The following is a 57,417-nucleotide window of genomic DNA, read 5'->3' as shown; positions in this document are numbered from 1 at the left end:
GACGGCGATGCCGATCGCCATCATGAACTGCCAGGTGAAGGGATTGAAGAACCAGCCGCCGGCAACCGGCCAGGATGGCAGGTTCCAGCCGTAATGGCGGGCGAGGACGTAAAGCAGTGCCGAGGCGGCCAGCATCACGCCGATATGCAGCCGCGCCAGGTAGAACAGCGCCGGCACCAGGGCGATCAGGGCGATATAGAGCGGCAGGATGTTGAAATAGCCGATCTGATGGCCGAGCGAGAGCGTGCCGAGCAGGAAGGTGCCGGCGTCCTGGACGTAGAGATCGCGGCCATGCATCGCCATCAGATCGGGCATCCGCCAATGCAACGCACCGGCCGCGAAGATCGCGATGCCGGCCAGCGTCATCAGCACATGCACGCCATAGAGCTTCACGGCCCGCTTGCCGAGTGCCAGGGAGACGTCGGCCTCCTTGCCGGCATTGAACTTGCGGCCATAGGCGAGTGCCATGGCGACGCCGGACATAAACACAAAGGCCTCGGCCGAATCGGACAGGCCGAAATTGCGCGAAGTGATCACCTCGAAAAGGTTGCCGGGCATGTGGTTGATGAAGATCGTGCACAACACGAAGCCGCGCCACATGTCGACGGAAACGGCGCGCTGATTGGGCTTCACCGCCGGGCTGGCTGCGACGGGCTTTGGAGGGTTCTGCCTGCGATCGGTGACATAGTCGATCAGCAGGCGCACCGCCTCGCAGGCGCCGAAGATCAGGATCGCCGTGAGGGCGAACAGAGCCAGCGCCGGAAGCTGGGCAGGGGCCAGCCACAGCGTATAGAAGGGCTGGATGAACAGGAACGTGACGACGGTGGCCGTCAGCAGGATGGCAAACAGGCCGATGCCGAAGCCGAACAGAACCTCTGCAAGTACAACGGCCGGCAAAAAGACAAAATATGAATAGCTATGCCAGCCCAGATAGGCCTGCAGAAAATAGCATGGCACGAACAAAAGCGCCGTGAGCAGATAGGGGCGCATCGACCGTGACAGCTTCAATAAGCTGAATTGATTTTCCATAATACGCGCCTTCCACTTCCATCACTGCTGTCGCCGCGGCGCGCTTGAATTGCCACGACAGGATGCCAGCATTTCGGCATCCTTCCTTCAGCACCTCGCTCAACTAAGTTCAGAAGCGATTCTTGGAGCCTGACGACATAGTGGCGGCCTCATCCTGTACGGGGGATGAACGAAGTTACGGCCAAAAAGTTGCATGCCCTGTTGCATCATCGCCACGCCGTTCGACAAAATGACGCTCCTGCAACGCTACGGCCGGAAATTGTCGTTGTTTTCCAAATTTGTGACACAGCTTGCCGTCATAAGAGGCTGGTCAAACGGCCTCAGCGCGGCAACCATGCGATGGATGCGGGCAGCGATCGCCGGATTTCGACGAATTCGCTTGTCGCACGGCACAATACGAGCTTGAAATGCGCATGGTCCGCACCGAACCCGCAGGAATTTTTGCTGTTGCCCGCAGGGCCGTGGCGCTTTGTCTCGGCCTTTTCACCGGCTTGACCATGCTCGCCGGTGCCAAGGCAAGCACGCTCGAGGAAATGTCCTTTCCCAGCAAGGCCCTGGGTCGGCCCTTGACCGTGTCAGTCTATCGCCCGGACCTGCCTGCGCCGGAAACCGGCTGGCCGGTGCTCTATCTCCTGCATGGCCGCGACGCCAATAATCGCGACTGGTCGTCGCTTGCCACCATCAAGGTGACGCTCGACCGACTGATCAAGAGCGGGCGCATCAACCCGATGCTGGTGGTGATGCCCTCCGCCGGCAACAGCTGGTATGTCGATTCCGCCGATGTGAAGGGGCCGGGCAATTACGAAACCGCGCTCCTCAATGAGCTGCCGACCGCTTTCGAGAAGCGCTTCGCCCCCCATTGCACCCGCAAGTCCCGCGCCATTGCCGGCATTTCCATGGGTGGCTTCGGGGCGCTGCGCTTTGCCTTCAAGCGGCCGGACCGCTTTGTCGCGGTCGCCAGCCTGTCTGGCGCCCTGTGGCAGAACATCCCGACCTCCCAGGCCATGACGGCGTGGGCAGGCGCCAGCGGCAGCTATTTCAAGCGCATCGATCAGGCCACGGTGGTCGGCGGCCCCGATCTGCCGCCGGAGGGGGCCCATTTCGGCGGTGCCTTCGGTACGCCCTTCGACGCCCGGCGCTTCAATGACGCGAATGTATTTACCCTGCTCGCCCGGCAGATCGAAGCCGGCAGCGAATTGCCGGCGATCTATCTCACCGTTGGCGACCATGACGGCCTCAATTTCTGGCGCGGCTCCATGGCCCTCTACGAGACGCTGATGGCCGACAGGATCAACATCGAATTCCGCGTCACCGACGGCGACCACACCTGGTCGCTGTGGCGCAAGACCATCGAGGATGCCCTCGAATTCGTGGATTCGAAATTCACGCCGGTGACCGCTCCACCCCTGGTGGCGGTGAGCCCCGCCATGCCGAGCGCCGCTAGCGGCGAGCCGGCGCCCAAGATGGCCGGCGGCGAGACCGTGGTGAAATAAACCGGTTCGGCTCTCCTCCGCTTCGCTTGCTCAAGAGACCGGCGCGCTGATCGGGACGACTTCAGCGCGCCCCGGAAAACCTCATTCCGGCAGCACGATGCCGAGCTTGGCCATCACGCCGCCGTCGATCTTGAAGTCGCTGCCGGTAATGAAGCGCGCCTTGTCGCCGGCCAGGAACGCGACGGCCTCGGCGATCTCCCAGGGCTGGCCGATGCGCCCGATCGGGTGGCCCTTGCCCCAGGCGGCAAGGGTGGCTTCCGCGGTCGAATCGCCCTTGTAGAGATCGGCGGCCCAGCGCAGCATCGGCGTATCGACGGAAGCCGGGCACACGCTGTTGACGGTGATGTTCTCGCCGGCATGGTCGAGCGCCATTGCCCGCACCAGCGCGTTGATGCCGCCCTTGCTGGCGGTATAGGCGGCAACCGAGGTCTGCGACGCGAAGGCCTGCACGGACGAGATCGCCACGATCGCACCGCCGCCGCGCTTACGCATCTCGGGAATGGCGTATTTGGCCGCCAGATAGATGCCCTTCAGATTGACGTCGAGCACGTCGTCCCAGACCTCTTCCGGCGTCTCGACCACCGTGCCATAGCGCTGGATGCCGGCGCAGCATACCAGGATGTCGACGCCGCCGAAGGCGCTCGCCGCCTCGGCTGCGGCTGCCTGCATGTCTGCCGCCTTTCGCACATCGCCCACCAGGCCGCGCACCTGCGGGCCGAGGCTGGCAAGCGCAGTCTCGATGGAGGCCCTGTCATTGGCCACTATCAGCACATCCGCGCCGCCTTGCACGAAGCGCGTGGCGCAGGCCAGCCCCATGCCAAGGCTGCCGCCCGTCACGATCACGGACTTGCCGGCAAAATCACTCATGACTTCCCCCTTGCGCCGGCGGTCCTTGCCAGACCCAGCGCTTCACCTTTTCTTGCCGAGTTTCTGTAGAAAGATTCTGCCGCCCTGTCCCGTCTTTTGAAGGTCATGTCCAAGTCGGATGGCATCGGTGCTGTTGCAAAAATGTCCCATTTAGGGCAGGAGCGACGCTGGCTTGCCGGTTTGTGCCGCGGAAGCCATTGATCTGCCACAATGGAGCTTCCAAAAGGGCAGTTCATTCTACTAAATTGTTTTTGTTTTTTATTTTGATCCAGTTTGTCTCGTGGCGCCGCATCACTGCGATGGGGATGCCAAGCGCCGCAGCAGCTGGCATCTTGCGACAGGGCGCGTGATGATAGCAGCAATCCTACGGCGTTTTCTTCCTTCCAATTCCTACGCCCAGCCCCGCCCGCTACCAATGCTCGCCCTCGCGGCATTGCTCGGCTCGACCGCGATGGTGCCGGTTTTCGTCTCGCCGGCCGCCGCCCAGATGCCCAACGCTGGTCCTCCGGCCGTCGGCTTCATCGTCGCCGCCAAGATGCCGATCACCCAGACCCAGCAATTCATCGGCCGCGTCGAGGCGATCAATCGGGTCAATATCGTGGCCCGCGTCACCGCCCAGCTCGAGGAAACCCCCTTCACCGAAGGGCGCGAGGTCAAGAAGGGCGAAGTGCTCTTCCGGCTGGAACAGCCGCCCTACCAGGCCGCCCTCGACGTCAACAAGGCCCTGATCGCCCAGTATGAAGCGCAGTTCCGCAACGCGAAACTGACGACCGAACGCGCCCAGGCCCTGCTCAAGACGCCTGCCGGCCAGCAGTCGACGGTCGACACGGCGATCGCCTCGCAGCAGGCCCTCGAAGCCCAGATCCTGGGGGCGAATGCCCAGCTGCGCACCTCGCAGATCAATCTCGACTACACCACCATCACTTCGCCGATCGACGGCAAGATCGGGCGCTACGCCGTCACCACCGGCAACATCGTCGGGCCGACCTCGGGAACGCTCGCCACCATCGTCAGCCAGGATCCGATGTATGTCACCTTCCCGGTGCCGTCGCCGCAATTCCTGGAAATGTCGAAATATTACGGCAGCCGCGGCGGCTTTGCCGCCGTGCGCATCAAGCTGAAGCTGCCCGACGGCTCGACCTATGAGCAGGACGGCAAGCTCAATTATGTCGATCCGACCATCGCCAACGGCACCGACACGGTGACGCTGCGCGGCGAAATCGCCAACCCCACCGTCTCCGGCGCCACGCCTGGCGAGATCAACCGCCGCCCGCTGATCGACGGCGAGTTCGTCACCGTGCTGCTGGAGGGCGTCGAGCCGATCCAGGTTCTGGGCATTCCGCGCGGTGCCGTGCTGACCGACCAGCAGGGCAGCTACGTCTATGTCGTCGGTCCCGACAACGCCGTCGAGCAGCGGCGCGTCCAGCTTGGCCAGACAACGCCGGCAACCGCCATGGTCTCGGCCGGCCTCAACGAAGGCGAGAAGGTGATCGTGGACGGCATCCAGAAGGTCCGTCCCGGCATCAAGGTCGCCCCCTCGCCGGTCCCCGCCTCCAACAATGGGGCGGCCAAGTAAGATGTTTTCATCCGTCTTCATTGACCGGCCGCGCCTCGCCGTCGTCATCGCTATCGTCATCACCCTGGCGGGCGCGCTGGCGATGGGCTTCCTGCCCGTCGCCCAATATCCCGACCTGGTGCCGCCTCAGGTCCAGGTCAGCGCCACCTATCCGGGTGCATCGGCTTCCGTGGTCGAGTCTTCCGTGGCCCAGCCGCTGGAAGCCCAGATCATCGGCGTCGACAAGATGCTGTACATGCAGTCGAACAGCGGCAATGACGGCAGCTACGGCCTCACCGTCTCCTTCGCGCTCGGCTCCGATCCCGACATCGACACGGTGAACGTCAACAACCGCGTGCAGGCCGCGCTCGCCAAGCTGCCGGACACAGTGCGAACCCAGGGCGTGACGGTGCAGAAGCGCTCGTCCTCGATCCTGCAATTCGTGCTGTTCTCGTCGGACGATCCCAAGCTCGATCCGCTGTTCATCACCAATTACCTGGCGATCAACGTGCTCGACCGGCTGTCCCGTACGCCCGGCGTCGGCCAGGCCAGCCTGTTCAGCAAGCAGAACTATTCCATGCGGATCTGGTTCGACACCCAGCGCATGACCAATCTGGGCCTGCAGCCCTCCGATATCGCCAGCGCGATCCAGTCTCAGAACGTGCAGGCGCCGGTCGGGCGCATCGGCGCGCAGCCGGCGGCCGCGGACCAGCAATTGCAGCTCAACCTGCAGACCCAGGGGCGCCTGACCACGCCGGAGCAGTTCGGCAACATCGTGGTGCGCGCCAATCCCGACGGCTCGGTGCTGCGCGTGCGTGATGTCGCCCGCGTCGAAATGGGCGCGCAGAACCTCGACACCACCTCGCGCCTCAACGGCAAGCCGGCCGTCGCGGTCGCCATCTATCTGTCGCCCGGCGCCAATGCCGTGGCAACCTCGCAGGAGGTGCAGAAGACCCTCGCCGCTGCGCAGAAGAATTTCCCCAAGGGGCTGTCCTCCACCATCGTCTACGACACCTCGACCTTCGTCTCCGACACCATCGGCGAGGTGATCCGCACGCTGATCGAAGCCTTCATCCTGGTGGTGGTCGTCGTCTTCCTGTTCCTGGGCAGCCTGCGCGCCACCATCATCCCGGCCATCGCCGTGCCCGTCAGCCTCGTCGGCACCTTCGCCATCATGCTGGCGCTTGGCTATTCGGCCAATACGGTGTCGCTGCTGGCCCTGGTGCTCGCCATCGGCATTGTCGTCGACGACGCCATCGTCGTGGTCGAGAACGTCGAACGCGTGATGGAGGAAGAGCCGGAGCTGTCGCCGGTCGCCGCCACCAAGAAGGCGATGAGCCAGATCACGGCGCCGATCATCGCGATCACCCTGGTGCTGCTGTCGGTGTTCGTGCCGATCGCCTTCATCCCGGGCCTGACGGGCGAGCTCTTCCGCCAGTTCGCCGTGACCATCTCGGCCGCCATGCTGATCTCGGCCCTCAACGCCCTGACGCTGTCGCCCGCTTTGTGCGCCGTCTTCCTGCGCCACAGCAAGAAGCGCGGCATCATGGCCTGGGTGATGCGGCGGATCGACAATGTCCGCGACGGCTACGCCGCCGTGGTGACAAGGCTGGTCCGCGTCTCCGTGCTGAGCGTGGTTGCCGTCGCCGCCTTCGCGGCGGGTACCTATTTCCTTCAGCAGAAGACACCCACCGGCTTCGTGCCTGAGGAGGACCAGGGCGCCTTCTTCATCGTCCTGCAATTGCCGGACGGTGCCTCGGTCAACCGCACCACCGCCGTGGTCGAGCAGGTCGAGGGCATTCTCAAGAAAATGCCGCAGATCCAGGACAATCTGGCGATCGTCGGCTTCTCGTTCCTCGATGGTGGCGCCCAGTCGAACAGCGCCTTCATGGTGGCGCGCCTGAAGCCGTTCGAGGATCGCAAGAAGGCGGCTGATTCCGCTCAGACCCTCATCAGGCAGGTTTTTGGCGCCACGCAGTCGATCAACACCGCACAGGTGCTGGCGCTCAACGTGCCGCCGATCATCGGCCTGTCCACCACGGGCGGCTTCCAGTACATGCTGGAAAACCTGGAAGGCGCGGAGCCGGCAACCATGGCCGGCGTCGCGCAAGGCCTGATCGCGGCCGCGAACCAGGATCCGAAACTGTCGCGCGTGTTCACCACCTTCAGCGCGAATAACCCGTCGATCTTCCTCGACATCGATCGCGACAAGGCGCAGGCCCTGGGGCTGCAGATGTCGGACGTATTCGCCGCCCTGCAGGCGACGCTAGGTTCGGCCTACATCAACGACTTCAATCTCTATGGCCGCACCTGGCAGGTCAACATCCAGGGCGAGATCGGTGATCGCAACGATACCGAAGCGTTGTGGAAGATCTATATCCGCAACAACAAGAACGAGATGGTGCCACTGCGCTCCATCACCTCGATCTCGACCCAGCTCGGGCCTCAGACGATCGCACGCTATAACAACTATCGCGCCGTGAGCGTCAATGGCTCGCCCGGGGCGGGCATCTCCTCGGGCGATGCCATGGCGGCGATGGCCGAGGTCTCGGCCAAGACCCTGCCGCCTGGCTATGGCTTCGAATGGACGGGCACCTCCTATCAGGAGAGCCAGGCATCCGGCCAGACGGGCATCATCCTTGGCCTTGCCGTGCTGTTCGCCTTCCTCTTCCTGGTGGCCCTCTATGAGAGCTGGGTGATCCCGGTTCCCGTGTTGCTGTCCGTGGTGGTGGCGGTGTTCACCTCCTTCCTCGGCATCCTCTTCGTCCCGCAATTCCTGGCCTGGGTCGGCTCGATAACCGGGATGCCGGTCGCCACGCTCTCCCTCGACGTCTACGCCCAGATCGGTCTGGTGGTGCTGATCGCACTCGCCGCCAAGAACGGCATTCTGATCGTCGAGTTCGCCAAGGAACAGCGCGAGGCCGGCCTGCCGATCCGGGATGCCGCCATCCTCGGTGCCAAGATGCGGTTCCGCGCGGTGATGATGACGTCGATCGCCTTCATCCTCGGCCTGGTGCCGCTGGTGATCGCCACCGGCGCCGCCATGGTCAGCCGCCGCGCCGTCGGCACGGCCGTGTTCGCCGGCATGGTGGGCGCCTCCGTTCTCGGCATCTTCCTGATCCCGATGCTCTATGTCTTCTTCCAGGGCTTGCGCGAGTGGGTGAAGCAGCGTTTCGGGGGCAAACCCCATGCGGGAGACACTCCGGCCCACTAGGTCGGGCTCCTTCCGTAGCGCATAATCCCCCCGCCACGGCAACGTGGCGGGGTTTTTCATGCGCAGGCTGGCAACTGAAAGAACTGAAATGGTAATTTGGTGGGCGCATTACCCTGTTGCAGGCCCAATCTAATACTTTTGGTTTAATTAAATATTTTTAATGTGCAAAAAAGGATAATACCCCAGGAATTATTATTGGAGGTTGGGTGTCAACTCGAAGACACAATCTTGACCGCCGCCTGAATCATTCTGTAAACGACCAAGGAGCCGCGATTATTCGATAATTATTTCAATCATACTGGGTCACCGGCAGCGTGTTGGAAAAAGCGACATCAGGCATCCTTGTCGACCCCCTGATCCCGACCGTCTTCCATGAAGATTGGTGGCTGAACGCGGCTACGCTGGGGAAAGTCGAATTCGTGGAACATGAGGAAGGAGGGCGTACCGTCGGACGCCTGCCCTATGTCCTGGAATCGCGCCTTGGCCTACAGAGCGCCAACATGCCGCCGATGACGCATTTCCTCGGTCCTGGTGTTGTCGAATCCCAGGGATCGAAGCCGAACCGCTTCCTGAAGACACAAGGGATCATCCGCGAACTGCTGCGCAAACTCCCGGCAATCGCCTCCTTTCGCCAGAAAATGCATGCGGGCATTTCAGATGCCCTCGCCTTCCAGGCCGAAAATTACGAGGTCTCGGTACAATTCACCTTCGAGATCCAGCCGGCAGAACAACAACAGCTCTGGCGCGGCATGCGTGACAAGACGCGCAACGTGATCCGCCGGGCCGAGGAGCATTACCTCGTCTCGCAGGACATGGATCCGGAGGACTTCTTCCGCTTCGCGAGCGCCAATCTGGAAGCGCGCAACGAAAGCGCCAATGTCGATTTTGCGGCCTGCCAGGCGGTTACGACAGCCAGCCTTGAACGCAGACGCGGCCACTTCCTGGTGGCCCGGGATGGCGGCGTGGCCAAGGCGGCCATCTTCTGTGCCTGGGACAGCAAGGCCTATTACTACCTGCTGTCGACCCGGTCGGCCGACAGCACGAACGGCGTCATCCCCATGCTGCTCTGGCATGGTATCCGGGAGGCGGTCGCCCGGGGCCTGACCTTCGACTTCGATGGTGTGGTCAATTCAGGCTCGATGCTGCTGTTCTCCGGCTTCGGCGGCACCGTGAGTCCGCGCTACATCGTCTCCAAGTCGACGCCGCTCTATCGCACCCTGCGCGAGATCCGCCGCTTCAACCCGGAAGTCTACAACGCGTTTTGCTGATGTCTGCGTGCCACGCGCCATAACGCCGAGGGCCGGTTCACATGCCGGGTGTGAGCAGTTGCGTGCCGTTCGGATGGAAAAGCGATCGTAGCGGGCGATAATAAGGGCCGAACGCGGCCGGTGCATCGAACCGGGACCCACAACAGAAAACGGAGGAATGAGCCTGCAACTCAATTCCTCCGGTCCTGAATTCATCAACGTCGAGTTCTCACAGGTGAGATCTACACTTGGATGCTATGTGAAGCACCGCCTGGCAGAAGAACACCCACAACCCCACAACGTAGTCGCTAGCCTTGGCGCCCCTGCTAGCTTGGGTAGGATCTTACGGCAAGGAGCTCACAAGTCTACCCGTCAAAAATGCCGGGGTCTTTCCGGGAACATTCGTCCCGCTCGCTTGCATTTCAATATTCCTGTTGAAATTCAACGGGATAAGCTTCCGAGGCAGTCCCGTCCCGGCAATCATCATCGATCTTCGCAACCATTCTGAGTAGCGACGGCACACACAAACGAGATCGCAAGCACAGCCCCCCGATTTCATGGGAAAGGATGCGCATTTCTTCATTTCTCCTTTGCACAAACTGAACAACCATGTAGAGAATATGTCCAAAATGGGGCTTTCCGAGATAGAGTTGGCCAAACACGATCCAGATGGAAACAATGACGGATAATTCTGCGATTGCTTATATCGATACGGAATACAAAAATCCGCTGCGTGATAGAATTACCCAGATCGAAGGGTGGGTGTCATCGCATCGGCCGATCGATTCACTTTCCGTTTTTGTCAATCGACAGCCGCTTGGTTATGTCGATACCTGTGAGCGACCCGATGTTCCCGTCGCGACCAACCGGCCTTACGCGCGCGGCTGGAACGTCTATTTCGAACCCCGCAAACATCTGATCGGCGAGCTCGGCACCGTCCTAATCGAGGTCGCAGTCAATGGCAGTGTGGTTCAGCGCCGCTATCACCGTTATGATCCGCGGCCCCATTCGACGCGACCGGCCGTCTATTTCATGCATATTCCCAAGACGGCCGGAACCAGCACCCGGCGAGCCCTGCAAAGCGATCCGGATATCCAGTTGCTGCAGGTCTATCATCAATATCCCTGCCTGCATGAAGAGCAGTTCGACACCTTCAGCAACAGCGCCCTCGATGACGTCGACATCGTATTCGGTCACTACATGTACGGGCTTCACCGGCATTCCGGCAGGCCCCACCAATATGTCTCGATCGTGAGGGACCCGATCGACCATGCCATCTCATGTTACCTCTACATGAAATATGTCGTGAAGGACCCGAGGATCGTCGCCCGCTCATCGATCTTCGATGCGTTCGACAATGTCGATGACGTGACATTCGATAATTACAGCACGCGATATCTGGCTGGATACCCTGACCAGCAGAAAGTCGGCCCGGCACAATTCGAGACGGCGCTGAAAAATGTCGATAACGACTTTGCCTATATCGGCACGGTCGAAAACTACAAGCAGAGCCTGGAGGCGATCAGCTTCTACCTCGGCAAGGAGCTGCCCCATCATGTCGACAACGTCACACCGGCATCGGACGAGATGGCCGCGCTCGACAGGAACGAGGTGACCGAACGCCTCAGTCCCCGGCTGGGCCATGACCTGAAGCTCTATCAGGCGATACGAGAGAGATTTCCAGGCGATTATTTCTTCGACATGCGTGCGCGATCCCACGCGGGATAGGCCAATCGCGAACAACGGCCACGCCATGGACATGGAGCGACTTGACGACCCCTGGCGTCCGGTTCAGGTTCACCGGCACGTCGCGAAAGTGAGGGAATGTTCATGCGCACGAAACTGATTCTGGCCGCGATGGCCGCCAGCTTGGCAATCGGACTGAGTGCCTGCGCGACGGAACGCGGCATTCCCTACAGCGCCACCGATTGCGCCCGCGCCGGCCGCCTGCCCAAGCATTGGACGCCGAGTGCCGGCAATTGGTGCCAGCACTTCAAGCCGAGATGGCAGTCGAATCGCCATTGGCGCCAGCCGGCCTAAACCGGCCGCTTCCGCCGGAGAGCCGCAATCACCCGATACGGCTGGTTCCACAAGCCGTACCGGGACGTTTTCTCGATGGCATGTTCCATCCACCTTTCTTGAAATGTCCTAGCCGCTCTTCTCGAAGTCCCGTGGTCCGCGTCCCGAGAAATAGCGCGCCGGCGATTCGCCGAAGGCACGCCGGAACATCGCAATGAAATTGCTGGGAGAGGCATAGTTCAGCGCGTCCGCAATGGTGGCGACCGGCTCCCCGCAGGCAAGCATTTCGAGGGCATGGGTCAGTCGGACCTGCTGGCGCCACGCCGCGAAACCGAGGCCGGTTTCGGCCTGCATCAGCCGGCGCAGCGTCCGCGCGGAGACCGCTCCCCAGGTCGCCCATTGCTCCAATGTGCGGGTGCTGCTCGGCTCACTTAGGACAGCCCGAGCGATACGCGCCAGCCGCGGGTCGGATGGCATGGGCAGGTGGAGCGGCTCATGCGGCGCGCGCGCGATCTCATCGAGCAGAACCTGCAAGATGCGCTGCTGCTCGGGGGATAGCGATGGCAGCATCGTCCAAGCGACGGCGCGCCGAACCAATGCCCGCATCAACTCGCTGATGCCGAAGACGCAGGGCCGGTCCGGCAATTGCCGGGTCTGCTCCGGAGCCACGACGACGCTCCAACCGCTGGTGGCACCGCTGACGCTGGCCCAATGTTCCTCTCCCGGCGGTATCCACCCGGCGCGGTGAGGCGGCAGCAGCCATGACCCCTGCGACGTGCGTACATGGACGAGCCCGCTCTCGACACAAAAGACCTGGCCGCGCACATGGCTGTGCCAATCATATTCACGGGTACCCAGGCGATACCGGCTTTCCGGCTCCTCGCCACCCCATATCGCGACCAGCGGCGGTCCGTCCGACCGCTCGATGAAATCCATGCCCTGAAGATCAGGCACCATCTTGGCCACTTCTCACTATTATTTGGCCAGATGTCGTTATCAGGATTTTCCGCGCCGCTCTAGCCTAGTCACCTACATGCAGGAGCGTCTCCCGGCCGAGTGGCATTGAACCGCAAGGACGCATCGAAACAGGAATGAGGGCAGGCACGTGGCCATGGCTGCGGACGCCTGCTCCGGAACAGGCTTTGCATGACCCGTCGGCCCTTTCATGTCGCTATCATCGGTGCAGGGCTGGGCGGTCTCTGCCTCGCCCAAGGACTGAAGCAGCGCGGCATCTCCTTTGATGTCTATGAAAAGGACGAGGCGGCAGACAGCCGGACCCAGGGCTACAGGATCAAGATCGACGAGACGGGTCAACAGGCACTGGCAACCTGTCTGACATCCGACTTGAACCAGCTTTTTCGCCAGACCTGTGCCGTCTACCACTCGAATGGACGTTTTCTCGATCCCCGACTCGAGCCGGTCGAAGGCCGCCCTTCCGGCAACTGGCGCCCCTCGGCGGTGGGTGCAGACCCATCAAGCGACGGCGATCTCAGCGCCAACCGTCTCACCCTTCGGGAAATTCTCCTGTGCGGTATCGAGGACCGCGTCCACTTCGGCAAGGCCTTTCGCCGCTTCGACACGCGGGATGAGGGCGCGGTTACAATAGGATTCGAAGACGGCACGGCGTGCGAAGCCGACATCCTCGTCGCCGCCGACGGCGTGAATTCCGCCGTATGTCGGCAAGGCTGGCCGCTGCTGGCGCCGAAGGATACCGGCGCCGTTTGCATCTACGGCAAATCCCATCTCTCCTTCGACGGTCAGGTTGCCGACACGCTCTTGGACGGAACGTCCGTGATCTTCGCCGATGACTTCGCGGTGATCGTCGATGCCATGACCTTTCGCCTCCCGCTGGATACGGCGGGGCTCACGCCGATCGCGGATTATCTCTATTGGGCCGTCATTGGCCGGCGGACGAGCCTGGGACTGGACGAGGCGACCTTGCGCGAGGCGGATGGGGAGGCACTGGCGGCTCGGGTCCAGTACCTCGCCCGCTCCTGGGCCGGTGGTTTGCGCGCCCTGTTTGCCAAAGCCGATCGATCGACCATTGCTGCGCTTGCGATACGCAGTGCCGGCCCCCTGCCCGCATGGGCGCCGAGCCGCGTGACCGTGCTGGGCGACGCGATCCACGCGATGAGCCCGGCCGGTGGCGTCGGTGCCAACACGGCGCTCGATGATGCGGCGCATCTTGCCACCTGGTTGAGCCTGGCCGCTACCGGCAAGTCGCCACTTCCGACAGCGATTGCCGCCTATGAAGGCGATCTGCGCCGGCGGGCCAATAGGGCGATCGCGGCCTCCCTGCAGGGTGCACAACGCCTTTTCGGCGAACGCGCCGCCATCTGACTACGACACCGAGGATCGACTATGCCATTCGACCATCAGGCCTTCATCGTCCACGACGTTTCCGGCTTTCCGATCATTCGGTCCCGGCCCGAGGCAATAGTTCCGGGCTATGCCGGGCGCTGGATGAGCGAGATGGAGGCACTTCTTGCGCAAGGCCAGCCCTTCGTCGTGGTCTTTCCTGCCGGTCATGCGGAAGAAGCCCATGAGGATCGCAAGCGCAGGGGTATCTGGCTCAAGGCGAACAAGCAGGCTCTCGGCAGGCTTTGCCTGTCCTTGATCGCCATCGAGCCCGATCGCCTGAAGCGCGTAGCGCTCCGGGCCCAGACAGCGATGGCCACCAAGGCCTTCGGGATCGCCATGGAAATTGCCGCCTCTTCCGAGGAAGCCACGGCCCTCGCCGCGCGGCTGATCGTGACTGGACGGGGAACCGCGTGAACCGCCAGCCCTGCATTATGACGGAGGGAGCAGCACCTCCCCGCGGTCAGTGCAACCCATGGCCGCCATGATCTGAGGACGCGCTACGCGCAGCCCCTCAAGTCCTACTTCGCCAGCCTTATCGCCAGCAAGGCACTGAACAATCGCTGCTTGTCCGATTCCTTCAGATTGGGCTCGTGTACTGCCTTGAAGAAGCTGGAACGCTCATCCGAGGTGAACCGTCCGCTTTTGAGGTCCTGCGCCATCTGCCTCAGAATGTCCTGGCTCAACCGGGCGATGTCCTGCCGTACCTTGTCGAGCGGGCGCGGTTGCCAGCCCGCCTCGGGCTGCGCCAGCCAATCGGCCAGATAGCGATATTCGACGGCCTTGGCAGCATTGATCTGGGCGATGATGAAGGGCTCCACCGTGGCGGGATCCAGCCCCAGTTTCTCCGCATCGGACTTGGCACTGGCCAAGACCTTGGCTTCCTGGGCCAGATCTTCGATCGGCAGGTGATTTTGCGCCTTATACCCAGCGACATCCTTCATATAGGATAGGCGATGGCCGACCTTTTCCGCCAAGGGCGTGATTCCGGCGGCAAAAGAACTCGTCTGAGCCGCCAAGAACAGGCTCGCAAACAGCAATGGCAACAGCCATGCCGCTGCCTGATTCGATCCGATACGCGACATGTTCAATCCAAGATCCTCATTGATGATTGAAGCTGATCGTGCAAATGGCACTTCGCCCTATTCCACGATCGCGGAAGCGAATTCGCCCGTCGTCGACGCGAAATGCCATGATCCTTCTTGCTCCATGGGCATCGAGCCGACACTATTTCTGCTTTCATGCCATGATTGAGGGAATCGGAAAACCGCGATGAATGAACTCTGGCGCTTGGACGCGATGAAAATCGCCACTCTCGTCAAATCCAGGCAGGTGTCTGCACGCGATGTCGCAGCGGCAGCACTCGACCGGCTGTCTGCCGTCAACCCGTCGATCAACGCCGTGGTCGACATGCGACCCGACGACGTCCTGGCACAGGCGGGCCGGATCGATGCCGCCATTGCCCGCGGCGAAGAAGGCGGCGCGCTGGCAGGGGTCCCCGTTACCGTCAAGGTCAATGTGGACCAAAAGGGATATGCCACCACCAACGGCGTGACCTTGCAGAAGGATCTGCTGGCCGCGGACAACAGCCCCGTCGTCGACAGCCTGCTCGCGGCCGGGGCGATCCTGCTGGGCCGGACCAACACACCGGCTTTTTCCTATCGCTGGTTCACCAGCAACCGCCTGCACGGCCATACGAAGAACCCCCATGATCCCGCGCTGACGCCCGGCGGATCGTCCGGCGGCGCAGCCGCGGCGGTCGCGAGCGGCATCGGCTCCATCGCGCATGGCACCGATATAGCCGGCTCGATCCGCTATCCCGCCTATGCTTGCGGTGTCCACGGCCTGCGCCCCTCGCCCGGACGGGTGGCGGCCTACAACGCCTCATCTCCCGAGCGCGATATCGGCGGCCAGATCACGGCGGTATCCGGCCCCTTGGCCCGCTCGATCGACGACCTCGGACTTGCGCTCAAGGCACTGTCGCGCCGGGACGCACGCGATCCGTGGTGGGCGCCCGCGCCGCTGACGGGGCCGGACGTCACCAGACGCGTCGCTCTTTGCCTCGATCCGGGCAGGATCGGCACCTGCGAGGCCATTCGCGCCAAGCTGCGCGAGGCCGCCCGGCATTTGGAGGCCGCCGGCTGGATCGTCGAGGAGGTCGAGGATCTGCCGCCGCTGCGTGAAGCAGCCGAACTGCAGATCCGGCTCTGGATCGGCGAAGGCTACGAGGCCAAGCTTGCCGCGGCCGAAAAGGAAGGCGATCCGGGCGCGCTCACCGTTTTGCGGGGTCACCAGGCGCTTGGGCGCTCCACCACCCTCGCCTCCTATTCCCAGGCGCTGACCCGGCGAGCCACCCTGATCCGGCAGTGGCAGCTCTTCATGGAGACCTATCCGGTCGTGTTGCTGCCGGTATCAGCCGATCTGCCGTTCGAGGATGATCTGGACCTCAGGGGCCAGGCGGCATTCCAGCGGGTCTGGAGCGCCCAGATCCCGCAAATCGGCGTGCCCTTCCTCGGTCTGCCGGGGCTCTCGGTCTTTACCGGATTGAGCGGGCGGACCCCGACGGGGGTTCAATTGCTCGCGCCGCGCTTCCGCGAGGACCTGTGCCTTGCGGCAGGTGCCGTCATCGAAGCCGCCTTTGGATCACCCAGCGTCGTGGATCCTGCCAGCGGCTGAGGCCTTTGCCGCACGCAGCCATCTCGTCGAAGTGCTCGTACCCACGGGGTCCCTGGCGAAGGCCGAAGGCTCGGCAGGTGATCTTTCGGTTATCGATGTCGAGATCATTTCACCCTCTCCCGGTGACCTTGAACGGGACGATCGCTGGCTGCTCGAGATGGGCAGGTTGCCACCGGTCGCGATCCTGCGGATCCCTGATCAGGACGTGGGAGAGTTCAGGCCATCGCCTTGCCGATAGGCGTGCTTGCCTCGCAACTTTTTCGGAGGAAGTCCTAACGGCGCTGAAACTCGCGGCGCTGGCGCAGGCATTCCATCCAGTCCGGTCCGATGACGAAGCGAACGATGCCCGCCCCCGCCACGAGCCCGGCAAGGGGTAGAACCAGAAAGGGCCAAAGTTCGATGGTCATCGCGTCGCTCTCCTCACACGCGCGGCCTTCTGCCTTGCCGTCATGACAGGCCGATGACGTACGCACCTGCAATCGCAATCGAGCGTGTGTGAAGCCAGCAACCGCCTTGCGTCAGGAATTGGCCTGCGGGCCCCTGCTCTTCTCGGTGGCATAGAGGGCGACCGCCATGGCGCGATTGCGCACCTCGAGCTTGTCGTAGAGATTCTTGAGGTGATATTTGACCGTGTTTTCCGAGATTCCGGTGCGGGCGGCGATCTGCAGATTGGTCCAGCCGTCGGCGAGCACGGCAAGCAGTTCGCGCTCGCGGGTCGTCAGGCGTGAAAGCGGGGTGTCGTTGATCTTGGACACGTCCAGGTAGGGGATGCAGATCCGGCCATGGGCGACCGCCACCAGCGTGTCGAACAGAATGGCCGGGTCGTCGAACTGGTAGCAATAGCCTTGCACGCCCAGGCGCACGCACTGCTTGAGAATGGCGATGTCATGATCGTTCGAGAAGATGACGATGCGTGTATGCAGGCCACGCTGTCGCATTTCCTCCAGCACTTCGGCACCGTTCATGTCCGACAGTTTCCAGCCGAGGACGGCCAGGTCGAATTTGGGCTCGGCCACAGCCGCCAGAAAGGCCCCGCCGGACTGCACGCTGGCAACCAGCTCAAAACGGGCATCATTCTTGATCATGTCGCCGAGAGCAGCCACAACCAAGGGGTTGCGCTCGGCGATCAGCACCCTGAACCGGCCTTCCGGAGCTCCCCGCATCCTATCGACCTCGATGCCTTGACGCTGGCTTTTCCCCTCGGCGTTCATATGCCCCTCGATTTGCGGCGCGCGCCACCTCTGATCCGACGTCTTCTGTTTTGGGCCTTCTCTGTTTCGGGGCGCTTCAAGCCACGACAACGATCCGGTACCTGCCTTAGTCCATATTCATACCGTGAAACATTTTTTCATTCCAGTGCGTTGTTTGATTTCACGGTGTTGGAGCGGCTTCATTCCCCTATGGGTTGTGCGCAGTGAATCAATCTTTGTCCGCAAATCACAACATAGTTTGTCCTTAGGCAGGAAAAATCCGCTCCAGGCCCTTCTTGCGGCGCTCGGAGCATGGTCGCATCCAGGATGCCGACGTTCGTGAGAGCCGCCGCCGGATCGTATCCGTAGCTCATACCTCTTGGCACCTCGACGGCATAGGTCTCGGTCTAGGCGGCCGGTTGCGCGCCATTCCGGATGATTTCGGCAAATCCCTGCCGCCACGAAGGATGGCGCGGCGACCAGCCGAGTTCCCGCTTGGCCTTGGCGTTCGATCCCGCACGCGATTGCGTCATCATGACGACGATATGCTGCCCGGCGGCAAGGCGGCCAAGCCATGCCGGCACGCCGAATGGCTGTTTTGCGCCGAGCATTGCAGCGATCTCGGTGAGCCAAGCGTGCACCGGCGCCGGATCGTCGTCGACAATGTTGTAGATGCCCTCGCCCCGCTCGACCGCCAGCGCGGTTACCTCCGCTGCATCATCGATATGCAGGAATGACCACCACGCGGTGCCGCCACCGATCAGCGGCATACGACGCCTGCGAATCCGTTCGATCGTGGCTGGATCGAAGACGCCGGTGTCGGGGCCATAGAATCCACCATAGCGAAGCGCGACACCAACCAGGCCGGGCGTTGTCGTGACGGCGTGCTCGAGATAACGGATCGCATCGAGCGTTTCGCGGAGCTCTTGCGGCGGATCCTGGTCGAGCGGATCGTCCTCGACTTTCACATCACCGCCAACTCGCGCATAAGGCCAGCCGCAGAAGCTCTGCGCGACGAACCGCTTCACGCCGCAGTCGCGCGCGGCTGCAAGTAGATGGTCAGTCCCGGTGGTGCGCAGCCGATTGCTGCTCGCGAAAACGCGGTCGAATTTGCGCAGGTCCGAAGCCCCCTTCAAATCCGTCAGCTGATGCACGATCACGTCCGGCTTCGCAGCAGAGACCAATGCGCGAATGGCCGTCTCATCGAGCGCGTCGGCAACAACCGGCTCCGCGCCGAGTTCTCGCAGGAGGCCGGTCTTCGCCGGGGTTCGCGTCAATCCGACCACGCTATGGCCGTTGCCGATCAAGCGCGGAACCAGGCGGCGTCCGACCGCGCCCGTCGCGCCCGCAACTAAGATGCGCATCGTCTCACCTCGCGGCTTGATAACCTACTTTAAAGTAGGTTAGTATCGATCGCAATGAAGTCAAGGGTGCGCAAACGTCTGAGTGCGGAAGAACGGCGGGCCCGGATCATCGAAGCCGCTGTGAGCGCATTTGCGCGCGACGGATATGACGGCACGAAAATGGACGACATCGCGGCCCGTGCGGAGATTACCAAACCGGTCCTCTACGATCATTTTCCTTCCAAACAGGCGCTGTTCCTGGCCGTGCTCGAGTCAATCCGCGACAGCTTGATCGGCAAGGGCAAGGTGATCGTGCAGGATGACACCAGCCCCGAGCAAAAATTCCGGCGTTCGATCGACGCCTTCCTGGCATTCGTCGAGCAATCGCCTGAGGCCGCGCGGGTGCTGCTGACGGTTCCGGCGGGTGATCGGGTCGCGGCGAAAGTTTCGCGCGAGGTCCAGGCCGGCGCGTCCGCCGGCATCGCCGCGCTGCTGACCGACTTCGCGCCAAGTCAATCGTCATGGCAGCGACACGGCACGGCGGCGTTTCTGAAGGAAGGTCTCCATGCGGTCGCCGTGTGGTGGCTCGATCATCCGGGACCGAGGCGCGAGGAGATCCTCGAACTCGTGCTGAATGTCGCCTGGCTGGGCTTTCGAACACAGGTGGACGCCGACGGAACGGTGAAAAACCGGGGTTCCATCGATCGAAACGCCTAGGTCGAGACCGGTTCCTCGCCGGATTGCGTGAAGCCGGCATTCTCCCTGCAGGGATAGTTCATGCTCTCTGCCGGCCACGATATGCACAACTATAAATTGCATCATCTTATGTCATCAACCCGCGTTGACGTCCCTCCAATTTCGCGTTACACTTTGTAACATAAAATTAGGAAGCGACGCCATGTCTCCGCGAGCCTATCGTCAATCGGCGCGCGCCAGCGCGGTTCAGGATACCGAGCAGCAGATCGTCGACGCCTTGACCACGCTCCTCGCGGAGCGTTGGTTCGACGAGATCACTCTCGACGACATCGCCGTCGCGGCCGGCACCACCCGCCAGACCGTGATACGGCGCTTCGGGAGCAAAACCGGCGTGCTCAGTGCCATGGCGGCCCAGATGGATGTCTCGATCCGGGCCCAGCGGTGGCGCGCGCCGGCAGAAAGCGTGGCCGGTATCGTCACGCTCCTGATGGACGACTATGAACGCACCGGCGACATCCTCGTGCGGACACTCGGGCAGGAAACGCGCATTCCCGAGTTCGCCGCCGTCCTCGATCGAGGGCGCAAAGGTCATCGCGAGTGGATCGGGGACATGTTCAAGGCCTGGCTCGACAAGCTCGACGACGAGGCGCGCGGGGATCGGCTGGCGCAGTTGCTGGCCCAGACCGATGTCTGGATCTGGCACCTGCTGCGCCGCGCGCAGGGACATTCGGCGGCGAATACACATCGGCTCATGACGCAAGCGATCGAGCGCCTGCTGCGCGAGGACTGAAGCAAAATACGTTCAGGTGAATTGATCCGGTCTCCATCGAGAAAGGACCACGGCAATGACAAAGACGGTGGATGCGGAGCCGCATCTGCGCATCCTGGCAGTCGGCTGGGAAGGCGGCGGCAACGTGCCGCCGACGCTCGCAGCCATACGTGCCCTCGCCGACCGGGGTCACGACGTGCGCTTCATCGCCGATGACACGATGAGAGCGGAGGCGCTCGAGGCGGGTGTTCGCTTTTTGCCATGGAAGCGCGCGCCGAACCGTTCGGATCGCTCCTTCGAAAGCTGCTTCATACGGGATTGGGAAACCGCCAATGCCATGGCTGGCTTTCAAAGAGGGTGCGAACGGATCTTCGTCGGGCCAGCGCGATCCTATGCAGAGGATATTCTCGAAGTCCTGGCGACGGAGCCGGCCGATATGCTTCTCGGTTCGGATCTGCTGTTCGGCAGCATGCTCGCGGGCGAAATTGCGAAGCTTCCGACGGCCCTGCTCGCAAGCAACATCTCACTCTGGCCCCTGCCCGGCCACCCCCCCTTCGGTCCAGGCTTTCAGCCTGCCCTTTCGGCGGCGGACCGGGCTCGCGACGCCGACGTTTCGGCCATGGTCGAGCAAGCCTGGGACGGTTTCCTGCCTTGCCTCAATGCCGCCCGCGCACATTTCGGTGCCGCGCCGCTGGCCCATGTCCGCGAACAGCCCTTGAGCGCCGGCCGCTATCTGCTTGCCAGTAGCGCCGCCTTCGATTTCCCCGCCGAGCGCCTGCCGGACCATGTGCGCTATGTCGGGCCGCTTCTGGAGCTGCCGAGTTGGGCCTGCGAACGCTGGACGAGGCAGCCTGCGCACAAGGTGCGGCCTCTCGTGCTCGTCTCATTCAGCACCACCAACCAGGGGCAGGCCGAAGTGCTCCAGCGGGTGATATCCGGCTTGGCCGGCGAGCCGATCGAGGTGGTCGTCACCCTCGGCAAGGCACTCGAGGGGCTTCGCCTGCAATCATCGGCGAATGTCACGATCCTTGCCAATGCCGTGCATGACGACATCCTGACCAAGGCCAGCGCCGTCGTCACGCATGGCGGGCACGGCACGGTCATGCGATCGCTGCACCATGGCGTCCCCCTCGTCGTCCTCCCGATGGGGCGCGATCAGAACGACAATGCCGCGCGTGTGGACTATCACGGCGCTGGCTTGCACCTGGATCCTTCAATATCCCCGCAAAGGCTCGCTGAGGCCGTACGGCGTGTCCTCTCCGAGCCGAGTTTCGCCGAGCGGGCTTCGGCACTCGGGCGTGCCATCGCCCGGGAAGGCCCGGGGCCTGCGCGGCTCGTCGCCGAAATCGAGGATTTCGCACTGAGCCCTTCCCGAAGAACCCTGTCCGCCGCGTGACCAGCGGCCGCTGATCGCAGCGGAAGCGCCGGCCACTGCCCGGTCGCTCCTTCCTGCACTACCGAACGCCGTTGCCCTCCGCACCGGCGAACGGCGGAGCCTTGTGCCAACTCGCCCATAGGCAAGGTATCCGGCCCACCCTTTCGAACGGAGCTCAAGCCATGAAGCGCCTTCTGACTACCTTCGCCACCGTCCTCCTCTCCATCGCGACCGGAAAGGCACTCGGCGCCGAAGGGCTTCCCGCCGCCTCCTTCCGGCCCAGGAATGTCGTCCCGGTCTTCCCCGTTCTTATGCTCCTGTTCGCACTTGCCATCGCATTCGGCGCATTCTCCATTGAGGCGCAGGCGCAGTCATCCATCGAGCGGGGCAAATATCTGGTGACCGTCGCAGGCTGCTCGGATTGTCACACGCCCGGAACTTTCCTCGGCCATCCGGATAGAGGCCGCTATCTCGGTGGTTCGGACGTCGGCTTTGCCATACCGGGCCTCGGCGTTTTTGCCGGCCCAAACCTGACACCCGACAAGGAGACGGGTATCGGCAATTGGAGCATTCAGCAGATCGTGACTGCGATCACGACCGGCAAGCGTCCCGACGGGCGCGGGCTTGCGCCGGTCATGCCCTTTGAAGCCTTCTCACACCTCAGCAGCGCGGATGCCGAAGCGATTGCGGCCTATTTGAAGAGCATCAAGCCGGTCTCCAACAAGGTCGCAGGCCCCTTTGGTCCCTCCGAGAAGCCCAGCACCTTCGTGTTCGCCGTCATGCCCGCGGAGACCTATTCTTCATTGCCGAAGCCGCCGGCCAAATGAGACAGGCCGGCCCTGATGACGCCTGACGACGCGGCGATCCCGCAACGGGGCCCCTGAAACACGATCTCGCAAACCTCGAAAACGGTCCATCGAAAGGAACCGAAGGATGAAACACGTCCCTGCCAGCGACAATGGAATGGCCCTGACGTCAGCCCAGCTGGATGCCTATCTCATCAGAATCGGGGTGACCCGGCCGGTTTCCCTCGATGCCAACGGCTTGACGAGACTTCACCGCGCCCATCTCACGGCCTTCACCTGGGAGGCGCTGGATGCTTTCATGGGATGGCCGTCCTCGATCGCGCCGGCCGCCGCCTTCGCCAAGATGGTGGAGGGCAGGCGCGGCGGCTGGTGCTACGAAATGAACGGTCTGTTCGGCGCGGCACTGGCCGCACTCGGTTTCCGCGTCACCCGCCTGTGCGGCGGCGTCAACCGCGCAATATTGGGCGATGTCGCCATCGGCAACCATCTCACACTGCGTGTCGATCTCGACCGACCATACCTTGCCGAGGTCGGCCTGGCGGACGGCATCATCGAACCCGTACCGCTTACCGCCGGGCCGATCCGCCAGCGCGGCTTCGATTTTTCGATCGTGTCGACGGACGATGGCTGGCTGCGTTTCAGCAACCATGCCAATGGCCTCGCACACAGCTTCGATTTCCGGCCCGATCACAGCGACGAGGCCGCCATAGCAGCCACGCTGGGCTGGCTGACGCAGGATCCCGGCTCGCCGTTCACAAACGCGCTGGCGATCCTGCGGCATACCGAGGATGGCTATGTCGCCCTGAAGAACGACTGCCTGAGCAGTGTGACGGCAGCCAGCGTCAGCGAACAGCGCATCACGAGCGCGGACCATCTCGCTGAGATGTTCCATACGATCTTCGACCTCGACATTCCCCGGTCCGGACAAGTCTGGGAAAGAATCCAGGCGGTCAGCCACGAGAAAGCCAGCTGAACGGGCATCCCTTGCCGGCGCAGCAGAACCCGTTCGGCTGATCGGTGATCGGCTGGCGGTCTTCGTCGTCCGGCGAATCCTGAAACCGCAAGGCAGCGAGGCCAAGTTCGTCCCGGGCTTGACAGCACGCGGTCTGCCCGATGCTGCCTCTTTTGCCCCGGTCGTCGTCGCCTCAGGCACGATTTTGCTGTTCGACAGCTCTCCTTCCGGTATCTTTGCCTATCTTCCTTGAGGCAGGGAACGAACCTTCATCAGGGAAATCGCGCGGCTGCCCAACCGAACCGCAAATAGCCCAGACAAGTCAGGTCGCTGGATCGAGAGGAGATATCGATGGCAAAGGTTCTCGTACTCTATTACTCCGCCTATGGTCATATCGAGGCGATGGCCAACGCAGTTGCGGCGGGCGCACGTGAGGCTGGGGCTATCGTCGACGTCAAGCGCGTGCCTGAACTGGTGCCGGAGGCGGTCGCCAAGGCATCGCACTACAAGCTTGATCAGGCCGCACCGATCGCCAAGATCGAGGAGCTCGCCGATTATGATGCCATCGTCGTCGGCACCGGCACCCGCTTCGGCCGGATGTCCTCGCAAATGGCGAACTTCCTCGACCAGGCGGGCGGCCTCTGGGCCAAGGGCGCGCTGAACGGCAAGGTTGGTGGCGCCTTCACCTCGAGTGCGACCCAGCATGGAGGCCAGGAGACCACCCTGTTCTCGATCATCACCAATCTCCTGCATTTCGGCATGACGATCGTCGGTCTCAACTATGGCTTTGCCGGGCAGATGAGGCTCGACGAGGTCACCGGCGGCGCTCCCTACGGCGCCACCACCATCACCGGTGGCGACGGCAGCCGCCAGCCGAGCGAGAACGAACTGGCGGGCGCAGCCTATCAGGGCCGCGCGATCGCGGAAACCGCGATCAAGCTGCACGGTTGATGAACTGAGGCCGTTTGACGGCAGGGCCAACGTCTCAGCCTACACAGGAAGCCCACGAAAAATCCCGGCCCACGGGGACCGGGATTAACATCGCTACAAGCCGCTATAGCCGCATCGCTCCTGCCGATTCCGGCAGATCGCCCGATACGTCACGCAACCTTGTCGGGCACGGACCGTCCCTCGAAGAAGGCGGTGAGGTTGTCGACCGCCCGCATGCCCATCGCCACGCGGGTTTCTTCCGTGGCACTGCCGAGATGCGGCAACAGGACCACATTCTCCAGGCGCAGGAGCGCCGCAGGCACCGCCGGTTCGCCGTCATAGACGTCGAGCCCCGCGCCTGCGATCGTTCCGCTTTCAAGCGCCTCGACCAGAGCCTGCTGGTCGACAACGTCGCCGCGGGCGGTGTTGATCAGGAAGGCACCCGGCTTCATCGCCCGCAACCTCGCGGCATTGATGAGATGCCGATTCTCTGCGCCACCCGGGCAATGCAGGGAGACGAAATCCGCCTCGGCCAGCACCTCCTCCACGCTTGCCAGCTGTCGCGCGCCCATGGCGCGGGTCGTCTCGTCGTCGACCTTCGAGCGGTTGTAGAACACGACCTTCATGTCGAAGCCGAAATGGGCCCGCCTGGCCGTTGCCTTGCCGATCCGCCCCATGCCAATGATGCCGATGGTCTTGCCGCTTACCTTGGCGCCGATCATGTGGGTGGGGCACCAGCCCGCCCACTCTCCGGCCCGCAATTGGCGCTCCCCCTCCCCTGCCCGTCGCGCCACGGCAAGGAGCAGGCTGAGGGCGATATCGGCGGTACAGTCGGTGAGGACGCCCGGTGTATTGGTCACCGTCATGCCGCGGGCACGCGCCGCGTCAATGTCGATATGGCTGAAGCCGACGCCGAAATTGGCGAGGAGCTTGGTCCGCACATCCGCCTCGGGAAAGACCGAGGCCGGCAGCTTGTCGCTGACCGTTGGCAAGACTGCATCGAACTGCCTGAACGCATCGCTCAGCTGCGATGCGGTCAGCGGCGTGTCGTCCTGATTGAATGTCGTGTCGAACCTGTCGGCAAGGATGCGTTCGACCGCTTCAGGCCAGCGCCGCGTCACGAGAATCCGAGGTTTCATGATCACTCCTTGCGATCGGCGGGACAGCAGGGCCGCGCGCCCCTCACCTTACCTCTCCCCGTGAGAACGAGGCGAGGAGACACAGACGTGGTAATCGACCCTCTCGCCTTTGATCTCGCCCAGCCGTCGAGCGGGATGCCGGGCATTTCGGCATGAAATGCCCGGTGGAAGTCCTCCCACACCGCTCTTACGGGGAGAGGCCCGCACTTTGCTTTGCAAGTGCGGAGGGGTGGAGGGACGGCGTGACCTTGCCGATCAGGCCGCCTTCCTGCTTTCCAGCACGCCTGCCACGGTCGGCCCGAATTCGGCCGGCGTCGGCACGATCGCGACACCGGCATCGCGCAGGATTTCGACCTTTTCCTGGGCCGACTCGCCGAAGGCGGAGATGATGGCCCCGGCATGGCCCATGCGCTTGCCCTTGGGTGCGGACAGGCCGGCGATATAGGCGATCAGCGGCTTGCGCATGTGATGCTTGGCCCATTCGGCGGCTTCCGCTTCCTGCGGCCCGCCGATCTCGCCGATCATCACCACGGCGTCGGTGTCCGGATCTTCCTCGAAGAGCTTCAGGATGTCCTTGAAGGACGAGCCGTTGATCGGGTCGCCGCCGATGCCGACGCTGGTGGAAACACCGATGCCCAGTGCCTTCATCTGCGAGGCCGCCTCATAGCCGAGCGTACCCGAGCGGCCGACGATGCCGACCCGGCCCGGCAGATAGATATTGCCGGGCATGATGCCCATCAGCGCCTGGCCGGGCGTGATGACGCCGGCGCAGTTGGGGCCGATCAGGCGCATGCGGTCCTCGTAGCGGAAGCGGCGCATATAGCGCTTCACCCGCATCATGTCCTGGGAGGGAATGCCGTCGGTGATGCAGACGCAGAACTTCAAGCCGGCATCGGCGGCTTCCATGATGGAATCGGCCGCGAAGGGCGGCGGCACGAACACGATCGAAGCCTCGGCACCCGTCTCGCGCACGGCGCCCTTGACCGTGTTGAAGACCGGAATGCCGTGATGCTCCTGGCCCCCCTTGCCGGGGGTAACGCCGCCGACGACATTGGTGCCATAGCGCTTCATGTCCTGGGCGTGGAAGGAACCGATCTTGCCGGTCAGGCCCTGGACGATGACGCGCGTCTTGCGGTTCAACAGAACTGCCATTTCGTTTCCCCCTCAATGCTTCTTGGTTTTGGCAAAAGCCTGCATCGCCTCGACCGATTTTTCGGCCGCTTCCGCCAGGGTCTCGGCCACGATCACCTTCTCACCGGACTCGGCGAGGATGCGCCGTCCCTCTTCGACATTGGTGCCGGCCAGGCGTACCACCAGGGGCACGTTCACGCCGACCTCGCGCATCGCCTTGACCACGCCCTCGGCCACCCAGTCGCAGCGATTGATGCCGGCGAAGATGTTGACCAGGATGGTCTCGACATTCTTGTCGGCCAGCACGGCACGGAACGCCTTGGCGACCCGCTCGGGCGAAGCACCGCCACCGATGTCGAGGAAGTTTGCCGGCTCGCCACCCGCGATCTTGATCATGTCCATGGTGGCCATGGCCAGGCCTGCACCGTTGATGATGCAGCCGATATTGCCATCGAGCCCGACATAGGACAGGCCGCGATCGGAGGCAAAGGTCTCGCGCGGATCTTCCTGCGACTTGTCGCGCAGCTCCGAAATCTCGGCACGGCGGAACAGCGCATTCTCGTCGAAGGACATCTTGGCATCGAGGGCGATCAGGTTACCGTCGCGGGTGACGACGAGCGGGTTGATCTCCAGCATCGAGGCGTCGTAGTCGCGGAAGACGCGGTAGCAGCCCAAGAGAGTGTCGACCGCCTTGCCGATCATGTTGTTCTCCAGCCCGAGGCCGAAGGCGATCTCGCGGGCCTGGAACTGCTGCATGCCTGCACCGGGATCGACGATGGCGCGGATGATGGAGTCAGGCTGCTTCTCGGCGATTTCCTCGATCTCCATGCCGCCGGAAGCCGAGGCCACGATCATCACGCGCTCGGATTTGCGATCGAGCACGATGCCGAGATAGAGCTCCTGGCGGATGTCGACGGTTTCCTCGACATAGAGGCGCGAGACGAGCTTGCCCTTCGGGCCGGTCTGGTGCGTGACAAGCTTGCGTCCGAGCATGGCCTCCGCGGCATCCGATACTTCGCCGTCGGACTTGCAGATGCGGATGCCGCCGGCCTTGCCGCGGGCGCCGGAATGAATCTGGGCCTTGACCACCCATTTGTCGCCGCCGATCTCGCTGGCGCGATAGGTCGCCTGCTCGGGGCTGTAGGCAAGTCCACCGCGCGGAATCTGCACCGAATAGCGCGAGAGCAGTTCCTTGGCCTGGTATTCATGGATGTCCATAAGGGTACCTCGTCAGTTGGGCAGGCCGGCGCGCGGCTGGGTGGACTGTTGGATGGCTTCGTGCATGACCAGGACGTTGCGGGCCATGCGTTCGGACGCGGCATCGATCATCTTACCGTCGAGGGCGGCGGCACCCTTGCCCTGCTCCTCGGCTTCCCGGAGCATCTCGATGATGCGGCGGGCACGGTTCACTTCCTTTTCGGGCGGCGAGAACACCTCATTGGCAAGCGCGATCTGCGTAGGGTGGATCGCCCATTTGCCTTCGATGCCGAGGGCGGCGGCGCGCCTGGCCGCGGCGATATAGGCCTCGGGATCGGAGAAGTCGCCGAACGGGCCGTCGATGGCGCGCAGGCCATAGGCACGGCAGGCCACCGTCATGCGCGACAGGGCAGCATGCCACTGGTCGCCGGGATAATCGGGATTGAGGCCACCGATCGAGACGGTGCGCGCCTTGCAGCTCGCCGCATAGTCGGCAACGCCGAAATGCAGCGCCTCGAGCCGGCCGCCATAGGCAGCGATCGCCTCGACATTGGCCATGCCGAGCGCCGTCTCGATCAGGCCTTCCAACCCGACGCGGGTCTTGAACCCCTTGGCGGTCTCGATCTGGTTGACCATGGCCTCGACCATGTAGAGATCGGCCGGCACGCCGACCTTGGGCACCAGGATGGTGTCGAGCCGGTCACCCGCCTGCTCCATCACGTCGACGACGTCGCGATACATGTAATGCGTATCGAGGCCATTGATGCGCACGGAGATAGTCTTGCCACGCGCGCGCCAGTCGATCTCGTTGAGGGCCTCGATGATGTTCTTGCGCGCCCGCTCCTTGTCCGGCGGGGCAACCGCATCCTCGATATCAAGGAAGATGTAGTCGGCCTCGCCGTCGGCGGCCTTGCGGATCATGTCCGGATTGGAGCCCGGTACCGCGAGTTCGCTACGCTGCAGGCGCAGTTTTCGCAGGTGATGGATGGTGTGGCTCATGATGTTCCTCCCTCCGGGCTGCCGCATCTTCGAACGTGGGCACGACCCGTTGGCACTGGCTTTGATCTTTATGGAGCGAGTCTTCGCCCTCCCCTCGATGAGGAGGGCCGAGTTGCGTCTTAGGCAGCCTTGGCCAGGCTCGGCTGAGCCGACAGGCGATAGTGCTCGAGGGCCGCGCCTACGCCGGATCCGGGCTGGACCTTCACGCCGCAATCGCGCAGCGCCATTTCGGCTGCCGAGATCGCACCGCACATCATCACGTCGTTGACCCAGCCGAGATGCCCGATCCGGAATACTTTGCCGGCAACTTTGTTGAGACCGACCCCGAGGGAGGTCTGGTAGCCGTAGTGGGCCCGCCGCACGATCTCGGCACTGTCGATGCCTTCGGGCACCAGGACTGCGCTGACCGTGTCGGAATTCCACTTGGCTTCCTTGGCGCAGAGCTTCAGCCCCCAGGCCTCCACCGCCTTGCGCACGCCGGTGGCCAGGCGGTTGTGACGCTCGAAGACAGCCTCGAGGCCTTCCTCATGGAGGAGATCGAGGGCGACGCGAAGCCCGCGCAGGAGTTGAACCGCCGGCGTATAGGGGAAATAGCCGGTGTCGTTGGCGCGAATCTGGTCCTCGAAGGAGAAGTAGCAGCGCTTGTGCCCGGCCGTCTTGGCGGCTGCGAGGGCTTTCTGGCTGACCGACAGGAAGCCCAGGCCTGGCGGCAGCATGAAGCCCTTCTGCGAACCGGAGACGGCACAATCGACGCCCCAATCCTCCTGGCGGAAATCGATCGAGCCGATCGAGGAGACGCCGTCGGCAAAGAGCAGGGCCGGATGCTTGGCCGCGTTGAGAGCGGCCCGCACGCCGGCGACATCGCTGGTCACGCCGGTGGCCGTTTCATTATGCGTGACGAAGACAGCCTTGATGCGATGCTCCTTGTCCTGGAGAAGCCGCTCCGCGTAGATCTCGACGGGGCAGCCGGTGCCCCATTCGACATCGACCACATCGACGTCGAGGCCGAAGCGCTCGCACATGTCGACCCACAGATGCGAGAACTGGCCGAAGCGCGACATCAGCACGCGGTCACCCGGGCTGAGCGTATTGGTGATCGCCGATTCCCAGGCACCCGTGCCCGAAGACGGGAAAATGAAGACGCGGCCGGTCTCGTTGCGGAACACCTTCATCAGGTCGGCGAACAGACCGCGGGTGAAGGCCGGATAGTCAGGTGCGCGCATGTCCTCCATCGGCATGTTCATCGCCTGGCGGACGACCTCCGGAACATTGGTCGGTCCTGGAACGAAAAGCTGGGTGAAGCCGGCCATCTAAATCCTCCCGAAATGTGCGGCGGGTCCTGAGCCTGCCGGTTGCTTTCGAGGGTGATGATCGGTCGGGGGGCCTCCTGCTCACAACACCTGTCGGGATAGATTCACGAGCCTGAGGGCGTTGGACGCCCCCTACACTTTCAGAGCCTGCCGCACCCCATCGGATGGGTGAGATCCTACCCGGACTGCCCCGAGAGGATCACGCCGCCCCCAGCAACAAGCGGCCTCAATGCCCAGAAAAACCGAGATCATCGGAATAGCCGGCCTCGAGGCGCGACCACTGGGCGGTGGGTCGCCCATCGACACGCATCCTGCCGACCCCTTCGAGCGGTCGCGGCCATCCGGCAGGCGAGTCCTCCCACGCCTCCTGCCGTCCATAGACAGTCAAATCGAGCAGCCGGTAATTGTTGTCCATCGCCTCGACCCCCCGCCACGTCGTCCAGTAGGTCTCGAAGACGTGCGATCCCTGCCGCAGATAGCAGACGATGTACATCAGCCCTACCCGGCGCCCGACCAGGAGCGTATCGAGCGAGGCACGAGGCGCCGAGTACCAGGGCATCTGCCAGCCCATGAAATCCCGGTAGCGGGCACTTTCCGCGTAAGGGCCCTGGCAGAAGGTGGCATAGGTGACATCGCGCGAATGCACATAGGACAGTTCCCGGACCTGCGACGTGACCCAGGTGCAGCCTTCGCATTGCTCCGGCGCGGGATGGCCGGCATGCCACATGAAGTAATAGGCGATGAGCATGCGGCGCCCTTCGAAGGTATCCAGCAAGGTCACCGCCCCCTGGGTACCGATGAGCGGGATTGCCCCATCCACCGTGACCATGGGCAGCCGTCGGCGGGCTGCGGCGATGGCATCACCTTCCCGGGTGTGAGCCTTTTCCCTGATCCGCAACGCCTCTATCTTCGCGTGGAAAATATCCCGATCGACTATTTCGGGAGCTCCGAGCCGAGCTGCAGTGCCGTCATCGATCATCGTTCTCACCTTCCCTGGCCTCTATCGATGGCAACCAGGTTAATGCCGGATGTCCGAACGCTGCGAGTGACAAGTATGACGGGATTGCGATGCGCGCCTGTCCGCGATCCACGCGCTGCCCTGTGGGGGGCGCGATCTTTTTGCGCCTGTCGAGACTGTATGTTGATACCTCAATTGATCGTACGAAAGGAAGGGCCCGGATAGTGAGTGGGCTCCGTCCTCTCCAGGTATGGAGCCGTCCGAAGATCGACACGACGAGGGCGGACCTGGCAGCTGTAAATGCCAGTGAGCGGAGCTCTGTCGGCTCACCATCATACCAACGTATAATACAGGCAGAAACATTCAGTAAAAAAAGCCGGTATAGATGTGATGCCACGGTGGAGGGAGTGCAATCCTCGATTGAGATAATTGGCTTGGGGGCGAGCCGCACTGTCGGACTGATCTGCCGGAGGAAACACCAGGATGGTTTCAAAGCCCGCATGACCTTATCTCCGACAGAGATTCTAATCGGGGTTCGCGTGGACGAGGGACGTTGCTTGCATGCCCTGCAGGCTGAACGAACCTTCGGCACCTATGGCCTCACTGAACGCAGCGACGCTGTCACGCGCACCAACATACCGCCTATTTCCATCGACCTGATCGGCGGTTGCGGCCTCCACCGCACGGCCTTGATGCGCTGCCTCGCGGCGTCGGAGACCGCTCTTGCGGTGGAGGGCTTCAGGGATGTCGAGGCCTGGGCGGCCGCGCCCCTTCGTGCCACCGACGTTCTTCTCGTCGCTTCGGAGCATTCCCCCAGCATCGCGGCAATCGGCAAAGACATCGGGGCAATACTCGAGACAGCACCTGCGGCCCGCATTCTCGTCCTCGCCGACATTACCACCCAGGCCATGCTGATCGCGCTTCTCAAGCAGGGTGCAAAAGGTGTCGTACCCTCGGAATCGACGATCGACAATGTCATCTTTGCGGCCCGCCTCGTCCGCCGAGGCGGGTTGTTCACGCCTCTCCTGGAGGCGGTCCAAAGGAAAGCCGCTACGCCTGATCCTGGCGAAGGCGAGCGGCCCCCGCAGGCTGTGCTGACCCCCAGGCAGATCGAAATCGTCGTCGAATTGCGCAAGGGCTCGGCCAACAAGGACATTGCCCGCGAACTCGGGATGAGCGAGTTCACCGTAAGAGTACACGTCCGCAACATTCTGCGCCGGCTGAAGGCTCGTAGCCGTACCGAAGTCGTTGCGAGAACGAATGCCTTGCAGTTCCCGCCTGCCCGCTCTCGCGCAGCGCCGGAAGCCTCCATCGCCGCCCGTCAAGTTCGTTAGCCAGTTTATTTGCCCCCTCCGCCGGTGCCGTTCATTTATCCTCGTCGCGAATGGACAGCCCGGCGTAGCGAGCCCTCGCGATCAACCGCCTGCCGCGCGGACCGGAAGCGCCCATGACTCACAAGCTCTATTCATTGCTGCGAACACTGGAACGGCATCGCCTCTGGTTCATGATGGACCGTCTGGGTTCCAATTCCGTCACCCTGACGGTCACGGTCGAGGAAAACCGGCTGGAGATCGATGTCTTCGAGGATGAACGGGTTGAATATGCCTGCTACAAGTCCAATCAGAAAATCACTGCCGGGGGCAAGAACCTCGACGCTCTAATCTCGGGGCTGGCTGCCATCGGCCGGCAATGGCCACCCGGCCCACGATAAAGCGGGGACGGCCTTTTCCAAGGGCACGCTGGCGGCGGGCGTGGCGAAGCTTGGCCCAGAAGCTTCCGCTCCAATCATCCCCCAATGGGCCAGCAAGGCCTATCTCGCATTCACCACGAGGGAGCGAGGCCCGCGCCAGGCGGTTTGGCGAGCCCCTGTGCGCAGTCCTCGAGCCATGTGCCCTCCACAAGGCCCCGCGCGTGCCCCTCAAAGCGAAACCCGACCAGGGAGGTCAATTCCTGGCCGGGCTCCAATAGCTCAGGGTCTCGCGAACCCGAGGGAATATTAGGGAATCACCGGCGTCCGCGCCACAAGCGCAAGGTTGCATTGAGCTCCGATCATATAGATATCACGTGTAATTATCTTTGATTACTATGCAACTAAAAGGCGATTTTAGTAATGTAATTTCAAAAAACTGGTTGTAATTTTAAAATGTAGACTTCCAATTTTTCTATCGACACTGAGAAGATTGTGGCCTTTTTGTTACACAATCACCTAAAACAGCGAAATCGACTGACACATGTATCGGATTCTTTTTGCGATGACTCGGGAAGTATCGCAAGCTCACCCCCGGTAACAACCTCAACGGGGGAGTCGCATGACGACCAAATCTCTGCTTCTAGGAACCATTGCCGGCATCGCCGTCGTCGGCGCTGCCCAGGCTGCCGACCTGCCCATGACCAAGGGCGAGGCCGTCGAATATGTGAAGGTCTGCACGGCCTTTGGCCCGGGTTTCTTCTACATTCCCGGCACCGACACCTGCCTGAAGATCGGCGGTGAGATCCGCGCCGACTATCGCGGTTTCGGCGGCAGCGGCAGCGGTCGCGTCGAGACGACCGTCAACGGAGGAACACCCACGGTTACACGCGGGAACTTCAAGTGGGGTCGCAACAACGATCGTACGGCCTTCAACACCCAAGCTCGTATCTGGTTCGATGCCCGCACCCAGACCGATTGGGGCCTGCTGCGCTCCTACTTCCAGATCGATGCCGACTCGCATCCGATCAGCCATCAGGGCCGCGGCGGCATCTATAATGGCAACACCTTCACCATCGACAAGGCCTTCATCCAGTTCGGTGGCCTGACGGCCGGTTATGCCCATTCGTTCTTCGGCTTCTATGACAACGAATATGGCGACACCATCTGGGCGCCCTATTATGCCGAGAGCAACACCGTCAACCTGCTCGCCTACACCGCGCAGTTCGGGGGCGGCTTCAGCGCCACGCTGTCGGTCGAAGACGGCCGTGATCATCGTTCCAACGTCGCGGTGAAACAGGGCGGCCAGCAGGTGCCTGACGTGGTCGGCCAACTGCGCTGGGATCAGAGCTGGGGTTCGGTCGCCATCCAGGCCGCAGGCCACCAGTTCCGCTCGGCCGAGGCCGTCGACGCCAATGGTGTTCCGCTCTTGGCCACCGACCCCGACTATATTCCTCACAAACAGAAATATGGCTGGGCCGTGGGCGGCACGGGCCTGCTGAAGCTGCCCTTCATCGATGGCGGGCACTTCATCGTTGAAGGCCAGTATGCCGATGGCGCCCTCGACTATCTCGGTGCCGGCAACAGCATCTTCAACAACTACAGCGACTATTATTTCGGCTCGAACAGCACCTTCCGCGCCGGCAAGGGCTGGTCGGTGGTCGGCGAACTCGGCGGCAACATCACGCCCGTCCTGAACGCCAACCTCGTGGCCAGCTATATCGACGTTCGCTACGACGACCTGCTCGGCTTCGCCGGCAAGAAATCCTTCGACAAGGAATTCACGGTCGCCGCCAACCTCACCTACACGATCGTCAAGGGCCTTACCATCGGCGCCGAAGTCGCTTACACCCGGGCTGACTTCAACCTGGGTTCGAGCAGCACCACCACGACCGACGGGGAGACCACCACCACGGTCACCAATACCAAGGCCACGCCCAATATCTGGCAGGCCGGCATTCGCATACGGCGTGTGTTCTAAGTCTCTCAGTACAGCGTCAAACCATGAGGGCTCGGCTTGCGCCGAGCCCTTTTCATTGGGCCATTCGCCCGGGAAACCGCAGAATCATGACGACGCAGGCCGGCGGCGAGAAGCGTTGGGAGAATCATTCCTTATCTCGATGAAATGATATCGATAGCCGACTACCAATAGCAATCACCGGCAGCGAAAAGCCTCGGCCTTGGCACGATTGCCGCAGGTGCGCATGTCGCACCAGCGTCGGCCCGCGCCCCGCCCGCGATCGATGAAGAGCCAGGTGCAGCGGCTGCATTGCCGCAGGCGCGCGACGTCTTCGCTGCGCAAGAACTCCTCGAGGGCCAAGGCAATGGCGTCCAGCCAGCGCTCGGAACTGTCCACGTCCGGCCGCCAGCGGAATCGCCTCCCCTCCTCCCGGAAAGCGCCTCGTCCCAAGGCATCGCGGATCGCCCGTTCGACATGCTCCATGCCTTGGCGAGCCGGCTCCGCAAGGCCAGATAGGCCAAGCATTCCCGCATAAGCCTGCTCCCGCAGGTCATGCAGCCGGACCAACGCACCTTCATCGTCGAGCGACGGATCCTGCAGGAATGCGGAGAGTTCCTGCTTCGACAGCAGCCCTGCCCCGTCGGCCCAATGACGAAGCGCCTCCCAACTGCCGATCTTGTCATCCAGGCGGGTCTTGCCGGTGTCGGCAACGGTGTTGATGAAATCAAGCACGGGATGGCCGCCGACATAATCGGCTTCGCTCCACCCTTGGGCAAATCGGCTCTGAGACTCGGGAATAACCATTATTTTGAATTTAGCGGTTGCGCTCTCGAAAATCCAGCCTAACCTATAATTCCAATAAAGAGGTTATTCTGGAGAAGCGCCATGCTGGAGCTTACCAACCGTTTCACCTTTGAAGGCAGCCAGATCGCCTGGGGTATGCTGGGCGATGGTCCCTCTATGGTGCTGGTGCATGGCACCCCCTTTTCGTCGCAGGTCTGGCGCCGCATCGCTCCCTGGCTCGCCCGCAGGCGACGGATCTTCTTCTACGACCTGCTCGGCTACGGCCAATCCGACATGCCGGACAGGGATGTCTCACTCGGCATGCAGAACCGGCTTCTCGGCGCCATGCTGCGCGAATGGGGTCTGGAGCGGCCTCAGGTGCTCGCCCATGATTTCGGCGGCGCCACTGCTCTGCGCACGCATTTCCTCGACGATGTCGCCTTTTCCGACCTGACCCTAGTCGATCCCGTCGCGATCGCACCGCAGGGATCTCCCTTCGTCCGGCATGTCGGCCACCATGAAGCCGCCTTTGCGGGATTGCCGGCCTATGCTCACCATGCCCTCGTCTCGGCCTATATCGGCAACGCGGTCGCGCAGCCCTTGAGCGAGGAGGCTCTATCGATCTATCGCGATCCCTGGCTGGGCGGCATCGGCCAGAGCGGCTTCTATCGCCAGATCGCGCAGATGAGCCAGCGCTATATCGAGGAGGTTGAGGCTCGCTATCGGCGCCCGGACTTTCCGACCCGCATCATCTGGGGAGAGGACGACGCCTGGATTCCCATCGCCCAGGGACGCAAGCTAGCCGAACGCCTCACCGACGGCGCCCTCATCGCAGTGCCCCGGGCTGGCCACCTGGTTCAGGAAGATGCGCCAGAGGCCATCGTCGCTGCCGTCCTCGACGATCCTGTTTGAGGAGAGTTGATACTCCGCTGATCGAGCAGAGGCTCGACAAGCACGGAATCTGCCGCCCAGGCCCGGCCCCCGGCGGCACGCCCCTCGCGTCATCGGGCACCCGACGCCGCTCCCTCCCCCTTCGGCCCTTTTCCGAAACGCAGGCCTGATACGACGGTTGCGATTTTCGCCTGGGGCTTGCAGGTCGCAGCCTCAGTCTGACACCTCGGAAACGAAGCGCCGGCCGCCAGGAAGTCAGCTCCGCTCCATCACCCGATGGAGCGGGGATGATACTCCCTATATCCAGTGCGCCTCCACGCAAACGCACAAACGCAACTGTAGTACTGGGTTGCAACGACGGCCCCGGCGGCGCTGTCAGGCCCGGCGACAACCTTAGCCCATTGGCGATCGATCGGCCGGGGACATCGCAGGGAGCTGCCCCGAACTCCATGCGAGGCTTCGGGCACTCCCATTCCATCCTGGGGTCCGAGATTGGCATCGCAGCCAGAAGTCGAGCCCCAGGGTAGACCGTTCCCCTTTTCCACACAGGATACCCGCGCCCTGCCAAGGAAAGCTCACAAGCCCCGCCTGAGCACCCGTAATCGATCGGCATTGGTGCGAGCTGCAGATCGCCATTCCTGAAATCGCCGGCCCTTTGACCATCGCAAGCACAGCGCGCTGCGCTCGTCTCGAGATATTTGCTTTGGAGAGGATAGAATCTCCGGGAATCAGACTTCGATTCCCGTCAATAGGCAGCGACCTAAATCTTTTATTTTTCTCGCCTGCCTCAGCCGGCGTTTTGACAGCCGTGCAAACCGCAAAAAACCAGCGATAATACAAAAAGATAGAATCGAAACAGGCCGTGCCGGAGGTGATTCGAGACACTATTTCGGCGTTAACCTTTCATTAACCTAAAATTCATTGCCGCTCCGCGAGAATCGGGCATAATTCCCGCTTGAAATGTTGTTTCATGCGAAAAAGCGTTATTCCGAGAATCGTAGTCGATGAACATGTCGATCTCAAACCAGGATCTGGAGGCATTCAGCTTTCACGAGACCATCCTCCAGCAGGGGGAGTTGATCTCGGACAAGCTTAACATGCTCCGGGTCGAGCACTATCCGCCAAATGCGCTGAAGAGCCTGCGCTCCTTCTCGCTGGCGGAGGTCGCCTATTTCCTTGGCGTTACCCAATCCAACGTCAAGAAACTGCATCTGGAAGGCAAGGGCCCGATTCCGACCACTTCCAGCTCGGGCCGGCGCAGCTATACGGCCGAGCAGATGCTGGAGCTGCGGCAATATCTCGACCGGCATGGCCGGGCGGACTTCAAGAAGTATGTCCCGCATCGCCGGGCCGGCGAAAAGCTTCAGATTCTCTCAGTGGTGAACTTCAAGGGCGGAAGCGGCAAGACCACCACCGCCGCCCATCTTGCCCAGCACCTCGCTTTGACCGGGCATCGTGTGCTGGCCATCGATCTCGACCCACAGGCTTCGCTTTCGGCATTGCACGGCATTCAGCCCGAGCTCGACAAGAACCTCTCGCTCTACGAGGCCCTGCGCTATGACGACCAGAGGAAGCCGATCACGCAGGTGATCCGGCCGACCAATTTTCCCGGCCTCGACATCGTACCGGCCAATCTGGAACTGCAGGAATACGAGTACGACACGCCACTGGCCGCCTCCAACCGCGCCTCGCCGGACGGGCGACTGTTCTTCACGCGCATCACCAACGCGCTGAAGGAAGTCGAGGATCGTTATGATGTCGTGGTGATCGACTGCCCGCCTCAGCTCGGCTATCTTACCCTGACGGCGCTGACGGCATCGACTTCGGTGCTGATCACCATCCACCCCCAGATGCTCGACGTCATGTCGATGAGCCAGTTCCTGCTGATGCTCGGCGGCGTCCTGCGCTCGATCAGCAAGGCGGGGGCGGAAGTGCGCCTGCAGTGGTTCCGATATCTGGTCACCCGTTTCGAACCGATAGACGGGCCTCAGACCCAAATGGTCGGCTTCATGCAGGCGCTGTTCCCCCATCAGATGCTGAAAAGTCCCATGCTGAAATCCACCGCGATTTCGGATGCCGGCATCACCAACCAGACCCTTTATGAAGTCGACCGCTCCCAATTCATCCGATCGACCTATGACCGCGCGATCGAGGCTCTCAATGCCGTGAACGAGGAGATCACCACTCTGGTCCACAAGGCATGGGGCCGGCGATGAGACCGATTTTTGACAGCCGTGCAGACCGGCAAAAAAACGCATTCTTTCAATATGTTGGACGAGAGCAGGGGAGGGCGCTTTGGCACGCAAGAATCTTCTAGCGAGCATCACCGGCCCCGCTGCGGATCGGACGATGCATGAAACGCGCTCAGACTATGCTTCGCGCGGCGCATCGCGCTCCATGATGCTGTCGATCGAGGAACTGGCCGAGAGTGCCAAGCGTCTCACCGACGGTGAGACCATTGTCGCGCTCGATCCCAGCCTTCTCGACGCTTCCTTCGTCTCCGACCGCATCGAAGACGACGAGGAGGAATTTGCCCTGTTCCGCGAAGGGATCGAGAAGGATGGGCAGCTTCAGCCCATTCTCGTCCGCCCCCACCCGGACAGCGATGGGCGCTATATGATCGTCTTTGGTCATCGGCGCGCGCGCGCAGCACGGGAGCTCGGCATCCGGGTGCGTGCCGTGGTCAAGAATGTCGAGGAAATCGCCCATATCATCGCCCAGGGCCAGGAAAACACCCGTAGGGCTGATTTGTCCTTCATCGAGAAGTCGCTGTTTGCCGCCAAGCTGCTCGCGATGGGGCAGAGCAAGGATACCATCAAATCTGCCCTCACGGTCGATGATACGCTGCTTTCACGCATGCTGTCGGTGGTCGAGATCGTGCCCCCCTCGATCATCGAGGCAATCGGTGCTGCCAAGGCGATCGGCCGCGACCGCTGGGAAGAACTCAAAAAACTCCTTCTACGGCCTGGCACAGCCAGCCAGGCGGAGGAGCTTCTCGCCACGGAAGATTTTCGCCATCTCGACACGCCTGCCCGCTTTAACCGACTGCTGACGCATCTCCAGCGCTCACGCAAGCCGGTCCGAACGGCATCGCCACCAGAATCGGCCGGCAACTGGGCTGCGGAGGACAAACGCGTGGCGGCCAGCTACCGAAACACCGGAAAATCCTTCAGCCTATCGCTCAAATCGAAGGATGCGGGCGAGTTCGGCAATTACCTCTCGTCCAACCTGGAGGCACTTTACGAAGCCTTCAGGGAGGCAAAACAGCGCAACCAAACAGGAGATTAACCCCGCAAAAGAAAAAAGCCCCCGAGCGTCGCCGCGCGGAAGCCTTTTCTGTCGTAAGCAAACAGAGAATCTCATTTCCGCGAATCACTGTCAAGCGTTTCAGGCGTCGTACTTCGGCGAGCGGATTTCTTTTGCCTGGATAAGGTGAAAGAGAGTGCAGATTCATCATGCAACGTCGCCCTTTGGGCGGCGAACGCTGACACTTGCCCAGATTGCAAGTCAGGCGATCGCTAAGACACGTCCAAACACACGCGCATTTCCCAAATGGGAGATCTACCAGGCCCTGTGCACGGCACGCATGCGTCTCGGCATTTCCGAGCGCGCATTGGCCGTTCTCAACGCATTGTTGACTTTCCATCCCGAAAACACGCTCTCGGGCGAAGCCATCATCGTGTTTCCATCCAATGAGCAGCTCTGCCGCCGCGCCCACGGCATGCCCGCCTCGACACTTCGGCGCCATCTCGCCATCCTTGTCGAAGCCGGCCTGATCATCCGGCGCGACAGCCCCAACGGCAAGCGCTACGCCCGTCGCAATCGCGGCGGCAGCATTGAGCTCGCCTATGGCTTTGACCTCGCCCCCCTGCTTGCCCGTGCCGACGAGTTCATGCAGCTTGCCGCCGAGGTCGAGGATGCCGCCCGATCGCTCAAGCTCGCCCGCGAGCGCATCACCATCTGCCGGCGCGACATCTCCAAGATGATCGCCGCCGCACAACAGGAACTAATGCACGAGAGCCCAGAGAAGGCAGAGGGCCAGATCTGGCTCGACCTGCACGCCCTCTATCGCGACCTCATCGAAAGCATGCCACGACGCGCCACGCTCGAACAGCTCGAAACCTTGGCGGACCAGCTTTCGGCACTGGCCGACGACATCCTCAACCGATTGGAAATACAGATCAAAACTGCAAAAGTGAGCGCCATTGAGTCCAGCAATGAGCGCCACATACAGAAATCAGATCCAGAATCCTTTATTGATTCTGAACCAGCAACACCCATTGCCCAGGCAACAAAGCCAGCACCGGCAAGCCGCACAGCCTCGCTCGACAGTAGCTGCACCCTCGGCATGGTCCTGCGCGCCTGCCCCAATATTCTCGACTACACCCGCAACGGTATCGGCAATTGGCGTGATTTCCTCGGGGCCACCAGCCTGGCCCGCTCCATCCTGCGGATCAGTCCAAGCGCCTGGGAGGAAGCACAAACCGTGATGGGTGAAACACAGGCTGCCGTGGTCATCGCCTGCATCGTCCAGAGAGCCGCCAATATCAATTCAGCTGGCGGTTACCTGCGCAGCCTCACCCGCAAGGCTGAGGCAGGACAATTGTCGCTTGGTCCCATACTGATGGCGCAAATCCATGCCCGCGAACCACAACACTTACGAACCTGACGATCGTCATGGCCAGGATGAAACGAATGATGTCCTTTGCAAAAAAAAACGGCCGGAAAACCGGCCGCTGCTTGGATAGACATCCAAGAAGTTTCTCTTGGGAGGAAACCCCGGGAACCCATCAACCCACCGGGGAAGAATGGGGACGTGCTCCCGACAACAGGGATATGGAGAAAGGCGGGCTCCGCTTCAAGATCGGGCAGCGTTAAATATCCGCAAGGTAGGAACTGGAAACGCATTTGCCGACGACGGGTGTCGAAAAAGTCCTTCTCGATGTGGCGGAAGCTAAATGTGTGTTAGGTTCCGTTATTTGATTTTTCATTAGGGTTATCAGGCCTTTGAAAATAGCTGGTTTGGAGTTCGAAAAGCTACCCTGGAACGAAATCGCAGTCCCTCTTGCCATTGCGGAGGATGGACTTGCGCGGCTCGATGAAAGGCTGCGTACCAGTCCGATCCGACAGGGCTGGATCTCGCGCACCCATTTCTACGATGCCGCCGGCAGCCTGTGGCTCGACGGCGAATTGGTGCATCTCGAAGACCTTGTGCTGCACGATGCAGCCATGGACGCGCGCACACCGACCCATGAGCTTACCCGTGCTCACACCGTCCTGCGAGCTCGGCGGCGTATCGCTTCTGCTCCAGGCGACTGGGCTCTCTCGCCGGAAGGGCTGGCGGCGCTGATCGGCAAGGAACCGGCCGGGCAGGGATTACCCCTCACGCCTCGGGAAGCGGATGACGTCAAGCCACAGGGAAAAGACAACGCATCGGTCCGGCCTGATGAATCGGAGGATCAGGCCTGGGCGGCCGAGCTGGCTGCAATCGACGCGGTCGTCTCGCGCTCATCGGCCGTGCTTGCCGGGGAGATTGCCTCGATGCCCAATCGCAAGCCCGACATCTACGATGCCGACTGGGATGAGGAGGCTCGCCTCGAGGAATGGCGCGAAGACATCAAGCGGCTGGAGGGGCTGCCACCGGTGCTCGCCGCAGCGGCAGCGATCCTCGCCTGGGAAGCCATCGAGCCCCTGCAATATGCCGCCTGGCTCGGACGCGTGCTGGGAGCGAGCATCCTCCGGGCACGCGACAAGGCGCGCTTTCATCTGCCTTGTCTATGCGTGGGCTTACGGGCTTTGCCCCGCGAGACGCGATTTGCCCATGGTCCCGGTCCGCGGCTCCTGGCTTTCATCCAGGCCATCGCAGCGGCGGCGGAACAAGGATTGAAGGACCACGACCGCTGGATCCTGGCTCGGCACCAGCTCGAGCGCCACCTCGCCGGTCGCCGCTCCACCTCGAAATTGCCGGCCTTGATCGAGCTGATGCTGACGACCCCTCTCGCCTCGGCTCAGCTCATCGCCAAGCGACTCGATATCACGCCGCGGGCCGCGCAGGACCTCGTTACACAACTGGGCGTGAGGGAGATCACCGGGCGAGGGCGCTATCGGGCCTGGGCGATCATATGAGTGAATACAGCAAGGCGTCTGCGGTTCGCTACGCCGGTTGAGGTCGGTGGACGCTCAGTTCCTGCAGGCGCTTGACGGCTCCTTCGGAAAGGGCACGGGAGCGGCGCGTGCTGTTGTCGACGAGCACCACGACGCTCTGCCCCTGCGCAACACAGGACCCGTTCTGAAACACGGCCTGATCGAGCGTGATCGAACTGCGGCCGAAAGCGTTGACCCTCGTGCCGATCTCCACCGTCCCGGGCCAAAGCACCTCGGCGCGAAAATCGATGACCACGCGCGCAAGCACGAAAGAGCTGCCGGCATCCGCAATGGGGGCGGCGAGATCATGGAGGAGTTCAACCCGGCCCGTCTCCAGGAAGGTCGCAAACACTGCATTGTTCACATGACCCTGCCGGTCCGTATCGCCATAGCGCAGTTTGTCGGTGGTCAGGAACTCGTAGTCTGCCGGAACAGGCAGGTCAGGCATCGGGCAACTCCGGAACGGCCTTGTGGTGGGGAGCCTGGCGCGCAAGACCATCGAAGAGATCGAGCAGGCGCTCGCGCCAGGCATGGATCGTGTCGTCAGCCGCCAAGAGGGTGGCACCACTGGTGCAGCGGGCCCACATGAACATGCCGAAAACGCAGTAATCGGCATAATTGGGATGCAAGCCTCCGAGGAAGGCCTGCCCGCCCAGCAAATGGCGCAGAGGCGTGAGCGTGTGACGCAGCCTGTCGAGATGAACCTGCTGGTCCTGGACGACCTGCTCCAGCGTCTTGCCATAGCGCTGCTCGCGGGTCGCGCGGAAATAGTCCCGGTCCTTGTCGTCGAGGATAGTGTAGATATCGAGCAGGATCAGGCGGGCGATGGCAGGCAGCAGGGCCGTATCGGCCCAACTGTTGACGAAGCGGGTCACGGCTGCCGCTTGCGGCGCACCGAAGAGGGAAGGGCGCTCGGCAAAGCGCTCTTCGAGGTGAAGCGCGATGCGCCAGGAATCGGAAACGACATTGGCGCCATCGATGAGAACGGGCACCAGCCCCTGGCCCGAGAAGGCGATGGCTTCCTTGTCGGTGAAACGCCATGGCCTGCGATCGGCCTGAAGCCCCTTGTGGGCCAGAGCCATCCGGATCTTCCAGCAATGCGGGCTGAAGCGGAGCTGTGGATCGGACCCGGCGAGTTCGTAGAGGATAAGTCTCGGCTCGTTCGCAAGTCTTGGCTCGTTCATGCCGCCTCCCATGCACAAATGGCATCCGGGTGGAGAATCAGGATCGATTACACCTCATCGGCTATAACACGAGAGGGACCTGAATCAGTTCCCCGCATGCCTGGAATATGATCGGCGGTGATGACCTCGCGGCAATGAGCCTCGAAGGCGTCGACGATGCGCGGGCGCCGCATGTCCTTCAAACAGGCCAGCCCCATCACCATTGGGGAGGTATTGCCCTCGAGTTCGACATAGGCGAGGGGGCGGCCATTTTCCGCCATCATGTTCACTGGCCTCACCGTGAGCATGGAGAAGCCGAGGCCCGCGCCGACATAGGAACGCAGGGTCGAGGGACTGGCCGTTTCAGCGACGATCCGCGGCGTGATGCTGCGCTGCTCGAACATGGACAGGAAATATTGGCGGCTGAGCGGCAGGTCGAGCAGGATGAAGGGCTCGTCCGCCAGCTCCTCCAGGCGGACGCTCGATCGGCCGGCGAACCGATGGTCCGCAGCCAGCAGCACATAGGACGGCATCTCCACCAAAGGCTGGAAGCTCATGTCCGGTGTCAGATTGAGCTGATAGGTCAGCGCGATGTCGATCCGCGCCGAGCGCAGGCCTTCCAGCAGCTCGGCCTCGCTGCCCTCCGTCACCACCATCTGGGCGTCGGGATATTTGGAAATGAAACCGCGCCAGAGCTCCGGCATGATCAGGGAAGAGAAGGTCCTGAATGAGCCGACATTGATCGGACCCGACACGATGGAGCCGGCGGCATTGGCCACGTCATAGAGTTCATAGGCGGCGCGCAGGGATTCCTTGGCGGCCCGGAGCAGGCGTTTGCCGGGCGTGGTCAGCGACAGGCCCTGGGCGTGCTGGCGCACGAAGATCTGCACGCCCAGCTCGGTTTCCAGATGCGAGATCGCCGCCGAGACCGAGGGCTGGGAGATATTCACCAGCTCGGCTGCCCGGGTGACGCTGCCGGTCTCGCCGGCGGCGACGAAATAGCTCAATTGTCGCAAGGTGAAACGCATGGGGTGCTCCTCACGCGGCCGGCACGGATGGTTGGTTCAACACTGCGGCCCTGGATGGCGGATGTGACTGCCGGACAAAATTCCCTGTTCGATGCGGTACGTCAAAGCGGCAACTGGCCGCTCGGCTGGAAAGGGCAGGGGAGGGGCCGGCCTGTCATCAGAGTCCGACGGCAAGGCGATCGACCAGCACTGCCAGCATGGCATCGCAACGCCCGAGTTGGCCGGCATCGACATATTCGTCGGGCTTGTGGCCCTGCGCCATGAAGCCGGGGCCGCAGACCGCCGTTGCCAGGCCCAGCCTGTCCTGGAACAAACCACCCTCCGTGCCGAACGCCACCTTGAAGGTCGGGTCCCGGCTCTGCGTGATCAGGCGCAGCAAAGTCACCACCGGGGAATCGACGGGTGTCTCCAGCCCCGGATAGGCATTGACCTCGTCGATAGCGATGGCCGCTTCCGGAAAAGCAGGGCGCAGGGGCGCGACGATCGCCTCGGCATCATCCCTCAGACCGGCGATGATGGTGTTGGCATCATCGCCGGCGACGTTGCGGATCTCGAATTCGATCTCGCAGCACTCCGGCACGATGTTGAGAGCCTGGCCGCCGCTCATCCGCCCGGCATGGAGGGTGGTATAGGGAATTTCGTACTGGTCGTCGCGCCTGCCGGTTTCGGCGAGTTCGCGCTGGCGAAGGCGTAGCCGCCCGAGGAAATCCGCCCCCAGATGCAGGGCGTTAAGCGCTGTCGGCGCCAAGGCGGAGTGGCCGGCGCGTCCCGTGCAGCAGGCCCGCAGGGCCACCTTGCCCTTGTGTCCGGTGGCGATCCGCATGCCGGTCGGCTCGCCGACGATGCACAAGGCAGGGTGGATCTTGCCGGTTGCCAACCGATCGATCAGGCTGCGCACGCCGACGCAGCCGATCTCCTCGTCATAGGAAAAGGCGAGATGAAGCGGCGTCTTCAAATCGTGCTTGGCCGCTCGCAGAGCAACAGCCAGGGCCGCCGCCACGAAACCCTTCATGTCGGCGGTGCCGCGGCCGTAATAGCGGCCTTCTTGTTCACGCAGCCTGAACGGATCCGCACTCCAGGCCTGACCCTCGACCGGAACGACATCGGTGTGGCCGGAGAGCACGACGCCGCCATCCGCGGCAGGCCCGATGGTCGCGAACAGATTGGCCCTTGTGCCGTCGGGGCTCTCGACGAGATCCCAGCCGATGCCGGCGCCGTCGAGCAGGCTGGTGACATAGCCGATCAGCTCGCGGTTCGATTGCCGGCTGATGGTCGCAAAACCGATCAGGCGCTCGAGAATGTCCAGTGTCGTCGGTTCGATTGCCATGCTGTCATCGCCACATGAAGGAGCCCGATCCTTTGGACCGGGCCCCGATTGTCATAGCCGCTCAGAGATCGCCCGGTACGCCATAGCTCGGCGCCTTGCTCGGGTCGAGGGCTCGCGAGACATAGGCTTCCATCTCGCCCTTCCAGCGCTGCCAGAGCTGGTCGAGGTCCTCGATCGGATCGCCTTCGCTCCAGTCGACCCTGAGGTCCGCTACCGGCCAGGCGACATCCCGCACCAGCAGCATGCCGATGGAATGGACGGGGCCTTCCTCGCCGCCGGCCTTCACCGCGGCGCGCATGGCGCCGATCAGGCGATCGCCCAGCGATTGCTCCGCCGCTGCCTCGAAGGCCGCGACCATGGCGGTGGGCACTTCCGGTGACGACAGGAGGTTGCCGGCCGCGACCACGCCGGCACCCTCGACCACCCGGTGGGTGCCGAGCGTCCGGCTGCCCGAGAAGGAGGCGGTGCGGCCCTGGCTGTCGACCAGAGCGAGCTGGCGGAACTCCAGATGCGGGGCCTCGGCCTTGAGCCGTTCGAGGGCCTCCGGGGCCGACAGCCCCCCGGCCATCAGATCGAGGCCCTTCGGCCCGAGCCGGGGATCGGTAATGTTCTGCGTGGCGACGACGCCGACACCGGCCCGCGCATGGGCGCAGCGGGCGGCGACGCAGGGCGAGGACGAGGACACGGCGATGCCGAACATGCCGGTCCGGGCGCAGCGCGCCGAGATCGAGAAGGTCATCGGGCTCTCCCTCAGGCGGCGTCGGGGATGACGGCCGTCACCTCGATCTCGACCACCCATTCAGGCCGGGCCAGGGCAGGCACCACCAGGCCGGTGGAGCAGGGATGGACGCCCTTGAACCACTCGCCCATCTCCAGATAGACGGCCTCGCGGTAGCGGATATCGGTCAGATACACCACGATGCGGCAGATATGGGCCATTTCGCTGCCGGCTTCCTCCAGCAGCATCTTGATGTTTTCCATGGATTTGCGGGCCTGCGCCCGGGCATCGCCGACATGCAGGCTCTCGCGGGTGTCGAGGTCCTGGGAGACCTGGCCGCGCAGGAACACCATGGTGCCACGGGCGACCACGCCCTGGCTGAGATCGGTGTTGAGCTTCTGCTCGGGATAGGTGTCCTTGGTGTTGAAGGGGCGAAGACGCTTGTGGATCATGATCGGGTACTCCGGGTGCCGAATTAGCGCTGGGCGGTGAGGATGCGGTCCGACAGGCCGGCGGATTTCTTGGTGAAGCGCAGGGCATCGTTCCAATCGAAATTGCGGTAGACGGCGCCGAGATGGGCGAAGGGCGGCGACTGGGCAAAGAGCTGGAAGGTCAGCCGGTGGCCGGCATAGTCGGAGTTGAGCAGGTCGCGGGCGAAGGCGAGCAGCTTGCGCCGGTCGTTGCTGTCCCAGTTCTCATTGAGCGTGTAGTACTTCTTCAGCCAGACGCCGGCTTCCTCATCGGCGAAGCTGGCGGCATCGGGCGTGACGCAGATCTGGCCGCCGCAGAGCTCGCGGGCGATATGCATCATGTGATGAAGCTGCGAGCAGGCATGCACGCGCCCCGTCATCAGGAGGGACTGGTTGGGCATCAGCAGCCCGCCCGGGCTCTTCTCGGCATTGGTGATCGAGGCGGTCAGATGCGCATTGATGCCTTCGCGGTAGCAGGCGAGCGTCGCCAGCTTTTCCTGGACCGCCTGCTGGTTTTCGAGGCCCGTCTGGCGCACGTTCCATAGCGCCGCGCCGATCAGCATGTCGGCAAGCTTGAGGTTGCGCTGCACGAAGGCGAAGGCCGAATAGCGATGCAGCGTGGCGCGGATGAAGGCAGCCGCCTTGGTGTGCTGGTAGAACAGTACGTTCTCCCAGGGGATCAGCACATTGTCGTAGATGACCAGGCAGTCGACCTCGTCGAAGCGGTTGGCGAGTGGATAGTCCTCCGCCGGGGCGCGGCCGGCAAAGCCGGTGCGGGCGATGAAGCGCAGGTTCGGCGAGGAGAAGTCGCACACGAAACCGACGGCATAGTCGGACAGCTCCGAATTGCCCCAATTGGCGATGGTCGGCTTGGTGAAGGCCTGGTTGGCATAGGCCGCGGCGGTCTCGTATTTGGCCCCGCGCACCACGATGCCGGCATCGGTCTCCTTGACGACATGCAGGAGCATGTCCGGATCCTGGTCCTGCGGCCGCTTGGAACGGTCGCCCTTGGGATCGGTATTGGCCGAGACGTGGAAGGGGTCGCGGTCGACGACGCGCTGGATATGGTTGCGGATGTTGACGGAGAAGCGCGGGTCGACCTCGTTGAGGATGTCCTGGCCGTCATAGAGCGACCACATCTCGCCGGCCGTCTCGTCGCCGACGCGGGTGACGACGCCGCCGACATCCTCCAGGATGGTGTCGGTGGCCAGGCGCTTGGCGTGCCAGTCGCTCTGATTGTGGGGCAGCTTGAGGCCGACGGAATAGCGCTCGCCATTTTCCTCATAGCTGAGGATGTCGCGAGTGGCGTCCTCATGCGCGAGATCGTAGATGCGCGCGCGGATATCGACCAGCGGCTTGAATTGGGGATGGACGGTGACGTCCTTGACGCGCTCGCCATTGATCCAGATGCGCCGACCGTCCCGGATCGAATCCCTGTATTGCTGCCCCGTTCTGAGCATCGTCTTTCCTTCGAAGTTTTCAGCGACATGAAGACATGTCGCGAGGTGTGCGGCGGGTGAGGCCCGCTTTGCGTGACCGCCTTGTTGCAGGCGCGAACCATCGATCGGGGCAGGCAGGGCTTGCCCCGTGATGCGGCTGGTTGGTGGTGCCGGCGGCCGCGGCCGGCACCGGTGGGAAGGACGCCCGCTCAGTTCGTCTTGGTGGTCCAGGCGCCGTCCTTGACGACCTTGATCTCGATCTCGACCGGGATCTGCGTCTGGCCGTGATCGTCGAACGAGGTGGTGCCCAGCACGCCGTCATGCTTGATCGAGCGGATGGCCTGGGCGAGCTTGGCCTTGTCCTCGATGCCGTTGTCGGCGATCACCTTGAGCAGGATCTGCGTCGCCTCATAGGCATATTTGGTGTAGGGGCTAGGTGCCTCGGCATAGTTCTGGGCCTTATAGTCGGCCTCCATCTTGGTCAAAGCCGGGTTGGACTGGGAAGCCGGATAGCTGACCATGGTGCCTTCGGCAGCCTTGCCCGCAACCGAGATGAATTCCGGATCGTAAAAACCGGAAATGCCGATCATCGGCATGGTCAGGCCGAGCTCGGCCATCTGCTTGCGCAGGATGCCGGCCTCGGTGATGACGCCGCCGAAATAGATCGCGTCGGGCGCCTCGCCCTTGATGCGGGTGAGGATGGTGCGAAAATCGGTGGTGCCCACGGGAAGCAGGTCGGTGGAGGAGGTCTGCCCGCCGGCCTCGCCGAAGAACTTCTTGAAGAAGTCGGCATTGGAGACGCCATAGTCGGAGGTATCGGCGACGATGGCGACCTTCTTGGCACCCAGCGTCTTGAAGGCCCAGCCGGCCAGAGGCTGGTTCTCGGCCACCAGGGTCGGGGTGACGCGGGTGATCTCGGGCAGGTTCTGCTCGGTGATCTTCGGGCCGATGGCGCCCCAGACGATCATCGGCATCTCGAAGCGATGGAAGACGGGAATGGTGGCGAGCGCCACCGGGCTGTTCCAATGGCCCGTCGCCGCCACCACGGCTGAATCATTAGCCAGCTTCATGGCTGCGGAGACGCCGGTCTGCGGGTCGGAGGCGTCATCGAGCGCCACGCCCTCGATCGTATAGGGATAATTGCCCTCATTGGCCTGCTTGATGGCGAGCAGGAAGCCGTTGCGGGCGCCCAGGCCCTGGGGCGCGTTGCCGCCGCTGAGTGGGCCGAGGAAGCCGAGCTTGATGGTGTCCTTGGCCAAGGCCAGTGTCGGCAGCGAGGCCATGGCGGTCGCCAGCAGCACACTGCCGAGGAGGCGGCGCCGGCGTGCGTTGAAGATGGTCATGTCTTTTCCCTTGCTCGATGGTGCGCCGGACCACGGCAGGAAGTCTGGACTTGTCTTCTTCTTTGAGAGCCCGTGGCCGGTCGGCTTGTCCGAAGACGAGAGCAAGGGTGCGAAGTTTTTGAGAAAGCGAGAAGTCGCAATTTTTGAAGCACTGCCTCAGAAATGCCTAAGCAGCGCCGGCTTTCATCGCTGCCCCGCCTATGCCTAGAAAAGAAGACCGGACACTCGGCAAACGAGGCGGGAGGGGAATTCTATGGATGCGCTGCTCGCGCAATATCTGCTCAACTGGCTGGTGCTGGCCAGCATCTATGCCTTGGTGGCCTTGGGGTTCAGCCTGTTGTTCGGCGTGCTCAATGTCATCCATTTCTCGCATGGCGACGTGTCGATCACGGCGCCCTTCGTCGCCTTGGCGATGATCCAGGTCCTGACCGGCGGCATGCTCGGCTTCGATACCGTGCAGGCCGCCCTGATCGCCTGCCTGATCGCGATCGCCTTTGTCGGCCTGCTCGGCGTGCTGCTCGACTGGCTGGTGATCCGCCGCTTCCGCAATGCCCCGGCGATGATGGCCCTGGTCGCCACGGTGGCGCTCGGCACCGTGGTGCGCGAATTGATCCGCAGCTTCTATCCGCAGGGCAGCAATCCCAAGCCTTTTCCTGCTCTGGTGACAGGCGAGATCTCGCTGTTCGGCCTGACTATCCCGGCCTTCAGCCTCACGGTGATCGTCCTGTGCATCGCGATGGTGGCGGCCCTGTTTGCCCTGATGCGGCATACGCCGCTCGGCATGCGCATCCGGGCCGTCGCCGAGGATCGCAACACGGCGCGGCTGATGGCGATCAATCCCAGCCGCATGTTCGCCGCCACCTTCCTGCTCGCCTCGGCGGTCGGCGCCATCGGCGGCCTCTTCTATGCCAGCCATGCCGGTGTGGTGCGCTTCGATTTCGGCATCCAGCTCGGACTGATCGGCTTTTCGGCGGCGGTGATCGGGGGGCTCGGCTCGATGCAGGGCGCGATCATCGGCAGCCTCCTGATCGCCGGCATCGAGATGCTGGCGCAGGCTTTGCTGGCGGATGGCGCCTCCTATCGCCTGGTCTGCATCTTCGTGCTGGTGATCTGCGTGCTGGTCTTCAAACCCTCGGGCCTGCTCGGCAAGCCTGTCTTCGAGAAGGTGTGAGCGATGGCCGCCACCACGCATAATCTGTCGCAGGCCCGTGCCGGCGCGTCGCTCGGTGCCCTGGCCATCGTCCTCGGCGTCGAGCTCGTCGGAGCCGTCCTGCTCGGAGCCCTGCTCCTGGCCGAACAGACCTGGATCATCGTCGCTTTGCTGGCTCTGCTCGGGGCCGGTTTCGCCGTCCTGCAGCTCCGGCCGCAGATCGAGGAACAGATCATCGCAGCCTTCCGGCAATGCCGGGGCGTCGCCACCCTCCTCGGCATCGCCATCGTCCTGGCGTTTCCCTTCTTCATGCAGGGCAGCAGCTATGCGCTGCACCTGCTCATCGTGGCCCAGCTCTATTCGGTGCTTGCGCTCGCCCTCAACTTCCAGCTCGGCAGCGCCAACATTCCCAATTTCGCGACGGGTGCCTCCTATGGCATCGGTGCCTATACCTCGGCGCTACTGGCGATCAATTTCGGCATTTCCTTCTGGCTGACCCTGCCGATCTCGGCGGTGGTGGCGACCCTGTTCGGCTTTGCGCTCGGCTTTCCCTCCATGCGTACCAAGGAGAGCTATCTGGCCCTGGTGACCATCGCCTTCGGCATCGTCGTCCAGCAATTGCTCAACAACCTGTCCTGGACCGGCGGTCCCAACGGCCTGGTCGGCATCCCCGCCCCGACCTTCTTCGGGCATTCCTTCATCAAGCCGCTCTATGTCTTCGGCTACAAGCTGCCGAGCCAGGCCAATTTCTACTATCTCTCGGCGGCGCTGGTGGGCCTGGCCATCCTCTCGGCGGGACGCCTCCACCACAGCCGGGTGGGCCTGGCCTGGAACGCATTGAGGGCCGATCCGCTCGCGGCGCGCTGCCAGGGCATCAACGTGGTCTGGTACAAGATCCTGGCTTTCGGCGTCGATGCCTTCCTGGCCGCGTTCGCCGGCACCGTCTATGCCTTCTATGTCAGCTATATCTCGCCCGACAACTTCACCTTCGTGGTGTCGGTCACCATCATGACCATGGTGATCGTGGGCGGCATGGACAACACGCTCGGCGTGATCATCGGCGCCTTCCTGCTGACGCTGCTGCCGGAGAAGCTGAGGGTGTTCTCCGATTACCGCCTGCTCTTCGTCAGCATCATCGTGATCGCCTTCCTGATCCTGCGGCCCCAGGGGCTCTTCCCGCAGCGCGCGCGCAATTATGGGGGCCGGCCATGAGGGAGCCGGTCATGAGCGAGGCGCTTCTGGAGACGCGCGACCTCACCATCCGCTTCGGCGGGCTGACGGCGGTCGACGGCGTCGACCTCCGCCTCAACAGCTCGGAGATCCTGTGCATCATCGGGCCGAACGGGGCGGGGAAATCAACTTTGTTCAACGTCATTACCGGCATCTACCGGCCGTCCAAGGGCACGGTGGCGCTGGAGGGACGCGACATCACCGGCAACCCCGCCCACCGCATCGCGGCCGCCGGCATCACCCGCACCTTCCAGTCGAGCCGGTTGTTCAACGATCTGACGCTGGTCGACAATGTGGTGATCGGCATGCATTGCCGGACCCGCACCGGAGTGCTCACCGCCCTGCTGCGTCCCGGCAAGGCGCGGGCCGAGCTCGACGAGGCGGCGGAGCGCGCGGGCGAACTGATCCGCTCCATCTCGCCCGACCTCTATGAGCGGCGTCATACGCTGGCGGGCACACTGCCCCAGGCCGATCGCCGCCGCCTGGAGATTGCCCGGGCGCTGGCTTCCGATCCGAAAGTGATCCTGCTCGACGAACCGTCTTCCGGCATGGATGACCGCGATACCGACGCCCTGATGGCCAGCATCCGCTCCGTCATGGCCCGGCGCGCCGGCCTGTCCTTCCTGATCATCGAGCACGACATGCGCCTGGTCAGGGCTTTGCCCGACAGGGTTGCCGTCATCGATTACGGCCGGAAGATCGCCGACGGCGATTTCCAGGAGGTGCGGCAGCTGCCGCGCGTCCAGCAAGCTTATCTCGGACACAAGGCCGGCCATGCTTGAGCTCAAATCCGTCTCGACCAGCTACGGGCCGGTGCCCATGCTGCGCAACGTCTCGCTTCAGGTGTACAAGGGCGAGCTGGTCTGCCTGCTCGGGCCGAACGGCGCCGGCAAGAGCACGACCTTCAACGCCATTTGCGGCCTCATCAGGCTCGATGCGGGGTCGATCGGCATTGCGGGCAAGGATGTGGCGGCGGTGGGAACCGAACGCCTGTCCGCCCTCGGCGTCGGCTTCGTCCCCGAAGGGCGCCGGCTCTTTCCGACCCTGAACGTGCGGGAGAATCTCAAGCTCGCCTTCGACGCCTCCAAATGCCGGGTGCCGTTCGAGGACAGGCTGGAGGCGATGGCCAGCCTGTTTCCGCGCATTCGCGAGAGGCTGGCGCAGGGCGCGGGGACGATGTCAGGCGGCGAGCAGGCCATGGTGGCCCTGGCCCGCGCCCTGATCGGCAATCCGCAGCTGGTGGTGATGGACGAGCCCTCGCTCGGCCTCTCCCCCAAGCTGATCGACGAATATTTCGACATCGTCGGGCGCATCCGCGACGAGGGCAAGACCGTGCTCCTGATCGAGCAAAATGCCGAGACTGCGCTCTCGATCGCCGATCGCGGCTACCTCCTGGTGCGTGGCCAGATCGCGGTGACGGGGTCCAGCAAGGACCTGCTCGCCAACGACACGGTGCATCACCTCTATCTCTAGGCGGACATCTGCCAACCTAGGGCGCGCTGCGGCTTTTCTGAACCCGTGCAGCGGAAATCCATATTTTCCAGCGCCGGCGATTTCCGGAAGGATCGTTGGCCTGGACGGCCGGGGTGACAGCGTCGAGACGCCAGCCGAAAAGTTACGGAAACCAGGACTTCTTGTCATCACCGGGCTTGTCCCGGTGATCCAGCTGGCCGCAATCGCAACGGGGTGCGGTGTCTGGATGCCCGGGTCAAGCCCGGGCATGACAAAAGTGGAGCCTATCTCGTCCTCGTTGTGAATTTTGAGTCAGGTTCTTGAGACCAAAGGAGAGCGCGGATGGGCGTGGGGATCGATCCGAAGGTGCGCGAGAAGTTTCTCGGCGGCATGAGCCAGGCCGCCTGCACCGTGAACGTGGTCTCCACCGACGGGCCCGCCGGCCGGGCAGGGGTGACCGTCTCGGCCATGGCTTCCGTCTCGGCCGATACGGAGCTGCCGACCATGCTGGTCTGCGTCCACCATCTCAGCCCGGCGGCAGCCAAGATCGTCGAGAACGGCGTGCTCTGCGTCAATGTCCTGCGCGACGACCAGTCCTATATCTCGGATGTCTTCGCCGGGCGTTTCCGCGACGAGATCGGCGACAAGTTCGAATGCACCGAATGGGTGACGGCATCGACCGGTGCGCCGCGCATCGCCGATCCCCTGGTGGCGTTCGACTGCAAACTATTGTCGAGCGAGAAGGTCGGCACGCACCATATCTTCCTGTGCGAGGTGCGCGACATCCATCTTTCCCGCCACGGCTCGCCGCTGATCTATGCCAATCGTTCCTATGGCTCCTCGAACCGGATCGAGGGGGCGAGTTCGCTGCGCGCGGCCCTGGCGGGCGAGACGGCGAAGCTGGTGATCGGTTGTTTCCACACCTTCGGCCCCTATCTCATGCCTTCGCTCATCCGCGAGATGGGCGGGATCGGCGTCAAGCTGATCGAGGGCGATCATCGCCGCCTGCGCGAAAGCCTGCTGGCGGGCGAGAGCGAATTGGCGCTGCTCTATGATTTCGACCTGGGCGAGGAATTCGAAAAACTGTCCCTGGGCGAGCTGACGCCCTATGTCCTGCTCGCCGCCGACCACCCGCTCTGCCATCAGAGCGAGGTGGCGCCCGAGGACCTCGCCGCCGAGCCGATGATCCTGCTCGATGCCCCGCCCAGCCGCGACTATTTCACCGGCATTCTCGAGGATGCCGGCATCAAGCCCTTGATCGCCTATCGCTCGATCTCCTTCGAGATGGTGCGCGGCATGGTGGCCCATGGCCTCGGCTATTCGATCCTGGCGACCAAGCCGGCCTCCGACATGAGCTATGACGGGCTCAACCTGGTGACCCGCCCCCTGACCGGCAAGCATCGCGAAAACCGCATTGTGCTCGCCCATCGCGCCGAGCGCGAACTCTCGCCCGCGGCCCGGCATTTCGCCGATCTGTGCGCCAGGCGCTTTGCCAGGCGGTGAAGTGGGGCGAAAGGCGCGAGGCTAGCCGGCCCTTCGTCCCGTTCTTACGGGGGAGAAGGGCCACAAGCGTCACGCTTGCCCGTTGGGTCGATCATCTCGCCCAACCGTCATCTCAAAACCCTGCCTTCCTACGGCGTGATCAGGATGGCTCCGACGACCTGGCGGGCCTCGGCTACCTCATGCGCCTTGGCGATCTCGTCGAGCGAGAACCGCTGCCCGATGTCCACACTCACATGCCCCTTGGCGACCGCATCGAAGAAATCGGCGGCATTGGCGCGGAAGCTTGCGCTGTCGGCATTGTGGGCGAACACCGAGGGTCGGGTGATGAACAGGCCGCCCTTCTTGTTGAGCAGGTCGAGGTCAATGGCGGGCGCCGGGCCCGAGGCCGCGCCGTAGGAGACCACCAGGCCGAAGGAGGCGGCGCAGTCGAGCGACTTGATCAGCGTATCCTTGCCGACGGCGTCATAGACCACGCGCGCCTTGCGGCCGCCGGTCGCCTGCAGGAAGGCTTCGGGCCAAGCGGGATCGTTGAGATCGATCACGGCCTTGCAGCCGGCGGCGAGGGCGGCATCACGCTTCTGGGGCGAGCCGGTGGTGCCGATCACGGTGGCGCCGAGGGCCGTGGCCCAGCGGCTGAGAATCTGGCCGACGCCTCCGGCCGCCGAGTGGACCAGCAGGAGATCGCCCGGCTGGACGGCATGGGTCTTGCGCAGCAGGTATTGCGCCGTCATGCCCTTGAAGAACAAGGTGGCCGCCGCCTCGTCGCTGACCGAGGCGGGCAGGACGGCAAGCTTGTCGGCCGCGACATTGCGCCTGTCGGCATAGGCGCCCAGGCCTGCATTGATATAGGCCACCCTGTCGCCGACCTTGACGTCGCCGACGCCGGGACCGACCGCCTCGACCACGCCGGCGGCTTCGAAACCGAGCCCACTCGGCAATTGCAGCGGATAGATGCCCTTGCGCTGGTAGATGTCGATGAAATTGAAGCCGATCGCCGTGTGCCTGACCTGGGCTTCGCCGGCGCCCGGCGCGGGCAGGTCCCGTGTCTCGAGCTTCATCACGGTGGGCGCGCCATACTCGGCGACGACGACTCTGCGTTGGGCGGACATGAACGCTATCTCCTGGGTGGACCGTATTGCGGTGTCGCTGTCTGTTATGATCTCATGGAATTTCGTGATAAATGGGGAGCTGATCGCTAGACTTGAAACGAATGGTTTCAAATTGATGGACCGCTTCACCAGCATGGGTGTGTTCGCCAAGGCCGTGGAGGCAGGCTCTTTCTCGGCGGCCGGCAACGCGTTGTCGATGTCCTCGCAGATGGTGGGCAAGCATGTGCGCCTGCTGGAGGATCACCTCGGCGTCAAGCTGATCAACCGCACGACCCGGCGCCAGAGCGTCACCGAGATCGGGCGAAGCTATTACGAGCGGGTCCGCACCATCCTGGCCGAGGTCGAGGCGGCCGAGGTGCTGGCCGCCGAGACGCGGGCGACCCCGCGCGGCCAGATCCGGGTCAATGCCCCCGTGACCTTCGGGGCGCATGAACTCGCCAATGTCCTGCCGGACTATCTGGCCGCCAACCCCGAGGTCGATGTCGAGCTTACTTTGTCCGATCGCGTCGTCGATCTCGTCGACGAGGGTTACGACGCCGTGTTCCGCGTCGGCCCATTGGCCGATTCCAGCCTGATCGCCCGGCCGCTGCGGCCGATGACCTTCACCGTCTGCGCGGCGCCGGCCTATATTGCGGCGCATGGCCATCCCGCGAGGCCGGCCGACCTCGAGGACCATGAAAGCCTCGGTTTCATGCATGGCAATACGCGCGACCAATGGCGCTTTGCCGGTCCCGACGGCCTGGAAACGGTCGAGCTCTCCTATCGCT

54 protein-coding genes (2 of these 54 cut by a window edge) are annotated in these 57,417 nt (G+C 62.9%); 30 read left to right on the top strand and 24 right to left on the bottom strand.

The genetic code is table 11. The features are described 5' to 3' along the window. Nucleotides 1-957 carry the 5' portion of an OpgC domain-containing protein gene (gene opgC / locus BA190_RS16120; protein WP_162275124.1) on the bottom strand. Its footprint begins 468 nt before the window's first position, so only the first 957 of its 1,425 coding nucleotides appear in the window; the start codon lies at nucleotides 955-957; its stop codon lies beyond the left edge, outside the window. Next, entirely contained in the window at nucleotides 917-1,132 is a 216-nt protein-coding gene (locus BA190_RS36465; RefSeq protein WP_162275122.1) for a hypothetical protein, read from the bottom strand. The genes opgC and BA190_RS36465 overlap by 41 nt, the downstream gene beginning before the upstream one ends. Nucleotides 1,133-1,442: 310 nt before the next feature. Here BA190_RS36465 and BA190_RS16115 point away from each other — a divergent pair, with 310 nt between their 5' ends. Beyond that, entirely contained in the window at nucleotides 1,443-2,522 is a 1,080-nt protein-coding gene (locus BA190_RS16115) for an alpha/beta hydrolase-fold protein (RefSeq protein WP_068289279.1), read from the top strand. A gap of 81 nt (nucleotides 2,523-2,603) precedes the next feature. Here the strand turns inward: BA190_RS16115 and BA190_RS16110 are convergent, their stop codons facing one another. Then, a complete protein-coding gene (locus BA190_RS16110) occupies nucleotides 2,604-3,389 on the bottom strand; it encodes an SDR family NAD(P)-dependent oxidoreductase (RefSeq protein ID WP_068289276.1) in 786 nt (261 codons plus the stop codon). 349 nt (nucleotides 3,390-3,738) lie between these two features. On the opposite strand from BA190_RS16110, the gene BA190_RS16105 reads away from it, so the two are divergent. The 5 genes from BA190_RS16105 (at nucleotide 3,739) to BA190_RS16085 (ending at nucleotide 11,445) form a co-directional block, all read left to right on the top strand. Beyond that, nucleotides 3,739-4,965, top strand: a complete 1,227-nt coding sequence (locus tag BA190_RS16105) for an efflux RND transporter periplasmic adaptor subunit (RefSeq protein ID WP_245314748.1) — start codon at nucleotides 3,739-3,741, stop codon at nucleotides 4,963-4,965. A 1-nt stretch (nucleotide 4,966) separates the two neighbouring features. After that, the gene (locus BA190_RS16100) at nucleotides 4,967-8,158 is read left to right on the top strand and encodes an efflux RND transporter permease subunit (RefSeq protein WP_068289270.1); all 3,192 of its coding nucleotides are present in this window, start codon (nucleotides 4,967-4,969) and stop codon (nucleotides 8,156-8,158) included. 314 nt (nucleotides 8,159-8,472) lie between these two features. Continuing rightward, nucleotides 8,473-9,426 carry a GNAT family N-acetyltransferase gene (locus BA190_RS16095; RefSeq protein WP_245314747.1) on the top strand — a complete coding sequence of 318 codons (954 nt, stop codon included), beginning with the start codon at nucleotides 8,473-8,475 and terminating at the stop codon, nucleotides 9,424-9,426. Nucleotides 9,427-10,167: 741 nt separating this feature from the next. Then, complete coding sequence (locus BA190_RS16090) at nucleotides 10,168-11,133, top strand: sulfotransferase family 2 domain-containing protein (protein ID WP_162275120.1); 966 nt, start codon at nucleotides 10,168-10,170, stop codon at nucleotides 11,131-11,133. Between the two features lie 102 nt (nucleotides 11,134-11,235). Then, complete coding sequence (locus BA190_RS16085) at nucleotides 11,236-11,445, top strand: hypothetical protein (protein ID WP_156771536.1); 210 nt, start codon at nucleotides 11,236-11,238, stop codon at nucleotides 11,443-11,445. A gap of 108 nt (nucleotides 11,446-11,553) precedes the next feature. Here the strand turns inward: BA190_RS16085 and BA190_RS16080 are convergent, their stop codons facing one another. After that, nucleotides 11,554-12,381 (bottom strand): helix-turn-helix domain-containing protein, encoded by an 828-nt coding sequence (locus BA190_RS16080; protein WP_068289259.1) that lies wholly within the window; start codon nucleotides 12,379-12,381, stop codon nucleotides 11,554-11,556. Nucleotides 12,382-12,570: 189 nt separating this feature from the next. Between BA190_RS16080 and BA190_RS16075 the strand changes: the two genes are divergently transcribed. Continuing rightward, on the top strand, nucleotides 12,571-13,764 hold the full coding sequence (locus BA190_RS16075) for an NAD(P)/FAD-dependent oxidoreductase (protein WP_068289257.1): 1,194 nt from the start codon (nucleotides 12,571-12,573) through the stop codon (nucleotides 13,762-13,764). Nucleotides 13,765-13,785: 21 nt separating this feature from the next. Beyond that, the gene (locus tag BA190_RS16070) at nucleotides 13,786-14,199 is read left to right on the top strand and encodes a hypothetical protein (protein WP_068289254.1); all 414 of its coding nucleotides are present in this window, start codon (nucleotides 13,786-13,788) and stop codon (nucleotides 14,197-14,199) included. A 104-nt stretch (nucleotides 14,200-14,303) separates the two neighbouring features. Here BA190_RS16070 and BA190_RS16065 read toward each other — a convergent pair whose 3' ends face one another. Beyond that, a complete protein-coding gene (locus tag BA190_RS16065; RefSeq protein ID WP_156771535.1) occupies nucleotides 14,304-14,867 on the bottom strand; it encodes a chorismate mutase in 564 nt (187 codons plus the stop codon). Between the two features lie 187 nt (nucleotides 14,868-15,054). On the opposite strand from BA190_RS16065, the gene BA190_RS16060 reads away from it, so the two are divergent. After that, complete coding sequence (locus BA190_RS16060; RefSeq protein WP_068289251.1) at nucleotides 15,055-16,458, top strand: amidase family protein; 1,404 nt, start codon at nucleotides 15,055-15,057, stop codon at nucleotides 16,456-16,458. A gap of 272 nt (nucleotides 16,459-16,730) precedes the next feature. On the opposite strand, the gene BA190_RS37060 is transcribed toward BA190_RS16060, so the two are convergent. The 3 genes from BA190_RS37060 to BA190_RS16050 form a co-directional block, all read right to left on the bottom strand. After that, nucleotides 16,731-16,865, bottom strand: coding sequence for a hypothetical protein (locus BA190_RS37060; protein ID WP_256390531.1), 135 nt, complete (start codon nucleotides 16,863-16,865; stop codon nucleotides 16,731-16,733). A 111-nt stretch (nucleotides 16,866-16,976) separates the two neighbouring features. Then, the gene (locus BA190_RS16055; RefSeq protein ID WP_068289501.1) at nucleotides 16,977-17,621 is read right to left on the bottom strand and encodes a response regulator transcription factor; all 645 of its coding nucleotides are present in this window, start codon (nucleotides 17,619-17,621) and stop codon (nucleotides 16,977-16,979) included. 434 nt (nucleotides 17,622-18,055) lie between these two features. Beyond that, nucleotides 18,056-19,012 (bottom strand): NAD(P)-dependent oxidoreductase, encoded by a 957-nt coding sequence (locus BA190_RS16050; protein ID WP_068289248.1) that lies wholly within the window; start codon nucleotides 19,010-19,012, stop codon nucleotides 18,056-18,058. Between the two features lie 66 nt (nucleotides 19,013-19,078). Between BA190_RS16050 and BA190_RS16045 the strand changes: the two genes are divergently transcribed. The 6 genes from BA190_RS16045 (at nucleotide 19,079) to wrbA (ending at nucleotide 24,540) form a co-directional block, all read left to right on the top strand. Then, nucleotides 19,079-19,708 (top strand): TetR/AcrR family transcriptional regulator, encoded by a 630-nt coding sequence (locus tag BA190_RS16045; RefSeq protein WP_068289246.1) that lies wholly within the window; start codon nucleotides 19,079-19,081, stop codon nucleotides 19,706-19,708. A 181-nt stretch (nucleotides 19,709-19,889) separates the two neighbouring features. Then, nucleotides 19,890-20,477 carry a TetR/AcrR family transcriptional regulator gene (locus BA190_RS16040; protein ID WP_068289242.1) on the top strand — a complete coding sequence of 196 codons (588 nt, stop codon included), beginning with the start codon at nucleotides 19,890-19,892 and terminating at the stop codon, nucleotides 20,475-20,477. 55 nt (nucleotides 20,478-20,532) lie between these two features. Then, the gene (locus tag BA190_RS16035) at nucleotides 20,533-21,852 is read left to right on the top strand and encodes a glycosyltransferase (RefSeq protein ID WP_082979774.1); all 1,320 of its coding nucleotides are present in this window, start codon (nucleotides 20,533-20,535) and stop codon (nucleotides 21,850-21,852) included. 296 nt (nucleotides 21,853-22,148) lie between these two features. Further along, on the top strand, nucleotides 22,149-22,658 hold the full coding sequence (locus tag BA190_RS16030) for a cytochrome c (RefSeq protein ID WP_371260326.1): 510 nt from the start codon (nucleotides 22,149-22,151) through the stop codon (nucleotides 22,656-22,658). Between the two features lie 106 nt (nucleotides 22,659-22,764). Then, entirely contained in the window at nucleotides 22,765-23,610 is an 846-nt protein-coding gene (locus BA190_RS16025; RefSeq protein WP_068289240.1) for an arylamine N-acetyltransferase, read from the top strand. Nucleotides 23,611-23,940: 330 nt separating this feature from the next. Continuing rightward, entirely contained in the window at nucleotides 23,941-24,540 is a 600-nt protein-coding gene (wrbA, locus tag BA190_RS16020) for an NAD(P)H:quinone oxidoreductase (RefSeq protein ID WP_068289237.1), read from the top strand. A 149-nt stretch (nucleotides 24,541-24,689) separates the two neighbouring features. On the opposite strand, the gene BA190_RS16015 is transcribed toward wrbA, so the two are convergent. From BA190_RS16015 to BA190_RS15990, 6 genes are all read right to left on the bottom strand, one after another. Then, entirely contained in the window at nucleotides 24,690-25,661 is a 972-nt protein-coding gene (locus BA190_RS16015) for a D-glycerate dehydrogenase (protein WP_068289492.1), read from the bottom strand. Between the two features lie 252 nt (nucleotides 25,662-25,913). Then, nucleotides 25,914-26,810 (bottom strand): succinate--CoA ligase subunit alpha, encoded by an 897-nt coding sequence (sucD, locus tag BA190_RS16010; protein ID WP_068289232.1) that lies wholly within the window; start codon nucleotides 26,808-26,810, stop codon nucleotides 25,914-25,916. Nucleotides 26,811-26,822: 12 nt separating this feature from the next. Further along, nucleotides 26,823-28,007 (bottom strand): malate--CoA ligase subunit beta, encoded by a 1,185-nt coding sequence (locus BA190_RS16005; RefSeq protein WP_068289229.1) that lies wholly within the window; start codon nucleotides 28,005-28,007, stop codon nucleotides 26,823-26,825. A 12-nt stretch (nucleotides 28,008-28,019) separates the two neighbouring features. Next, on the bottom strand, nucleotides 28,020-28,985 hold the full coding sequence (locus BA190_RS16000; protein ID WP_068289226.1) for a CoA ester lyase: 966 nt from the start codon (nucleotides 28,983-28,985) through the stop codon (nucleotides 28,020-28,022). Nucleotides 28,986-29,104: 119 nt separating this feature from the next. Beyond that, on the bottom strand, nucleotides 29,105-30,295 hold the full coding sequence (locus BA190_RS15995; protein ID WP_068289224.1) for an aminotransferase class V-fold PLP-dependent enzyme: 1,191 nt from the start codon (nucleotides 30,293-30,295) through the stop codon (nucleotides 29,105-29,107). Between the two features lie 226 nt (nucleotides 30,296-30,521). Next, a complete protein-coding gene (locus tag BA190_RS15990; protein WP_068289222.1) occupies nucleotides 30,522-31,274 on the bottom strand; it encodes a DUF899 family protein in 753 nt (250 codons plus the stop codon). Between the two features lie 536 nt (nucleotides 31,275-31,810). Here BA190_RS15990 and BA190_RS36460 point away from each other — a divergent pair. From BA190_RS36460 to BA190_RS15975, 3 genes are all read left to right on the top strand, one after another. Then, a complete protein-coding gene (locus BA190_RS36460; protein WP_068289219.1) occupies nucleotides 31,811-32,587 on the top strand; it encodes a response regulator transcription factor in 777 nt (258 codons plus the stop codon). A 113-nt stretch (nucleotides 32,588-32,700) separates the two neighbouring features. Further along, nucleotides 32,701-32,964, top strand: a complete 264-nt coding sequence (locus BA190_RS15980) for a hypothetical protein (RefSeq protein ID WP_068289217.1) — start codon at nucleotides 32,701-32,703, stop codon at nucleotides 32,962-32,964. 598 nt (nucleotides 32,965-33,562) lie between these two features. After that, nucleotides 33,563-34,921, top strand: a complete 1,359-nt coding sequence (locus tag BA190_RS15975; RefSeq protein WP_068289214.1) for a porin — start codon at nucleotides 33,563-33,565, stop codon at nucleotides 34,919-34,921. Between the two features lie 174 nt (nucleotides 34,922-35,095). Here BA190_RS15975 and BA190_RS15970 read toward each other — a convergent pair whose 3' ends face one another. Continuing rightward, a complete protein-coding gene (locus tag BA190_RS15970) occupies nucleotides 35,096-35,632 on the bottom strand; it encodes a CGNR zinc finger domain-containing protein (RefSeq protein WP_202908475.1) in 537 nt (178 codons plus the stop codon). 153 nt (nucleotides 35,633-35,785) lie between these two features. On the opposite strand from BA190_RS15970, the gene BA190_RS15965 reads away from it, so the two are divergent. From BA190_RS15965 to BA190_RS15945, 5 genes are all read left to right on the top strand, one after another. After that, nucleotides 35,786-36,595, top strand: a complete 810-nt coding sequence (locus BA190_RS15965; RefSeq protein WP_068289209.1) for an alpha/beta fold hydrolase — start codon at nucleotides 35,786-35,788, stop codon at nucleotides 36,593-36,595. A 983-nt stretch (nucleotides 36,596-37,578) separates the two neighbouring features. After that, entirely contained in the window at nucleotides 37,579-38,790 is a 1,212-nt protein-coding gene (repA, locus tag BA190_RS15960; protein ID WP_068289206.1) for a plasmid partitioning protein RepA, read from the top strand. A gap of 79 nt (nucleotides 38,791-38,869) precedes the next feature. Continuing rightward, nucleotides 38,870-39,862, top strand: coding sequence for a plasmid partitioning protein RepB (gene repB, locus BA190_RS15955; protein WP_068289203.1), 993 nt, complete (start codon nucleotides 38,870-38,872; stop codon nucleotides 39,860-39,862). A 154-nt stretch (nucleotides 39,863-40,016) separates the two neighbouring features. After that, complete coding sequence (repC, locus tag BA190_RS15950) at nucleotides 40,017-41,243, top strand: plasmid replication protein RepC (protein WP_068289200.1); 1,227 nt, start codon at nucleotides 40,017-40,019, stop codon at nucleotides 41,241-41,243. A gap of 353 nt (nucleotides 41,244-41,596) precedes the next feature. Further along, the gene (locus BA190_RS15945) at nucleotides 41,597-42,700 is read left to right on the top strand and encodes an RHE_PE00001 family protein (protein ID WP_245314745.1); all 1,104 of its coding nucleotides are present in this window, start codon (nucleotides 41,597-41,599) and stop codon (nucleotides 42,698-42,700) included. Nucleotides 42,701-42,728: 28 nt separating this feature from the next. On the opposite strand, the gene BA190_RS15940 is transcribed toward BA190_RS15945, so the two are convergent. The 8 genes from BA190_RS15940 to BA190_RS15905 form a co-directional block, all read right to left on the bottom strand. Further along, nucleotides 42,729-43,166 (bottom strand): thioesterase family protein, encoded by a 438-nt coding sequence (locus BA190_RS15940; RefSeq protein ID WP_068289194.1) that lies wholly within the window; start codon nucleotides 43,164-43,166, stop codon nucleotides 42,729-42,731. Continuing rightward, nucleotides 43,159-43,902 (bottom strand): glutathione S-transferase family protein, encoded by a 744-nt coding sequence (locus BA190_RS15935; protein ID WP_068289191.1) that lies wholly within the window; start codon nucleotides 43,900-43,902, stop codon nucleotides 43,159-43,161. Before BA190_RS15935 ends, BA190_RS15940 begins: the two co-directional genes overlap by 8 nt. A gap of 47 nt (nucleotides 43,903-43,949) precedes the next feature. After that, nucleotides 43,950-44,909, bottom strand: a complete 960-nt coding sequence (locus BA190_RS15930; RefSeq protein WP_068289188.1) for a LysR family transcriptional regulator — start codon at nucleotides 44,907-44,909, stop codon at nucleotides 43,950-43,952. Between the two features lie 157 nt (nucleotides 44,910-45,066). After that, a complete protein-coding gene (gene argE / locus BA190_RS15925; RefSeq protein ID WP_068289185.1) occupies nucleotides 45,067-46,236 on the bottom strand; it encodes an acetylornithine deacetylase in 1,170 nt (389 codons plus the stop codon). Nucleotides 46,237-46,297: 61 nt separating this feature from the next. After that, entirely contained in the window at nucleotides 46,298-46,975 is a 678-nt protein-coding gene (locus tag BA190_RS15920; RefSeq protein WP_068289182.1) for a DUF1028 domain-containing protein, read from the bottom strand. An 11-nt stretch (nucleotides 46,976-46,986) separates the two neighbouring features. Next, nucleotides 46,987-47,406: a RidA family protein gene (locus tag BA190_RS15915; RefSeq protein ID WP_082979771.1), complete on the bottom strand. Its 420-nt coding sequence runs from the start codon at nucleotides 47,404-47,406 to the stop codon at nucleotides 46,987-46,989. A 23-nt stretch (nucleotides 47,407-47,429) separates the two neighbouring features. Further along, nucleotides 47,430-48,884 (bottom strand): 4-hydroxyphenylacetate 3-hydroxylase family protein, encoded by a 1,455-nt coding sequence (locus BA190_RS15910; RefSeq protein ID WP_068289178.1) that lies wholly within the window; start codon nucleotides 48,882-48,884, stop codon nucleotides 47,430-47,432. 188 nt (nucleotides 48,885-49,072) lie between these two features. Further along, a complete protein-coding gene (locus BA190_RS15905) occupies nucleotides 49,073-50,206 on the bottom strand; it encodes a branched-chain amino acid ABC transporter substrate-binding protein (protein WP_068289175.1) in 1,134 nt (377 codons plus the stop codon). On the opposite strand from BA190_RS15905, the gene BA190_RS15900 reads away from it, so the two are divergent. From BA190_RS15900 to BA190_RS15875, 6 genes are all read left to right on the top strand, one after another. Then, nucleotides 50,205-50,414 carry a hypothetical protein gene (locus BA190_RS15900; RefSeq protein ID WP_068289172.1) on the top strand — a complete coding sequence of 70 codons (210 nt, stop codon included), beginning with the start codon at nucleotides 50,205-50,207 and terminating at the stop codon, nucleotides 50,412-50,414. The two genes, BA190_RS15905 and BA190_RS15900, sit on opposite strands and share 2 nt — an antisense overlap. Nucleotides 50,415-50,459: 45 nt before the next feature. Next, nucleotides 50,460-51,377: a branched-chain amino acid ABC transporter permease gene (locus BA190_RS15895; protein ID WP_068289169.1), complete on the top strand. Its 918-nt coding sequence runs from the start codon at nucleotides 50,460-50,462 to the stop codon at nucleotides 51,375-51,377. A 3-nt stretch (nucleotides 51,378-51,380) separates the two neighbouring features. Beyond that, on the top strand, nucleotides 51,381-52,568 hold the full coding sequence (locus BA190_RS15890) for a branched-chain amino acid ABC transporter permease (protein WP_068289166.1): 1,188 nt from the start codon (nucleotides 51,381-51,383) through the stop codon (nucleotides 52,566-52,568). An 11-nt stretch (nucleotides 52,569-52,579) separates the two neighbouring features. Then, on the top strand, nucleotides 52,580-53,368 hold the full coding sequence (locus BA190_RS15885) for an ABC transporter ATP-binding protein (RefSeq protein ID WP_156771532.1): 789 nt from the start codon (nucleotides 52,580-52,582) through the stop codon (nucleotides 53,366-53,368). Then, nucleotides 53,361-54,059, top strand: a complete 699-nt coding sequence (locus tag BA190_RS15880) for an ABC transporter ATP-binding protein (protein ID WP_068289160.1) — start codon at nucleotides 53,361-53,363, stop codon at nucleotides 54,057-54,059. The genes BA190_RS15885 and BA190_RS15880 overlap by 8 nt, the downstream gene beginning before the upstream one ends. A gap of 321 nt (nucleotides 54,060-54,380) precedes the next feature. After that, nucleotides 54,381-55,541, top strand: a complete 1,161-nt coding sequence (locus BA190_RS15875; RefSeq protein WP_068289157.1) for a LysR substrate-binding domain-containing protein — start codon at nucleotides 54,381-54,383, stop codon at nucleotides 55,539-55,541. 128 nt (nucleotides 55,542-55,669) lie between these two features. Here the strand turns inward: BA190_RS15875 and BA190_RS15870 are convergent, their stop codons facing one another. Further along, nucleotides 55,670-56,650 (bottom strand): quinone oxidoreductase, encoded by a 981-nt coding sequence (locus BA190_RS15870; protein ID WP_068289156.1) that lies wholly within the window; start codon nucleotides 56,648-56,650, stop codon nucleotides 55,670-55,672. A gap of 115 nt (nucleotides 56,651-56,765) precedes the next feature. Here BA190_RS15870 and BA190_RS15865 point away from each other — a divergent pair, with 115 nt between their 5' ends. Continuing rightward, nucleotides 56,766-57,417: the 5' portion of a LysR family transcriptional regulator gene (locus tag BA190_RS15865; RefSeq protein WP_068289153.1), read on the top strand. The gene runs 230 nt beyond the window's last position; 652 of the gene's 882 nt are visible here — the first part of the coding sequence; it begins with the start codon at nucleotides 56,766-56,768; its stop codon lies off the right edge, out of view.

The sequence above is a fragment of the Labrys sp. WJW genome, assembly GCF_001676615.1.
Lineage (GTDB): Bacteria > Pseudomonadota > Alphaproteobacteria > Rhizobiales > Labraceae > Labrys > Labrys sedimenti.
The sequence above is the reverse complement of the archived record's forward strand: the minus strand, read 5'-3'. Positions and strand labels throughout refer to the sequence as shown.

Bases quoted from the DNA above. Each gene is read 5' to 3' on its own strand.
- BA190_RS16115 (WP_068289279.1), top strand. From the start codon at position 1,443: ATGGTCCGCACCGAACCCGCAGGAATTTTTGCTGTTGCCCGCAGGGCC.
- BA190_RS16110 (WP_068289276.1), bottom strand. From the start codon at position 3,389: ATGAGTGATTTTGCCGGCAAGTCCGTGATCGTGACGGGCGGCAGCCTT.
- BA190_RS16105 (WP_245314748.1), top strand. From the start codon at position 3,739: ATGATAGCAGCAATCCTACGGCGTTTTCTTCCTTCCAATTCCTACGCC.
- BA190_RS16100 (WP_068289270.1), top strand. From the start codon at position 4,967: ATGTTTTCATCCGTCTTCATTGACCGGCCGCGCCTCGCCGTCGTCATC.
- BA190_RS16085 (WP_156771536.1), top strand. From the start codon at position 11,236: ATGCGCACGAAACTGATTCTGGCCGCGATGGCCGCCAGCTTGGCAATC.
- BA190_RS16080 (WP_068289259.1), bottom strand. From the start codon at position 12,381: ATGGTGCCTGATCTTCAGGGCATGGATTTCATCGAGCGGTCGGACGGA.
- BA190_RS16075 (WP_068289257.1), top strand. From the start codon at position 12,571: ATGACCCGTCGGCCCTTTCATGTCGCTATCATCGGTGCAGGGCTGGGC.
- BA190_RS16070 (WP_068289254.1), top strand. From the start codon at position 13,786: ATGCCATTCGACCATCAGGCCTTCATCGTCCACGACGTTTCCGGCTTT.
- BA190_RS16065 (WP_156771535.1), bottom strand. From the start codon at position 14,867: ATGTCGCGTATCGGATCGAATCAGGCAGCGGCATGGCTGTTGCCATTG.
- BA190_RS16060 (WP_068289251.1), top strand. From the start codon at position 15,055: ATGAATGAACTCTGGCGCTTGGACGCGATGAAAATCGCCACTCTCGTC.
- BA190_RS37060 (WP_256390531.1), bottom strand. From the start codon at position 16,865: ATGACCATCGAACTTTGGCCCTTTCTGGTTCTACCCCTTGCCGGGCTC.
- BA190_RS16055 (WP_068289501.1), bottom strand. From the start codon at position 17,621: ATGCGGGGAGCTCCGGAAGGCCGGTTCAGGGTGCTGATCGCCGAGCGC.
- BA190_RS16050 (WP_068289248.1), bottom strand. From the start codon at position 19,012: ATGCGCATCTTAGTTGCGGGCGCGACGGGCGCGGTCGGACGCCGCCTG.
- BA190_RS16040 (WP_068289242.1), top strand. From the start codon at position 19,890: ATGTCTCCGCGAGCCTATCGTCAATCGGCGCGCGCCAGCGCGGTTCAG.
- BA190_RS16035 (WP_082979774.1), top strand. From the start codon at position 20,533: ATGACAAAGACGGTGGATGCGGAGCCGCATCTGCGCATCCTGGCAGTC.
- BA190_RS16025 (WP_068289240.1), top strand. From the start codon at position 22,765: ATGAAACACGTCCCTGCCAGCGACAATGGAATGGCCCTGACGTCAGCC.
- wrbA (WP_068289237.1), top strand. From the start codon at position 23,941: ATGGCAAAGGTTCTCGTACTCTATTACTCCGCCTATGGTCATATCGAG.
- sucD (WP_068289232.1), bottom strand. From the start codon at position 26,810: ATGGCAGTTCTGTTGAACCGCAAGACGCGCGTCATCGTCCAGGGCCTG.
- BA190_RS16005 (WP_068289229.1), bottom strand. From the start codon at position 28,007: ATGGACATCCATGAATACCAGGCCAAGGAACTGCTCTCGCGCTATTCG.
- BA190_RS16000 (WP_068289226.1), bottom strand. From the start codon at position 28,985: ATGAGCCACACCATCCATCACCTGCGAAAACTGCGCCTGCAGCGTAGC.
- BA190_RS15995 (WP_068289224.1), bottom strand. From the start codon at position 30,295: ATGGCCGGCTTCACCCAGCTTTTCGTTCCAGGACCGACCAATGTTCCG.
- BA190_RS15990 (WP_068289222.1), bottom strand. From the start codon at position 31,274: ATGATCGATGACGGCACTGCAGCTCGGCTCGGAGCTCCCGAAATAGTC.
- BA190_RS15980 (WP_068289217.1), top strand. From the start codon at position 32,701: ATGACTCACAAGCTCTATTCATTGCTGCGAACACTGGAACGGCATCGC.
- BA190_RS15975 (WP_068289214.1), top strand. From the start codon at position 33,563: ATGACGACCAAATCTCTGCTTCTAGGAACCATTGCCGGCATCGCCGTC.
- BA190_RS15965 (WP_068289209.1), top strand. From the start codon at position 35,786: ATGCTGGAGCTTACCAACCGTTTCACCTTTGAAGGCAGCCAGATCGCC.
- repA (WP_068289206.1), top strand. From the start codon at position 37,579: ATGAACATGTCGATCTCAAACCAGGATCTGGAGGCATTCAGCTTTCAC.
- BA190_RS15940 (WP_068289194.1), bottom strand. From the start codon at position 43,166: ATGCCTGACCTGCCTGTTCCGGCAGACTACGAGTTCCTGACCACCGAC.
- BA190_RS15935 (WP_068289191.1), bottom strand. From the start codon at position 43,902: ATGAACGAGCCAAGACTTGCGAACGAGCCGAGACTTATCCTCTACGAA.
- BA190_RS15930 (WP_068289188.1), bottom strand. From the start codon at position 44,909: ATGCGTTTCACCTTGCGACAATTGAGCTATTTCGTCGCCGCCGGCGAG.
- argE (WP_068289185.1), bottom strand. From the start codon at position 46,236: ATGGCAATCGAACCGACGACACTGGACATTCTCGAGCGCCTGATCGGT.
- BA190_RS15920 (WP_068289182.1), bottom strand. From the start codon at position 46,975: ATGACCTTCTCGATCTCGGCGCGCTGCGCCCGGACCGGCATGTTCGGC.
- BA190_RS15915 (WP_082979771.1), bottom strand. From the start codon at position 47,406: ATGATCCACAAGCGTCTTCGCCCCTTCAACACCAAGGACACCTATCCC.
- BA190_RS15910 (WP_068289178.1), bottom strand. From the start codon at position 48,884: ATGCTCAGAACGGGGCAGCAATACAGGGATTCGATCCGGGACGGTCGG.
- BA190_RS15900 (WP_068289172.1), top strand. From the start codon at position 50,205: ATGTCTTTTCCCTTGCTCGATGGTGCGCCGGACCACGGCAGGAAGTCT.
- BA190_RS15905 (WP_068289175.1), bottom strand. From the start codon at position 50,206: ATGACCATCTTCAACGCACGCCGGCGCCGCCTCCTCGGCAGTGTGCTG.
- BA190_RS15895 (WP_068289169.1), top strand. From the start codon at position 50,460: ATGGATGCGCTGCTCGCGCAATATCTGCTCAACTGGCTGGTGCTGGCC.
- BA190_RS15890 (WP_068289166.1), top strand. From the start codon at position 51,381: ATGGCCGCCACCACGCATAATCTGTCGCAGGCCCGTGCCGGCGCGTCG.
- BA190_RS15885 (WP_156771532.1), top strand. From the start codon at position 52,580: ATGAGCGAGGCGCTTCTGGAGACGCGCGACCTCACCATCCGCTTCGGC.
- BA190_RS15880 (WP_068289160.1), top strand. From the start codon at position 53,361: ATGCTTGAGCTCAAATCCGTCTCGACCAGCTACGGGCCGGTGCCCATG.
- BA190_RS15875 (WP_068289157.1), top strand. From the start codon at position 54,381: ATGGGCGTGGGGATCGATCCGAAGGTGCGCGAGAAGTTTCTCGGCGGC.
- BA190_RS15870 (WP_068289156.1), bottom strand. From the start codon at position 56,650: ATGTCCGCCCAACGCAGAGTCGTCGTCGCCGAGTATGGCGCGCCCACC.